Below are 57,671 nucleotides of genomic sequence, written 5' to 3'. Positions count from 1 at the left end.
CGGCAACCCGCCGCCGGTGGCCGCTCCGCCCCTGCCCGGCCAGGCCCAGCCCCAGCCGTACGGCCCCGGCCAGCCCTACCCGCAAGGACAGCCGCAGCCGTACCCGCAAGGGCAGCCGTACCCGCAGGGGCAGCCACAGCCGTACCCGCAGGGGCAGCCGCCGTACCCGCAGGGTCCCGGGCAGGCGTACGCCCCGGCGCAGCAGCCGTACCCGGCACAGCCCGGGTACGGCGGGCCGGGACAGCCCCAGCCGCGACAGGAGCCGGGTCAGCTGCCCCCGCAGGCTCCCCCGGCCCCGCCCCAGCGGTAGGGACGCACGGAAAAGGGCGGCCGGTGCTCCGCGCACCGGCCGCCCTCCGCGTCTCTTCCCTGCCGACGCGTCACCGCTGTCGTACGGCGGTCGTCGGTCAGTCCTGTGCCGCCACGATCTGCCGGCACCGCTCCACATCGGCCGCCATCTGCTCCAGCAGGGCCTCCAGCGACTCGAACTTCGCCTGGCCGCGCACGTACGCCAGGAAGTCGACGGCGACGTGGAGGCCGTACAGGTCGAGGCCGACGCGGTCGATGGCGTACGCCTCCACCGTGCGCTCGGTGCCGTCGAACTGCGGGTTGGTGCCGACGGAGATCGCGGCCGGCATGGCCTCGCCCTGGGCGTGCAGGTAGCCGGCGTACACGCCGTCGGCCGGGATCGCGGTGTGCGGCAGCGTCTCGACGTTGGCCGTCGGGAAGCCCATTTCCCGGCCGCGCTGGGCGCCGCGGACCACGATGCCCTCGACGCGGTGCGGGCGGCCCAGGATCTCGCGGGCGCCCGCGACGTCGCCCTCGGCGACCAGACGGCGCGTCAGGGTCGAGGAGAACGGCTCGCCGCCGCCCGCCTCACCGGTGACGTACAGGTCGACGACCTCGACCTCGAAGTCGTAGACCTTGCCCTGCCCGATGAGGAACTCGACGTTTCCGGCCGCCTTGTGGCCGAAGCGGAAGTTGGGGCCTTCCACGACCGCCTTGGCGTGCAACTTGTCCACCAGGACCTTCACCACGAAGTCGGCGGGCGACAGCTTGGAGAACTCGGTGGTGAACGGCAGGACGAGGACCGCCTCGACGCCCAGCTCGGCCATCAGTTCGGCGCGGCGGTGGTGCGGGGCGAGCAGCGGCGGGTGGCTGCCGGGGCGGACGACCTCGCTGGGGTGCGGGTCGAAGGTGACCACGACGGCGGGGACGCCCAGTTCGCGGGCGCGCTCGACGGCGTGCTTGATGATCAGCTGGTGGCCGCGGTGGACTCCGTCGTAGGAACCGATGGTGACGACGCTGCGCCCCCAGTCCTGGGGGATGTCCTCCAAGCCACGCCAGCGCTGCACTGTGACCGCTCCTCGAACCCGTGTCCGTGTCTGTCCTGACCTCGTCGTGCAGGTCTAAGGGTGCCATGCCGGGTGCTCGCCGCCCGCATCGGCATGGGGGCTGTGACGGGGCGCACGTTCCGCGCCGCGGTTCAGGCCGGTACGTGCACGCCCGCCAGGTCCTCGATCACCCGGCGGGTGCCCGGGCCCACCACGGCGGCCCACTCCCCGGGGGCGTCGGTCAGCCAGCGGGCCACGCGCGCGGCGAAGCCGGGCACGTACCGGACGAGGTCCGCCAGGCTTTGGTCGAGGCGGGCGGCTCCCTCCGGTGTGCGGGCCAGGAGCAAGCCGGTGCGGTGGACGAGCCCGCGCACCTCGTCGTCCCGGCGCCCTTCCTCCGGCCCGCCGCCGTCACGGCCGTCGCCGTCCTGGCCCGCGCCGTCCCCGGCCGGGCCGTCCTGGGTCACGGCCGCGCGCAGGACGGCGTCCAGCACGGCCGGTTCCTCTTCCCGCGTGAGCAGGAGTTCCAGCAGTTCGCGGCGGAGCGGGCGGGAGGCGGAGGTGCCGGCGGCGGCCAGGACGGTGCCGAGCGCCGCGCGGACCGCCTCGGGACCGTCCTCCAGCAGGCCGGCGACCAGGGGCAGCAGGACCGGGCGGGCGGCGGGACCCTGTTCGAGGCGGCGGTCGACGTGGCCGGCGACGTGTCCGGCGGTGCCCGGGCCGAGCCGCACCGCCTCGGCCAGCAGGGCGGCGACGCGGCGGGCGAGGGACGGGGTGGTGACCTCGGTGAGGCAGCGCAGGGCCGCCACGGTCTCCGTGCCGTCGGCGTCCGGGGCGCGCAGGCGGGCCCGGAAGGCCTCCAGCACCGGCTCCGGGTGGGTGGTCAGGGCCGGCGCCAGGCCGTCGGGCGGGAACTCCGGGTCGCCGTCGGTGAAGTGGCGCAGGGCGGCGGGCAGGTGCCGGTCGCGGGTGCGCGGGTCGAGGACCAGCAGGGCGAGGGCGGTGCCGTGCAGGGCGCGGTCGGCGGGACGGGCGAGGAGCGCGAGGGCGGCCCAGCGCAGCAGTTCCCGGTCGGCCTCCGAGCGGACGTGCGGGGCCGCGCGCAGTGCGCTCGCCGCTGCCGCCGCCCGGCGGGCGGGACGCTCGTCGTGCGCCCAGCGGTCCACGGCCCGGCAGACGGCCGACGGCTCGTCCTCGGCGAGTACGGCGAGCAGCTCGTCGGCCCGGCGGTGCGCGCAGTCCACCAGCACCTCGGTGAGATCGTCCAGGGCGCGGTGCCGGTGGGTGTGCAGGAGCGCCTGCGCGGCGGTGGCCACGGTGGCGTGCGGGGTCGCGGGCAGCGGGCGCTCGTCCGCGAACCAGCGGGTCAGGAGGGGCTGTACGGCGGTGGGGGCGGCGGCGAGCAGCCCGGCGACCGCGTCCAGGTACCGGTCCCCGGCCGCGGGCGGCGCCGGATCCGCCAGCACCAGCCGGCGCAGCAGCTCCAGGCGCTCGGTGCCGGGGACGGGCACGGCCGTCCAGAAGACGGGGCCGAACTCGGCCGGCACCGGACGCCCGGCACGGCGCCGGGCGACGACGCGGTCGGCGAGCAGGCGCAGCATCTCCGTGTACGGGGCCGCGTCCGGGACCTCCAGCAGGGTCCGGGCGAGCAACCGGGCGGCCCACCAGGAGCCGGGGCTCCGCTCCAGGGCGTCGGCCAACTCGCGCAGCCGCGCGGTGAGTTCCCGCGGGCCGCGCTGCCGGGCGAGGTGGAGCAGGGCCTGGACGACGGGGCCGACGCGGTGGTGCGGCACCGGGACGGCGCCGGGCTCGTCCCGGTCACCGGGGCGGTGCACCAGCGCCCGCAGCGCCTCGTCCAGGTCCAGGTGCAGGCCCTGGATCCAGTCGGCCAGTTCCTCGTGGGCGAAGCGGTAACCGCGGCCGGCGGGCACGAGGAGCCCTTCGGTGAGGACGGCGGACGCCCAGCCGATACCGCCGCCCAGCCGGGCCGGGGCGGGCCCCCATGGGAACACCGCCTCGAACGCCTCCCGGTCCAGCTCGCCCTGGCCCGGCCCGAGACTGCGCCGGGCGGCCTCGTGGACCTGCCCGGCCACGCGCGCGGCTAGCCGCCGCACGGCCGTGCCGCGCAGACCGGCCGCGGCGGCGAGCCGCACGGCGATGCGCAGGCACATCAGGTCCAGGTGGGCGGCGAAGACGTCGTGCCGGTCGACGGGTGCGGCGGGCGGGGCGTCGGGGACGGCGGACCGGACCTCGGACATCAGCCGCAGAGCGAGCGGATGCCCGGCGTCCCGCACGGCCAGGACCCCCTCCGCGATCCCGTACCGGGTGCGGGCCCGGCGCGCCTCCCCACCACGCAGATCACCGAGCCGCAGGCACGGCGGCAGCGGGAGGGGCGCCTCGCCCGGCGCGGGCGCCTCCGGCGGGACCGGCGCCTCCGGCGGGGCTGGGCTGGGAAAGGCGTGGCCCGAGGTGACGAGCCGCTCGGTCCCAGCGGGGACGGGGGGAACGGCGGGCCACGCGTGCACGGTGGGCCCGGCCGGCGACGGGACCCCGCGTCCCACCGGACCCGGAGGCGGTCCTGCGGCGGGACGCGGTGCTCCCGGCGCGCCCTCCACGCCGAGCGACGCTTCCGGTGCCCCCGGGCGAGGAGGGGTGGAAGGCGGGGCCGCGTGCGCGGCCGGAATCTCGGGCGGCGGAGCAACCCGGCTGACCGGGTCCGGAGGCGATCCCACGGTCGAACCAGGCGCTTCCGGCGCGCTGGGGCACGGGAAGGCGGGAGGCAGAGCCGTGTAACCGGCCGGGACCGGGGCGGCGGGTGGTGGCACGGCCTCGCCGCACGGGACAGGCGCGGGCGCGGCCGCGGTCGTCGGGGCGCGGTGAGCTGCGGGCGCCACCACCCGGGCGACCGGGACCGGAGCGGCGGACGGTGGCACGGCCTCGCCGGACGAGACAGGCGCGGGCGCGGGCAGGGTCGTCGGGGCGCGGTGAGCTGCGGGCGCCACCGCCCGGCTGGCCGGGACCGGAGCGGCGGACGGTGGCACGGCCTCGGCGCACGGGACAGGCGCGGGCGCGGCCGCGGTCGTCGGGGCGCGGTCAGCTGCGGACGCCACCACCCGGCTGGCCGGGACCGGAGCGGCGGACGGTGGGACGAGCCGGCCGGACGGGACGGGCAGGGGTACCGCGGGGGTGGGTGATACCGGCCCGCCGCCCGGGGTGTGCAGCAGGTCGGTCGGGAAGCAGGCCCCGGCGCGTTCCCAGTACTCCTCGCGGCAGGCGACGACCAGGCGGGCCCCGGTCGCGCGCAGCCAGTCGGCGGTGCCCCGGGTCCACTCGGGCAGCCGGTGGGCGAGGACGGGGGGCATCTCCTCGGGGCCGTCGAGGAGCAGCAGCAGCGGGCGGCCGGCCCGGGCGGCGAGGCGGGCCAGGCGGGCGGGGGTGAGGTCGCCGAGGTCCTCCGGGCGGGCGCCCCGGGACGCGGCGACGATCCGGGCCGCCCGGTCCAGGGCCCGGGCGGCGGCGTCCGCGATACAACCGTCGTCCTCGGTCAGGTCGGCACCACGCAGCCACACCGTGGGCGCGGGCCCGTCCCCCTCCGCCCCCGGCGCCGGCGGGCCGGGCGGGGTGCTCCGGGCGCGGCGGGCGGCGAGGGCCGCGAGTTCCGTCGTTCGGCCGCTGCCCGGGGGGCCGACGAGGCCCAGCACGGGCCGGTCGCCGCCGGAGAACGCGGCCAGCTCCCGTACGACGGCGGCCCGTTCCACGGGTTCGACGGTGTCCGTGTGGCCGGTGAGGGCGCCGGGAGGGCCGTCCTGGCCGACGGAGGTCGCGGTCAGCTGGAGGATGCCGGCGAGGTTGAGGTCGGCGCCGTAGGCGGGCACGGTGGCCGCGTTGCGGGCGAGCAGGGCGGCGAGGGCGGCGTCGGCGGCGGGCCGCAGCGGGACCGCGAAGCCCTCGTCGCGCCGGTCGGTGCGCAGGGCGGTGCCGAGGACGCCGACGACCGCGCCGGTGCGGGCGTCGAGGACCGGTCCGCCGGCCGCGCCGCCGCCGGACCGCAGCGCGTCCCGTCCGGCCGTGCCGATGGCCAGCTCCAGGGCGTCGTCGAGGAGGTGGACGCCGTGCGTCGCCGGGTACGTCACCGGGGTCGCCGCCAGCACCCGGGCCTCGCGCCAGCAGCCGGCGACGAGGCGTACGTACGTACCGGCGTCGATCCGGTCCCGCGTGGTCAGTGGCAGCGGGTCGACGCCCAGGCCCTCGGTGCGGACGAGGGCGAGGTCGAGGGCGGGCAGGGGGGTGACGGCGTCGGCGGTGACGACGTGTGTGCGGCCGGCCGCGCGCAGCGTCAGCCGGGGCAGGCCGTCCACGCTCTCGTGGCTGGTGAGGAGGGTGCCCTCGTGGTCGACGAGGAAGCCGAGGCCGCGGGGCCGGCCGGCCGGGTCGTGGATGCGGACGAGGGCGGCGCCGGCCCGCCCGTCCTCGGCGCCGGCGCGGGTCCCGTCGGGTGCGGTGCCGTGGGCGTCCACCGCGGGGCGGGCCCGGCCGGGTTCGACCGCTCCGCGTCCGGGCCCGTCCGCCCGCTCCCGGCGCCCGCCCGCGGTGTGCGGGCCCCGTTCCGTCATGGCCTTGACCTCCCCGCCGTCCGCGCGTACCTGTGCCCCGACGGTAGGCGGGTGGTGATCGGCGAGGCGGATCACTCGGTGAACGCGCCCCCTTCCGCTCCCCCGCTTCACTCCGAGCGCCTGCCCGGACGGGTGAATAGGCGGGTGCGGCTGGATAAGCCTAGGGGTGGGGGAACCGAGGGGGGACCGTGGAGCGGCGGCAGGGACGGGGTCCGTGGCCGGCCGCCGCTCCACGGGAGGAGACGACGGCCCGGCGGCCCGGCCGGCCGCGCCGCCCGAGGGGGCCGCGCGCCCGGCCGGGCTTTCGGATCAGCCGAAGACGGCCAGGCTCTTCGCCTTGCCCTTGTGCTCCTCGACGAGGGCGAGGAACCGGCCGTCCCGGTCGAACACGGCCACGGGGCCGGCGCCCGCGTACTCGTCGGGCATCTCCAGCCGGACGCCGTTCAGCAGCAGCTGGGACCGCCTGGCGTCGACGTCCCAGCGGCGGAACGCGGCCGACGCGGCCTCGGCGACGGGCATCACGGTCAGCTCCTGCTGGAGCTGGTCCAGCGTCTTCGCCGTGTCGAGCTTGTACGGGCCGACGCGTGTGCGGCGCAGCGCCGTGAGGTGCCCGCCGACGCCGAGGCCGGCGCCCAGGTCGCGGGCGAGGGCGCGGATGTAGGTGCCGGAGGAGCAGACCACCGACACGATCAGGTCGAGCACGGGCGTGCCGTCCTCGGCGACGGCGTCGCGGACGTCGTACACCGTGAAGGAGGAGACGGTCACGGGCCGGGCGGGGATCTCGAACTCCTCGCCCTCGCGGGCCCGCTTGTAGGAGCGCACGCCGTCGATCTTGATGGCGCTGACCTTGGACGGCACCTGCATGATGTCGCCGGTCAGCCGGGCGATGCCCGCGTCGATGGCGTCCCGGGTCACCTTGGAGGCGTCGGTGGCGGAGGTGGTGTCGCCCTCGGCGTCGTCGGTGAGGGTGTCCTGGCCCAGGCGGATGGTGCCCAGGTACTCCTTCTCGGTGAGCGCGAGGTGCCCGAGGAGCTTGGTGGCGCGCTCGATACCGAGGACCAGGACCCCGGTCGCCATCGGGTCGAGGGTGCCGGCGTGGCCGACGCGGCGGGTCCTGGCGATCCCGCGCATCTTGGCGACCACGTCGTGCGAAGTGAAGCCCGACGGCTTGTCGACGATGACAAGGCCGTCGGGCGTGGTGTGCTTCTGGGTCATTCCGCGGCGTCGCCGTCCGTGTCGTCCTCGTCGTCGGCCGGCTTGCGGTACGGGTCCGCGCCGGCGGCGTACGAGGCGCCGGTGGCCGCGTCGCGCACCTGCTGGTCGGACTGCCGGGCCCGGTCGAGGAGGTCCTCGATGGTCTTGGCGGTGTCCGGCAGGGCGTCGGCCACGAAGGTGAGGCTCGGCGTGAACTTCACCTGGGCGGCGCGGCCCACCTCGGAGCGCAGGACGCCCTTGGCGCTCTCCAGGCCCGCGGCGGCCGCGGCCCGCTCCTCGTCGTCACCGTAGACCGTGTAGAAGACGGTCGCCTCCCGCAGGTCACCCGTGACCCGGGTGTCCGTGATGGTGACGTGCGAGCCGAGCCGCGGGTCCTTGATCCCGCGCTGGAGCTTCTGGGCCACCACCTCCCGGATGAGGTCCGCCAGCCTTTTCGCCCGCGCGTTGTCGGCCACTGGTCCGTCTCCCGTTCTTTCTTCTGCTTCGTGTTTCTGTGGTCAGTCGTCGTCGCCGTGGAGGCGCCGTCTCACGGACAGCAACTCCACCTCGGGGCGGCCGGCGACCAGCCGTTCGCACCGGTCCAGTACGTCCGTGACGTGCGCCGTGTCGCCGGAGACCACGGCCAGGCCGATGACGACCCGGCGATGGAGGTCCATGTGGTCCACCTCGGCCGCGCTCACGGCGTACTTCCGCTGGAGTTCGGCGACGATCGGGCGGACGACGGAGCGTTTCTCCTTCAGCGAGTGGACGTCGCCGAGGAGGAGGTCGAAGGACAGAGTCCCCACGTACATGTGTGTAACCGGTTCACCCGCCGGTACGGGATCGGTGGCCCCGGAGCCGTATGGCCGGGGACACCAAGAACCGTACAACGAAGCGGCCCGTGGGCTCGACGGATATTACGCTCCGTGGGCCGTGGACACGGGCCGCAAACGGCGCGCCGGCCGACGGGACCGAAAAGTCCCGTCGGCCGGCGCGCACCGTGGGCGTTACGCCCGCGGCTTCTCGCGCATCTCGTACGTCGCGATGACGTCGTCGACCTTGATGTCGTTGAAGTTGCCGAGGTTGATACCGCCCTCGAACCCTTCGCGGATCTCGGTGACGTCGTCCTTGAAGCGACGCAGACCCTCGATGTTGAGGTTCTCCGCGACCACCTTGCCGTCGCGGATGAGGCGCGCCTTGGTGTTGCGCTTGACCTCGCCGGAACGGATGAGGACACCCGCGATGTTGCCCAGCTTGGACGACTTGAAGACCTCGCGGATCTCCGCCGTACCCAGCTCGACCTCTTCGAACTCCGGCTTGAGCATGCCCTTGAGGGCCGCCTCGATCTCCTCGATCGCCTGGTAGATGACCGAGTAGTACCGGACGTCCACACCCTCGCGCTCGGCCATCTGCGCCGCGCGGCCGGCCGCGCGGACGTTGAAGCCGATCACGATGGCGTCGGAGCCCATCGCCAGGTCGATGTCGGACTCCGTGACCGCACCGACGCCGCGGTGCAGGACGCGGATGTCGACCTCTTCGCCGACGTCCAGCTGGAGCAGGGAGGACTCGAGGGCCTCGACGGATCCGGACGCGTCACCCTTGATGATCAGGTTCAGCTGCTGGATCTCGCCGGCCTTGAGCACCTTGTCCAGGTCCTCGAGCGAGACGCGGCGCGTGCGCTTGGCGAAGGCCGCGTTGCGCTCACGGGCGGCGCGCTTCTCCGCGATCTGGCGGGCCGTACGGTCCTCCTCGACCACGAGGAAGTTGTCACCGGCACCCGGGACGTTGGTCAGGCCCAGGACCTGGACCGGCGTCGACGGACCGGCCTCGGCGACGTTGTTGCCGTTGTCGTCGAGCATGGCGCGCACCCGGCCGTAGGCGTCGCCCACGACCATCGTGTCGCCGACCCGCAGCGTGCCTCGCTGGACGAGGACCGTCGCCACGGCACCACGGCCGCGGTCGAGACGGGACTCGATGGAGATGCCCTGCGCGTCCTGGTGCGGGTTGGCCCGCAGGTCGAGCGAGGCGTCGGCCGTGAGGACCACGGCCTCCAGCAGCGAGTCGATGTGCAGACCCTGCTTGGCGGAGATGTCGACGAACATGGTGTCGCCGCCGTACTCCTCGGCCACGAGGCCGTACTCGGTCAGCTGACCGCGCACCTTGGTCGGGTCTGCACCCTCGACGTCGATCTTGTTCACCGCGACCACGATCGGCACGTCGGCCGCCTTGGCGTGGTTGAGCGCCTCGACCGTCTGCGGCATGACGCCGTCGTTGGCCGCGACGACCAGGATGGCGATGTCGGTCGACTTCGCACCACGGGCACGCATGGCGGTGAACGCCTCGTGACCCGGGGTGTCGATGAAGGTGATCTTGCGCTCTTCTTCGTTGACCTCGGTCGACACCTGGTAGGCACCGATGTGCTGGGTGATGCCGCCGGCCTCGCCCGCGATGACGTTCGTCTTGCGGATGGCGTCGAGCAGGCGGGTCTTGCCGTGGTCGACGTGACCCATGACGGTGACGACCGGCGGCCGGACGACCAGGTCGTCCTCGTCGCCCTCGTCCTCGCCGAACTCGATGTCGAAGGACTCGAGCAGCTCGCGGTCCTCCTCCTCGGGGCTGACGATCTGAACCGTGTAGTTCATCTCGCCGGCGAGGAGTTCCAGGGTCTCGTCGGAGACGGACTGCGTGGCGGTGACCATCTCGCCGAGGTTCATCATGACCGCGACGAGCGACGCCGGGTTGGCGTTGATCTTCTCCGCGAAGTCCGTGAGCGACGCGCCGCGGGAGAGGCGGATGGCCTCGCCGTTGCCGCGCGGCAGCATCACGCCGCCGACGCTCGGGGCCTGCATGGCCTCGTACTCCTGGCGCCTCTGCCGCTTCGACTTGCGGCCACGACGCGCGGGACCACCGGGACGGCCGAAGGCGCCCTGCGTGCCACCGCGGCCACCGGGACCGCCGGGACGGCCACCGAAGCCGGGACGGCCACCGCCGCCACCGCCGGGACCACCCGGACGACCGGCGAAGCCACCGCCACCGCCGCCACCACCGGGACGGCCGGCGAAGCCGCCGCCGCCACCACCGGGACGACCGGCGAAGCCGCCGCCGCCACCCGGGCGACCGCCGCCGCCACCGGGACGACCGCCGGCACCGGGACCGCGGCCGCCGGGGCCACCGCCGCCCGGACGGGGGCCGGCAGCGGGACGCTGCGGCATCATGCCGGGGTTGGGACGCGGACCGGCCGGGCCGGGACGCGGGCCGCCCTGCGGCCGGGGCATGCCGGCCGGGGACGGACGGTTGCCGCCGGGAGACTGCGGACGCGGACCGCCGCCCTGGGCGCCGGGCGCCTGGGGACGGGGGCCGGCGCCGGGGGCACCGGGGCCACCGGGACGCGGACCGCCCTGCGGGCGCGGGGCCTGCGGGCGGGCCATGCCGGTGGAGCCACCGGAGGTGAAGGGGTTGTTGCCGGGACGCGGGCCGGCCGGACGGCCGCCCGGACGCGGCGCGGAACCGCCGGGACGCTGGCCGCCGCCCTGAGCGGCCGCGGGGCGCTGACCCTGCTGACCCTGACCGGGACCGCCGGGGCGGCCGCCGGGCCTGGGGGCACCGGGACGGGCGCCGGGGCGCTGGCCCTGGGTCTGGCCCTGGTTCTGGGTCTGACCCTGGTTCTGGTTCTGGGCTGCCGGGGCCTGCGGGGCCGGGGCGGCCGGCGGAGCGGTGAACTCCGGGGCGGCCGGGGCCGGGCGGGGCGCGGGCTTGGGACCCGGCACGGGACGCGGGCCGGGGGCCGGCGCGGATGCCGAGGGAGCCGCGGGGGCGGCCGGCTGCTGGGCAGCGGGCGCCGTCGACGGCTTGGGGGCCGGCGGCCTGGGGGCAGCCGGACGGGCCGCCTGCGCCGGAGAGGGCGCGGCGGGCCTGGGGGCGGCCTTGCGCGGGGCGGGCTTGCCGGCGGACTTGCCGGAGCCACCGCCCTGGAAGGCGTCGGTCAGCTTGCGTACAACCGGCGCTTCGATGGTCGAAGACGCCGAACGGACGAATTCACCGAGTTCCTGGAGCTTGGCCATGACGGCCTTGCTCTCGACACCGAACTCCTTGGCGAGTTCGTAGACCCGGACCTTAGCCACTTCGCTCCTTTGAGGTCCGGGTTGAAGCCGGACCGTCGCTAGTTCATGGGCGTACTCATCGCGTACTCATCGAGTGCTCATCGCAATCTCGACCTGCTTTCGACTCGCGAGGTACCAGGCCGCACGGTGTTCCGTACGGCATGTCTTACGGCGTTGCCTGCTCGGCAACTGTCGTCTGCTCGACGTATCGGCGCAACGCCTTTGTGTCGAGCGCTCCCGGGGCGCGCAGTGCCCGCGGGAACACCCGGCGGCGTACCGCCTGGTCGAGACAGACCAGGACGGGATGCACGTAGGCACCCCGGCCGGGCAGCGTACCGCGAGGATCGGGGACGCACGCGTCCTCGTTCTTCACGATCCGCAGGAGATCGTCTTTGGCCGCCCGCTCCCGGCACCCCACACAGGTGCGTTCAGGGCATGCTCGGTCGTGCGTCCGGCCAGACACGCTTCAGTCTACCTCCCCGTAGCGACCTCACCCCTTCGGGGCAGCGATCGAACGGCTCTTGTCGTGATTCAAGCGACCGCGGCCTGGATCTATTCCCCGGCGCCGCGATCTCCCGCGGGGACTACTCCCCGGCCTGCTCGGTGTCGGGCCGGATGTCGATCCGCCAGCCGGTCAGGCGGGCGGCGAGGCGGGCGTTCTGGCCCTCCTTGCCGATCGCCAGCGACAGCTGGTAGTCCGGCACGGTCACCCGCGCGGAGCGGGCGCCCATGTCCACGACCTCCACCTTGTTCACCCGCGCGGGTGACAGGGCGTTGGCGACCATCTCCGCCGGGTCGTCCGACCAGTCGACGATGTCGATCTTCTCGCCGTTCAGCTCGCCCATCACGTTGCGCACCCGGCCGCCCATCGGGCCGATGCAGGCGCCCTTGGCGTTCAGACCCGAACGGGTGGACCGTACGGCGATCTTCGTGCGGTGACCGGCCTCACGGGCGATGGCGGCGATCTCCACCGAACCGTCGGCGATCTCCGGCACCTCCAGGGCGAAGAGCTTCTTCACCAGGTTGGGGTGCGTGCGCGACAGGGTCACGGACGGGCCGCGGACGCCCTTGGCGACGCGGACCACGTAGCTGCGCAGCCGCATGCCGTGCGGGTAGGTCTCGCCGGGCACCTGCTCCTGCACCGGCAGGATGGCCTCCAGCTTGCCGATGTCCACCAGCACGTTCTTCGGGTCGCGGCCCTGCTGGACGACACCGGTGACGATGTCGCCCTCCCGGCCGGCGTACTCGCCGAGCGTCGCGTCGTCCTCCGCGTCGCGCAGCCGCTGGAGGATCACCTGCTTGGCGGTGGTCGCGGCGATCCGGCCGAAACCGGACGGGGTGTCGTCGAACTCGCGGGCCTCCTGGCCCTCCTCGAGGTCGTCCGGGTCCTCCTTCGCCCACACGGTCACGTGTCCGGTCTCCCGGCTGAGCTCCACGCGCGCGTGCCGGCGGCTTCCCTCGGTGCGGTGGTAAGCGATGAGGAGGGCCGACTCGATCGCCTCGACCAGCAGGTCGAAGGAGATCTCCTTCTCCCGCACCAAGCCCCGCAGGGCGCTCATGTCGATGTCCACGGCTACGCCTCCTCCTCTTCCTTCATGTCCTTCACGGTGTTCTTGCCGTCCGTGCTGTCCGTGCCGGCCGTGCTGTCCGCACGGTCCTTGCGGTTGAACTCGACCTGCACCCTGGCCCTGGCCACCTCCGGGAAGGCGAGCCGGCGGGCGGTGGCCTTGCGGCCCTTCACGCCGGGCACCTCGACGTCGACGCCCTCGTCGTCCACCCGCAGGATGCGCGCGACCAGTTCGTCGCCCTCGGCCAGCTGGAACCGCACCAGCCGGTCGGTGGCGCGCACGAAGTGCCGGTGCTCGGTGAGAAGGCGCTCCGCGCCGGGGGTCCCGACCTCCAGGTCGTACGCGTCCTCGCCCATCGCGTTCGTCTCGTCGAGCTTCGCCGAGAGCGCACGGCTCACATCGGCGATCGCGTCCAGGTCCGCTCCGTGGTCGGAGTCCACGACGACGCGCAGCACCCGCTTGCGTCCTACGGAGTCCACGGCGATCTCTTCGAGATCCAGCCCCTGGGAGGTGACGAGCGGTTCGAGCAGCTCTCGCAGCCTCTCGCTCTGGGTGGTGCTCATCCGGGTGACTCCTCGGCCGCGTGTGCTGTTGTGGGATGGGTCGCGTGTCTGGTCAAAGGGTATCGGGTCGCAGGAGGTGTTGCCGTCCACCCGAGGCCCCGCGGTGCCGGTGACCGGCACGGGACGGGTGCGCGGGTACGGTGATCACGGGCGGGCCGCCCGCCAGCTGTTCTTCCCTCCGCACGAGTTCTCCGAGGACGTCCGCCGTGCCGTACCCTCCACCGCCGCGCACCCCTTCGGGGCCGCGCAGAAGATCCCTCCTCGCCTCGGCCGGCGCCGCCGCCCTGCTGGCGGGCTGCTCGGCCGGACCCGGCGACGACGGCCCGTCGGCCGTCGCCCGGGCCCGCGCGCGTGCGGCCCGGGACAGCCGGGGGCTGCTGGAACGTTACGACGCCGTGCTCGCCGCCCGTCCCGGGCTGGCGGAGCGGCTGCGCCCGCTGCGCGCGCAGGTCGCGGCCCACGCGGCGGCCTTCACGGACGGCCCGACGAACGGCACGGCCACCGGTGCCGCGACCGGGACGGCCACGGCGGCCACGGCGGCCACGGCGTCGCCGTCCCCCTCCCCCGCCGTGCCCGGCACCGACAAGGAGGCCCTCACCGCCCTCGCCACCGCCGAGCGGGCCCTCGCCGACCGGCGGGGCGCACAGCTGCTGGACGTGCCGGGCGAGCTGGCACGGCTGCTGGCGTCGGCCGCGGCGGCCGGCGCCGCGCACGCGTACCTGCTGACGGAGGGGGCAAGGTGAGCGACGGGACCGAGCGGGACGGGCAGGCCGAGCTGACGGCGCTCCAGGCGGCGCTGGCCGCGGAGCACGCGGCGGTCTACGGGTACGGCGTGGTCGGCGGACGGATCGACGAGCACCGCCGGTCCGAGGCGCGGGCGGCGTACGACGCCCACCGGGCGCGCCGGGACACGCTGGTGCGCGCGGTGCGGGACCTGGGCGGGGCGCCGGTCGCCGCGAGCGCCGGGTACGCGCTGCCGTTCCCGGTCGGGGACGGGGGGTCGGCGGCGCGGCTCGCGGCCCGGCTGGAGGAGGGGGTGGCCGCGGTCTACTCGGACCTGGTGCGGGCGACGAGCGGCGCGCGGCGGTCCGATGCCGCCGGTGCGCTGCGGGAGGCCGCGGTGCGGGCGGTGCGCTGGAGCGGGGAGAGCGTAGCCTTCCCTGGGCTCGCCGAGCGGTCCGCCGGGCAGGCGGGTGCGGCCGGTACGACCCCGCCGGCGTCGGCACCGGCGTCCCGGTAGGCGCGGGGCGAGGGCGGGACGCAGCGGACAGGACCGGACAGGTCCGGACAGAATCGGAAGGGAACGACTCGCGCATGGCTTTCGAACCGCCGCAGCGCCTGGTGCGGGCGCTCGGTGAGACGGCACCGACCGGTGACGACTGGCTGGCGCGGCTGCCCGGGGTGGCCGAGGAGGCCGTGGTGCGGCGCGAGTTGACCGTCGAGCGCGTCCAGGTGCCGGGCGGGCGCAGCAGCCTGGTGGTGCTGGTGCGGCGGGCGGACGGTACGCCGGCCGTGCTGAAGCTCGCCCCGCCGCGGGCCCGCCCCGGCAGTGAGCGGGCGGCGCTGGCGCACTGGGCCGGGCGGGGTGCCGTACAGCTGCTGGAGGCGGAGCCGGACGAGGGGGTGCTGCTGCTGGAGCGGCTGCACCCGGACGTGTCGGTGCGCTCGCTGCCGGAGGCGAAGGCGCTGCTGGAGGCGGCGGGGACGCTGCGCAGGCTGTGGGTGGAGCCGCCGGCCGGTCATGTCTTCGAGAGCGTCGCCGAGCGCACCGGCCGGCAGGCGGACGCGATGCGGGCCGGCGCCGGGGCGGACCCGGAGGCGGCGCCGCTGGTGGACGCGGCGCTGGCGGTCCGCGAGGAGTTGCTGGTCGCGCCGCCCGCGCGGCTGTTGCTGCACGGCACGTTCCGGCAGAGCAAGGTGCTCGCCGGGGAGCGGGCGCCGTGGCTCGCGGTGGGCCCGGACCCGGTGGTCGGTGAGAGCGCCTTCGACCTGGCCCGGCTGGTGCGGGACCGGGTCGAGGACCTGATCGCGACGCCGTCCGGCCCGGCCGTGACCCGGCGCCGGATCAAGCGGCTCGCGGAGTCGCTGGAGGTGGACCAGGAGCGGCTGCGCGGCTGGACGCTGTTCCGGGCGGTCGAGTCGGGGATCCGGGCCCGGCGGGTCGGCCGGGAGAAGGACGCGGAACTGCTGCTGGAGTTCGCGGGCTGGCTGTGAGGCCCGGGGCTGCCCCGGCCATGTCCTACGACGGGTCCGGGTCCAGCCGGCGCCGGTAGCGGACGCCGGGCCGGCCGGCGACGGTGGTGTGCTCCGTCACGGTGAACCCGTTGCGCTCCAGCACGGTCCGGGAGGCCGTGTGGTCGGTGGTGGTGCGCGCGGTCAGGGCGGACAGCCCGTACGCCTCGCGGGCCAGCCGGCAGACCTCGGCGACCATCGCCGTGGCCAGTCCCCGGCCGGCGGCGCGCTCGGCGATCCGGTAGCCGAGTTCGGCGCTCCCCGCGTCGACGTCCACCAGGTTGACGCGGCCCACGAGTTCACCGTGGTCGTCGAGGACCACGTGGAAGTGGCAGACACCGGCGGCCTGTTCGGCGAGGAGCGCGCGGTGGCGGGCGGCGAACTCGGCGAAGTACGCGTCGCCGCGGTCGGGCACCGTCCGGGCGAAGTACGCCCGGCCGGCGCGCTCGAAGGCCAGTACGGCGGCCTCGTGACCGGCCCGGAGGCGTTGGAGTGTCGGCATGCGGGTCAGCCTAGGCAGTGGTGGCCGCCGGGCCGAACCGGTTTTTCGTCCGGCGGCACCGGCGCAGGCGCGCGGGCGGCGTCGGCCCGCCCGCGCACCCTCCCGTGTTCCCGCGCTACTCGGCGGTGAGGCGGGCGATCGCGTCCTCGACCGTCAGTTCCTCGCGCTCGCCGGTCCGGCGGTCCTTCAGCTCCAGCACGCCCTCGCCGGAGCGGCGTCCGGCCACCAGGATCTGCGGCACGCCGATCAGCTCGGCGTCGGTGAACTTCACGCCCGGGGAGACCCCGGCCCGGTCGTCCACCAGGACGCGGACGCCCGCGGCGGCCAGCTTCCCGGCGACGTCGAGGGCCAGCTCGGTCTGGAGCGCCTTGCCGGCGGCGACGACGTGCACGTCGGCCGGGGCGACCTCCTTGGACCACACCAGGCCCTTGTCGTCGGCGGTCTGCTCGGCGAGCGCGGCGACGGCGCGGGAGACGCCGATGCCGTAGGAGCCCATGGTGACGCGGACGGGCTTGCCGTTCTGGCCGAGGACGTCCAGCTTGAGGGCGTCGGTGTACTTGCGGCCGAGCTGGAAGATGTGGCCGATCTCGATGGCGCGGTCCAGCTTCAGGCCGGTGCCGCACTTCGGGCAGGGGTCGCCGTCCTGGACCACGACGACGTCCACGTACGCGTCGACCTCGAAGTCACGGCCCGCGACGACGTTCCTGGCGTGCGTGTGCTCCTTGTTGGCGCCGGTGATCCAGGCGGTGCCGGGGGCGACGCGCGGGTCGGCGATGTACGTCACCTTCTCGCCGAGGCCCTGCGGGCCGACGTAGCCGCGCACCAGGTCGGGGCGGCCGGCGAAGTCCGCCTCGGTGACCATCTCGACGGCGGCCGGGGCGAAGTGCGCCTCGACCTTGCCGAGGTCGACCTCGCGGTCCCCGGGCACGCCCACGGCGACGATCTCGCCGTCCACCTTGACCAGCAGGTTCTTCAGCGTGGCGGAGGCCGGGACGCCGAGGGAGGCGGCGAGGGTCTCGATGGTCGGGGTGTCGGGGGTGGGGATCTCCTCGAGCGCGGGCACGGCGGAGCCGTCGACCGGCTTCAGCTCGTAGGTGATCGCCTCGGTGTTGGCGGCGAAGTCGCAGTTCGGGCAGTCCGCGAAGGTGTCCTCGCCGGCCTCGGCCGGGGCGAGGAACTCCTCGGACCTCGAGCCGCCCATCGCGCCGGCGGTGGCGGCGCAGATGCGGTAGTCGAGGCCGAGGCGCTCGAAGACGCGCTGGTAGGCCTCGCGGTGCAGGGCGTAGGACTTGGCGAGGCCCTCGTCCTCCGTGTCGAAGGAGTAGGAGTCCTTCATGAGGAACTCGCGGCCGCGCAGGATGCCGGCGCGGGGGCGGGCCTCGTCGCGGAACTTGGTCTGGATCTGGTAGAGGATCACCGGCAGGTCCTTGTAGGACGTGCACTGGTCCTTGACCAGGAGGGTGAAGATCTCCTCGTGGGTGGGGCCGAGGAGGTAGTCGCCGCCCTTGCGGTCCTTGAGCCGGAACAGCTCCTGGCCGTACTCCTCCCAGCGGCCGGTCGCCTCGTAGGGCTCGCGGGGCAGCAGGGCGGGCAGTGAGACCTCCTGGGCGCCGATGGCGTCCATCTCCTCGCGCACGATCCGCTCCACGTTGGCGAGGACCTTCTTGCCGAGGGGCAGCCAGCTCCAGATGCCGGCGGCCGTGCGGCGGACGTAGCCGGCGCGGACGAGGAGCTTGTGGCTGAGGACCTCGGCGTCCGCCGGGTCGTCGCGCAGCGTCTTCACCATCAACTGGGACATGCGCTGGACCGGTGCGTTGGCCATGGTTCTCGTACTCCTGCCGGATGGGGGTCCCCCACTCGGGCGGGGCCGGGAGCGGGGAAGGGTGCTGGCACAGGAGGTTAGCCGGGCCGCCGGTGCCGGTGGAAATCGGTTATCGCCTGCGCAGCGGGAGGGGGGCGCCCATGACGGCGTACGGCCTCGGTGCGCTCGGGAAGTGGACCCGGCGGGCCAGGTCGGTGTAACCGAGGGAGTGGTAGAGGCCGCGGGCGGGGCTGTCGACGTCGATCGCGGAGAGGATCGAGCGGGGCTCGGTGGCGGTGTCGGTGATCGTGGTGATCAGGCGCCGGCCGATGCCGCGGTTCTGGTGGTCGGGGTGGACGTGCAGCTCGGTGATGACGAAGGAGTCGTCCAGCCAGGCCTGGTTGCCGTTGGCGCGCAGGTAGGGCTCCACGACGGTGGACCACCAGTGGAGACGGCTGTTGGGCATGCCGTACACGAATCCGACGAGCAGTCCGCCGGCTCGCGCGCCGTAGGCCCGGGCGCCCTGGTACTGCATGTGGCGCAGGACGATCTGGCGGCGTACGGCGACCTCGTCGGGTCCCAGTCCGAAGGCGAGGGCCTGGACCGCCAGGGCCTCGTCGACGTGGGCGGTGAGGTCCAGGGTGCCGATCACGGGGTCCATGCGGGGAGCGTACAGGGGGTCAGAACAGCACACTCATGAAGGCGCCCACCTCGTGGAAGCCGACGCGGTGGTACGTCCTGCGGGCCGCGGTGTTGTAGTCGTTCACGTAGAGACTGGCGACGGGGGCGATCTCGCTGAGGGCGTAGCGCAGGACCGCCGCCATGCCGGGGGCGGCCAGGCCCCGGCCCCGGTACTCGGGGGCGACCCAGACGCCCTGGATCTGGCAGGCCTGGGGGGTGGCCGCGCCGATCTCGGCCTTGAACACGACCCGGCCGGAGTCGTCGACGCGGGCGAAGGAGCGGCCGGCGCCGACCAGCTCGGCGACCCGGGCCTGGTAGAGCAGGCCGCCGTCGCCGGCCATCGGGGAGACGCCGACCTCCTCGGTGAACATCGCCACGCACGCCGGCATGATCGTCTCCATCTCGTCCTTGCGGACGCGGCGGACGTGCGGGTCGGGGGCGATGGAATCCGGCAAGCGGTCGGTGACCATCAGCGGCTGGCGGGCGCGGACCTCGCGGGCCGGGCCCCAGTGCGGTTCCAGCAGCCGCCACAGCTGGGTGGTGGCGTCGGCGGGGCCGACGATGGAGGAGCAGCGGCGGCCGGCCCGCCGGGCGCGGTCGGCGAAGGCACGGACGGCGCGGGGGGTGGCGCAGAGGGGGACGAGGTTGGCGCCGGCGTAGCACAGGGAGGTGAGCATGCCGTCCTCGTACCAGCCCCACATCTCGCCGCCGAGGCGCCAGGGGTCGAGGCCGGCGACCTGGACCCGGGAGGCGACGAAGGCGTTGGCGACGGGCTCGCGGTCGAGGACGGCGAGCGCGGCGTCCAGGTCGCTCGGTTCGAGCACCCGTGAGGTGGTCTGGGTCAACACGTGCGAGGCCTCACCCTGGCTGGGTTCTGCTGATCTCCGCACTATAGCCGCGCCCGTTGTGCGGTGCGCCTCCCGGCCGGTGGTCCGCGGGATCAGCCGGCCACCGACACCGAGGGTTCGCCGGAGGCGGTGCCGTCGGCCTCCATCTGGGCGGCCAGCTTCATGGCCTCCTCGATGAGCGTCTCCACGATCTTGGACTCGGGGACGGTCTTGATGACCTCGCCCTTGACGAAGATCTGGCCCTTGCCGTTGCCGGAGGCGACGCCGAGGTCGGCCTCGCGTGCCTCGCCGGGGCCGTTGACGACGCAGCCCATGACGGCGACGCGCAGCGGGACCTCCATGCCGGTCAGGCCGGCGGTGACCTCTTCGGCGAGCTTGTACACGTCGACCTGGGCGCGGCCGCAGGAGGGGCAGGAGACGATCTCCAGGCCGCGCTGGCGCAGGTTGAGCGACTCCAGGATCTGGATGCCGACCTTGATCTCCTCGACGGGCGGCGCGGAGAGGGAGACGCGGATGGTGTCGCCGATGCCCTGGGAGAGGAGGGCGCCGAAGGCCACGGCCGACTTGATGGTGCCCTGGAAGGCGGGGCCGGCCTCGGTGACGCCGAGGTGGAGGGGGTAGTCGCACTGCTCGGCGAGCTGGCGGTAGGCCTCGATCATGACGACCGGGTCGTTGTGCTTGACGGAGATCTTGATGTCCCGGAAGTCGTGCTCCTCGAAGAGGGACGCCTCCCACAGGGCCGACTCCACCAGGGCCTCGGGGGTCGCCTTGCCGTACTTCTGGAGCAGGCGGCGGTCGAGGGAACCGGCGTTGACACCGATGCGGATCGGGGTGCCGTGGTCCTTGGCGGCCTTGGCGATCTCCCTGACCTTGTCGTCGAACTGCTTGATGTTGCCGGGGTTGACGCGGACCGCGGCGCAGCCGGCCTCGATGGCGGCGAACACGTACTTGGGCTGGAAGTGGATGTCCGCGATGACCGGGATCTGCGACTTGCGGGCGATGGTCGCGAGGGCGTCGGCGTCGTCCTGGGTGGGGCAGGCGACGCGGACGATCTGGCAGCCGGACGCGGTCAGTTCGGCGATCTGCTGGAGGGTGGCGCCGATGTCGGACGTACGGGTCGTGGTCATCGACTGGACCGACACGGGGGCGTCTCCGCCGACCGCCACGGTTCCGACCTGGATCTGCCGGCTCCTGCGGCGTTCGGCGAGCTTGGTCGGAACGGACGGCATGCCGAGAGAAATCGCAGTCATCTGCTGTGCAACCCCAAGTCGTGTATCAAGGTCCGGTCCCGTGAACCGCGGGTCCCGGGCTCCGAGATTACGGCACCGGCCCGGGCGGCGGCACATCCCACCCGGTGATGGCACCCGTTCGGGGCGGCCCGGGAACCGGTCGGGTACCGGGCCGCCACGGACGCCGTGCGACTAGGTGATCTTCACCGGGTTGACCACGTCGGCGATGAGCACCAGGACGGTGAAGCAGACGAAGATCCCGGCCACCACGTACGCCACCGGCATCAGCTTGGCGACGTCGAACGGGCCGGGGTCGGGCCGGCGCAGCACCCGGGCCAGGTTGCGCCGCAGCGACTCCCACAGGGCGCCCGCGATGTGCCCGCCGTCGAGCGGGAGCAACGGGAGCATGTTGAACAGGAACAGGGAGAGGTTGAAGCCGGCGAGCACGAACACGAACATGGCCAGCTGCTGCGAGGCCGGGACGTCCAGGGTGGCGATCTCGCCGGTGACCCGGGCCGCTCCGACGATGCCCATCGGGGAGTCGGGTTCGCGCGGGCCGTCGCCGAAGGCCGCGTCCCACAGGGCCGGGATCTTGCCGGGCAGGGCGACGAGGGAGTCGACGGCGTCGCCGACCCGGTCGCCCATCCAGGTCACGGACTCGCCGAAGTCCTGCTTGACGACGCCGGTGGCGGAGCCGAAGCCGAGGAAGCCGGCCTTGACGTAGCCGCCGACGTAGTTGCCGGCGGCGTCCTTCTTCGCGACCCGGTTCTCGGTGATCTTCGCGTGCAGCGTCAGCCGGTGGCCCCCGCGGTCGACGACGATCGCGACGTTCTTGCCGGCGCTGTCCCGAATGAGGTCGGAGAGGGTGTTCCAGTCCTTGGTGGGCACGCCGTCGAAGGAGACGATCCGGTCGTGCGCCTTCATGCCGGCCCGGGCCGCCGGGGACTCGGGGTCGGACTTCCTGCACGTGTCGCGGTGCTGGCTCTGTTCGATCACGCAGGCCGAGACGGAGGCGACGGTGGTGGTCTGCTGCTGGATGCCGAAGCCCATCAGCACCGTCAGGAACAGGGCGATGGCGAGCACCAGGTTCATGAAGGGGCCGGCGAACATGACGATGACGCGCTTCCACGGTTTGCGCGTGTAGAACATGCGCGTCTCGTCACCGGGCTGGAGCTCCTCGAAGGCCGCCGAGCGGGCGTCCTCGATCATGCCCCGCCACGGGGAGGTGGAGCGGGAGGAGACCCGGCCCTGGCCGTCGGGCGGGAACATGCCGATCATGCGGATGTAGCCGCCGAGCGGGACGGCCTTGATGCCGTACTCGGTGTCGCCCTTGCGCCGCGACCAGATGGTGGGGCCGAACCCGACCATGTACTGCGGGACGCGGATGCCGAAGAGCTTGGCGGTGGACAGGTGCCCCAGCTCGTGCCAGGCGATCGAGACGAGCAGGCCGACGGCGAAGACCACTATGCCGAGGATGAACATCAAGGTCGTCATGCACGCGCCTCCGCGGTCGCCGTCGTGGCTGTGAGTTCGCGGGCCCGGGCCCGCGCCCAGGTCTCCGCTTCGAGGACGTCCGACACGGTGAGCGAGGTTCCCGCGAGCGGGGTGCCGTGCTCCTCGACCACCCGGGTCACGGTCTCCATGATCCCGTTGAAGGGCAGCGCCCCGTCCAGGAAGGCCGCGACACACTCCTCGTTGGCGGCATTGAACACCGCCGGGGCCGTGCCCGCGAGCCGCCCGACGTGCCGGGCGAGGTCCACCGAGGGGAAGGCCTCGGTGTCCAGCGGGAAGAACTCCCAGGTGGAGGCCTCGCTCCAGCGGAACGCGGGGGCCGCGTCGGGAACGCGTTCGGGCCAGCCCAGGCCGATGGCGATCGGCCCGCGCATGTCGGGGGGCGTCGCCTGGGCGATCGTGGATCCGTCGGTGAACTCGACCATCGAGTGAACATACGACTGCGGGTGCACGACCACCTCAATGCGGTCGAAGGGAATGTCGTACAGCAGGTGCGCCTCGATGACCTCCAGCCCCTTGTTGACCAGGGTCGCGGAGTTGACCGTGATCACCGGGCCCATCGCCCAGGTCGGGTGGGCGAGAGCGTCCGCGACGGTGACGTGCGCCAGATCCGCCCTGCTCCGGCCGCGGAACGGGCCGCCGGAGGCGGTGACGACGAGCTTGCGGACGTCGGCGCGGGTGCCGGCGGCGAGGGCCTGGAAGAGGGCGGCGTGCTCGGAGTCGACCGGGATGATCTGCCCCGGCTCGGCGAGCGCCCGGACCAGCGGGCCGCCGACGATCAGCGACTCCTTGTTGGCGAGCGCGAGGGTGCGGCCCGCCTCCAGGGCGGCGAGGGTGGGGGCGAGGCCGATCGACCCGGTGATGCCGTTCAGCACGGTGTGGCACTCGGAGGCGGCGACCTGGGTGGCGGCGCCGGGCCCGGCGAGGATCTCGGGCAGCGGTTCCCCGGTGCCGTACTCGGCGGCCAGCGCCTCGCGCAGCGCGGGTGCGACGTCCTCGCGGGCCACCGCCACCGTCCGCACCCGCAGCCGGCGGGCCTGCTCGGCGAGGAGGGCGACCCGGCCGCCGTTCGCGGAGAGGCCGGTGACCCGGAAGCGGTCGGGGTTGCGCAGCACGAGGTCGATGGCCTGGGTGCCGATGGATCCGGTGGAACCGAGGATCACCACGTCCTTGGGGCCGTCCCCGGTGACGGGGTCGTACACGCGGTGCGGGTCGGCGAGGGGCGCCGGCTGGGCGGGACTGTCGGTCATCCCCCCATTGTGGCCGCAAGCGGTGGCGCGCCGGGCAGCGCATCCCTCGCACGGGTGTCCCGGTGGTCCCCGCGCGGGAGGAAGGGGTTTCCCGGAAGTGAAGTCACCGTGAAGATCATGTGATAACACTTCTGTCCACACGCTTTCGCGGACGACATCCTGGGGGGATCTCCATGCGTACTGCGCGCCTTCGCGCCAGCCTGCCCGCCTTCGCCTTCGCCGGGGCCGCCGTGCTCACCGGCACCCTGCTCAGCACCCCGGCCGAGGCCGCCGGGGGCGTGCGGATCCATCACGTCTGGTTCGACAGCCCGGGCTCGGACAACCGCTCGAACAAGAGCCTGAACGCGGAGTGGGTGCAGCTGAAGAACACCAGCGGCTCCGCGGTCTCCCTCCGGGGCTGGGTCCTGAAGGACGCCTCGAACCACAAGTACGTCTTCCCCGACGTCAGGATCGGCGCCGGGAAGTACCTGAAGGTCCACACCGGCAGCGGCTCGGACACCGCGTCGGACAAGTACCAGGACCGCCGTGCCTACGTCTGGAACAACGACAAGGACACGGCCACCCTGACCAGGGCGAGCGGCAGCAGGGTCAGCTCCTGCTCCTGGACGACGCGGGACCCGAGCGACAAGTACTGCTAGGGCCGGTCCGACGATTCGCGCGGCAGACGCGAATCGTCGGACCGGGCCCGGGGCCGCGCTAGCCGCCGAAGGGACGGCGGGCGTTCTCGTGGGCGGACGGGCCGGGGGTCGCGTCGGCGATCCAGCGGCCCTGGCCCGAGGGGTCGAGGATGCCCTCCTCCAGCCACTCGTAGGCGCCGGCGAGGACCCGGTCGACGACCTTGCGATCCAGGTCGTCGGTGTTGGTCCACAGCCGGGTGAACAGCTCGTCCACCCGGATGCGGGCCTGGCGGCAGAAGACGTCGGCGAGCTGGTAGGCCTCGCGGCCGTGCTCGCCGCGGGTGCGCAGGCGCTCGGCGCGGACACAGGCCGCGCTCATCGCGAACAGTTCCGCGCCGATGTCCACGATCCGGCCGAGGAAGCCCTGCTTGGTCTCCATCCGGCCCTGCCAGCGGGACATGGCGTAGAAGGTGGAGCGGGCCAGCTTGCGGGCCGTGCGCTCGATGTACCGCAGGTGCCCGGAGAGGTCGACGCCGTGCCGGAAGTCGCCGTACGAAGTGGGAAGTTGGCCCGGGCCCACGACCAGTTTCGGCAGCCACCCGGCGTAGAAGACGCCCGCGCTCGCGCCCGCCCTCGCCTTCGCGGACAGGGACTTGTCGGGGTCGATGAGGTCGCCGGCCACCGAGAGGTGGGTGTCGACCGCCTCGCGGGCGATCAGCAGGTGCATGATCTCCGTCGAGCCCTCGAAGATGCGGTTGATGCGCAGGTCGCGCAGGATCTGCTCGGCCGGGACGCCGCGCTCGCCGCGCGCCCGCAGCGACTCGGCCGTCTCGTAGCCCCGGCCGCCGCGGATCTGGACCAGTTCGTCGGCCATCGTCCAGGCCATCTCGGAGCCGTAGAGCTTGGCGAGGGCGGCCTCGATGCGGATGTCGTTGCGGTCCTCGTCGGCCATCTGCGACGACAGGTCGAGGACGGCCTCGAGGGCGAAGGTGGTGGCCGCGATGAAGCTGATCTTGGCGCCGACGGCCTCGTGCCGGGCGACCGGCTTGCCCCACTGCTCGCGCTCCGCCGCCCATTCGCGGGCGATCTTCAGGCACCACTTCCCGGCGCCGGCGCACATGGCGGGCAGCGAGAGCCGGCCGGTGTTGAGGGTGGTGAGGGCGATCTTGAGGCCGGCGCCCTCCGGGCCGATGCGGTGAGCGGCGGGGACACGGACCCGGTGGAAGCGGGTGACGCCGTTCTCGATGCCGCGCAGGCCCATGAAGGCGTTGCGGTGCTCCACGGTGATGCCCTCGGACGTGGCCTCCACCACGAACGCGGTGATGCCACCCTTGTGTCCCTCGGACCTCGGCACGCGCGCCATGACCACGAGCAGGTCGGCGACCACCCCGTTGGTGGTCCACAGTTTCACCCCGTCGAGGACGTAGTCGTCGCCGTCCGGCACCGCCGTGGTGGCGAGCCGGGCCGGGTCCGAGCCGACGTCGGGCTCGGTGAGCAGGAAGGCGGAGATGTCGGTGCGGGCGCAGCGGGGCAGGAAGGCGTCCTTCTGCTCCTGCGTGCCGAACATCTTCACCGGCTGCGGTACGCCGATCGACTGGTGGGCGGAGAGCAGCGCGCCGACGGCGGGGCTGACGGAGCCGACCAGGGCAAGGGCCTTGTTGTAGTACAGCTGGCTGAGGCCGAGACCGCCGTAGCGGGGGTCGATCTTCATGCCGAGGGCGCCGATCTCCTTGAGGCCGGCCACGACCTCGTCGGGGATGCGGGCCTCGCGCTCGATGCGGGCGGGGTCGATGTCCGACTCGCAGAAGGCGCGCAGCTTGCCCAGGAACTCCTCGCCACGCCGGACGGACTCGTCGGCGGGCAGCGGGTGGGGGTGGATCAGGTCCAGCCGGAAGCGTCCGAGGAAGAGTTCCTTCGCGAAACTGGGCTTGCGCCAGTCCTGTTCCCGGGCGGCCTCCGCCACCTGTCGGGCCTCGCGCTCGGTGACGTTGGTGCGTGGGGTGGAGGGGGCGGACATGGAGGCTCACCTCGCCGCGAAAAGGGATGAGGGGGATGGTTCACGACCGATCGGTGCTACTGGATCGTTGGTACCCGAAAGGGACTGGGCCCACCATCCCTCGCGCGTCCGAACGGCCGAAAGGCCGCCGGGGTCCGGCGGGGCGGGCGGCGAGACGCGGTCCGGAGAGGCGGTAGCCTGTCGAAGCGCTTCGACTGCCTATGGACACCGCGCCCCCGCTGGAGCTAGTGTCCTTTTCTACCCTCACACGTCGTATCGGAATCGCGCACTGTCGAAGCGCTTCACCACGTCAGGAGAGCTGGATGGTCACCCTCGCCGAGGTCGCCCAGCACGCCGGAGTCTCGGCGAGCACGGTGAGCTACGTCCTCAGCGGCAAGCGGTCCATCTCCACCACCACCCGGCACCGGGTCGAGCAGAGCATCCGGGAACTGGGGTATCACCCGAACGCGGGCGCCCGCGCCCTGGCGAGCAGCCGTTCCAACATCATCGCCCTGATGGTCCCGCTGCGCACCGACATGTACGTGCCGGTGATGATGGAGATCGCCATCGCGGTGGCCACCACGGCGCGCGCGCACGGGTACGACGTCCTGCTGCTGACCGGCGAGGAGGGGCCCGACGCGGTGCGCCGGGTGACCGGCAGCGGGCTCGCCGACGCGATGATCCTCATGGACGTCGAGCTCGACGACGAGCGGCTGCCGCTGCTGCGGGCGACCGGCCAGCCCTCGGTGCTGATCGGGCTGCCCGCCGACACCGCCGGCCTGACCTGCGTGGACCTGGACTGGAGTGCGACGGGCGCGCTCTGCGTGGAGCATCTGGCCGGGCTCGGCCACCGTGACATCGCCGTCATCGGCGAGGCCCCGGCGGTGTACGAGCGGCACACCGGCTTCGCCGAGCGCACGCTCGACGGGCTGCGCTCCCGGGCCCGGGAGGCGGGCGTGCGGGTGCTGCACCGGCCCTGCGAGGGCGGGTACGACGCGATGGCGCTCACGCTGGCCCGGATCTTCGACGAGCGCCCGGCGACGACCGGGTTCGTGGTGCAGAACGAGTCGGCGGTGGAACCCCTGCTCGCGCTGCTGCGCCAGCAGGGGCGGGCCGTGCCCGAGGACGTGTCCGTGGTCGCGGTCTGCCCGGAACAGGTCGCCGTGCAGGCCTCGGTGCGGCTGACCTCGGTCGCCGTCCCCGCCCAGGAGCTGGGCCGGCACGCGGTCGCCCACCTGGTCGCCAAGCTGGAGGGGCGGGGCGGCGACGAGGTGGAACTGCTCGCGCCGGAGTTGACGGTGCGGGCGAGTTCGGGTCCGGCACCCGCGACGCCCTGACCCGCCGCCTCCCGGCCCCGGTGGTTCAGCCGCTGCTGACGCTGAGGCTGTTGGTGGTGAAGTCCAGTCCGCCGGCGGAGGACGTGATCTCGTAGCCGAACTGGACGTCGCCGATGGTGACGTCGCCGAACCAGCCCTTCGTGTTCCTGATCCACTTCAGGACCGGCAGGATGTCGACCGTGCCGGCGCGGGAGTTGGAGGTGCGGACGAAGGAGAACACCGCGTTGGCGCCGTTGTCGCCCTTGTAGACCGTCCAGGTGGAGCCGCCGAGGGTGACCGTGCCCTGGGAGGTGCCGAGCGGGCCGACCGGGCCGGTCCTGTTGACCCAGAGCATGATCTCGTAGTGGTGGGCGGTGTCCCAGATGTCGTACGAGGTGTTGTACGCGCCGGAGGACGGGACGGTGACGTCGTAGCGGCTGGTGAGGGAGGTCAGGGAGCCGATCGGCTTGTCGATGACCTTCTTGGCGTTGGGGTAGGACTTGATGCCGCCGGTGTTCGGGTGGTCCGCCCGCACGCCCCACCTGGTGCCCGAGTCGGCCCAGATGCACTGGCTGCCGGCGCCGGAGCCCCAGATGTCGTTGTAGAGGGTGTATCCGTTCAGCGTGGTGCTGCCCCACTGGTCGCAGGAGTTCCAGACGGCGGCGGAGGCGGGTGCCGAGGCGAGGCCGACGGTGGCGCCGAGGGCGAGGGCGGGGGCGATCAGGGCCTTGGCGATCCTGGCCCGGGTGCGTGTTGCCATGGTGTCCCTTCCATGGGTGGGGGAGGTGGTGTCGGTCGCCGCGTCCCCAGGGTGAGGACGCGTTCTTCTCCGGCGACCAGGTGGAGCGGCTCGGCGCCGGAGGAAGTCCGCAGTTCGACGCGGAGGGTGCGGTGGGGCCGCAGGACGGCGCGGGCACCGTCCGGGCCCCACGCCAGGTCGAGCTCCGCGCCGAACCGGGTGCGCACACCGCGCAGTTCGCCGCCGGGGCAGGTGTCCGGCACGGCGGGCAGCAGGACCAGCCGGTGGGGGGTGGACTGGACGAGCATCTCGATCAGCACGCCGGGCAGGGCGTGCGCGGCGTCCGCGTTGTAGACGTCGCGGCGCGGATAGTGGGCGCTCATCAGGGAGGCGTGGAAGAAGTCGCCGTCCAGGACCCGGTGCAGGGCGCCGGCGGCCCGGCCGGCGTCCCCGAGCCGGGCGGCGACCAGCGCGTGGTGCAGGTGGCCGTGGGCGGAGTCGTTCTCGGTGCCGCGCAGGGCGAGCGCCCGGTGGGCGGCGGCGGCCAGTTCCGGGGTGTCGTACGGGGTGATCTCCTCCAGCGGCCAGACGCCGTACAGGTGGCTGAGGTGGCGGTGGTCGTACCGGTCGTCCAGTCCCGGCCAGGCCCATTCGGCGAGGGCGCCGTCGGCGTTGATCCGGTGCGGGGGCAGCCGGTCCGCGAGCGCCCGCCACCGCACGGCGTGTGCGGGGTGGTAGCGGGCGGCGGTGGTCAGGGTGTGCCGGGCGGCGGAGAGGTCCATGGCCGCGTTGATCGCGCCCGGGCCGCCGTTCGCCGGGCGGTTCTCGGGCGAGTAGGAGGGCACGACGACGACGTGGCCGGCGGCGTCGGTGCGGGTGAGGAAGTCCTCGTAGAAGAGCGCTGCCTCGGCGAGGGCGGCGGCGGTGCGCGGGTCCCGGACGCCGCGGATCTCGTCGTGGTCGACCAGCGGTTTCAGCAGCCAGTCGGCGCCCGCGGTCCACAGGTGCAGCGGGTGCTCACGGCTGAAGTGGTACGTCAGCCCCGACTCGCCGTCGGTGTGCGAGGGCGCCACCGCGCCCCGGGTGCCGAACACGGCGCGCGCGTTGGCCCGCCAGTCCGGCAGCTGCCGCTCGACGAGCGCGGCCAGCGACTCGGTGACCTCGGGCAGGGCGGCGGCCGGCGCGGCGGCGGTCTGGAGGTTGAGGTTGGCGTTCGTGGTGAACGCCCCCGACCAGGCGGTGTCCCAGTCCCCGGTCCACAGTCCGGTGAGCCGGGGCGGGAGCAGACCGCTGCTGGACAGCAGGTGGTAGCGGCCGGCCGCGAAGAGCCGCTCCAGCAGGGCCGGGCTGTGCGGGCGCCGCAGCAGCTCGGAGCCCGGCAGGGCGCGCTCGGCCGGGTCGGCGCCGAGGTCGAGGGTGACCCGGAGGTAGGCGGTGCGGTGCCGGGCCAGATGGCGGGTGAGCAGGCTGTCGTAGGGCCGCTCGGTGCCGTCGAGCAGGTCCCGGAGCCGGCGGGCCTCGGCGACGACGTCCGCCTCGCCGGTGTGCCGGCGCACCCGGGTGAGCAGCAGCACCGAGCGGGCGCCGGTGACGCGGACGCCCGGCGGGATCAGTTCGGTCCGGCCCCCGAAGGTGGCGACGAGGGTGACACCGGTGTAGGCGCGGTCGCTCGCCGGGTAGCGGGCGCGCAGGCTGAGCAGGGCGCCCTCGGGGGTGAGCAGTGTGCCCTGGCCGACCCTCAGCCCGTGCGGCACGCCCGGCAGCCGGTGGTCCAGGCGGATGTCGAGGTCGCCGCCGGTGACCTCCTGCACGACGACGTCGTCGGCGCGGGAGACGAAGAGGCGGCTGCCGGTGCCGGCGCGGACCGCGGTGACCTCGCCGGTGGTGAAGTCGACGGCGCGGTGGTGGCCGTCGGAGGCGCTGGGCGCCGGGCGGCGCAGTCGTATCCGGAAGGCCGGGTGGAAGGGCTGCACCCACTGGAGCGGTCGGCCGTCGGTGAAGCCGTCGGCGGCGGTCAGGTCCCCGGCCGTCAGCCGGTCCTGGACGGCGGTCAGCCGTGCGGCGAGCCGGGGTGGCCGGGCGTGCTCGGCGCCGTTGGGGCGGACCAGGGTGTGGTGGGTGACGACGACCCGCTCGTCGTTCGGGTCTCCGGACACGAGGGCGCCGTGGTGGCCGTTCCCGCTGAGGAAGGCGTCCTCCCAGCGGGCGGCCGGGGCCGGCTCCCAGGTGCCGTGGACCGGGGTGCCGCTCATGACCGCAGCACCGCCACGCCGTGGCGGCCGAGGGTGACCGCGTCCGTGACGTCCGTGCCGGCGAGCAGCTCGTGGTGGGTGCCGGGGACCGGGACGGTGACCTGCTCCCGGCCGTGGTTGAGCAGGAACAGCAGCCCCCCGCGGCGCACCGCCTCCACCCCCGCCGGGAGTCCGTCGAGCACCGGCCGCACCCCCGCCCCGGCGGCGATGTCCGCCAGCAGGGTGCGCAGCGCCGCCGGCTCGGGGAGGGTGGAGACGTACCAGGCGCGGCCCCGGCGCAGCACGGCGGGCAGCCCGTCGAGTTCGCCGCCCCGGTAGGGCACGGTGTCGGCGGCCCCGGGCTCCGGTTCGATCTCCTCCGACCACAGCGTGCCGCGAAAGCCCTCGCACGCCACGGTCTCCCCCGCCTCCAGCGGCCACCACTCGTGCAGGGTGCGGATGCCGAACAGCTCGCGCAGCCGGGCGTCCATGCCGCCGGCGCGGACCCGGTCGTCCTCGTCGGTGATACCGGTGAGGAAGCCGCAGACGAGGGTGCCGCCGCCGCGGACGTACGCCAGGAGGTTGGTGACGGCGGTGTCGGTGAGCAGGTACAGCTGCGGGACGACGACGAGCCGGTACCCGGAAAGGTCGTGCTCGGGGTGGGCGAAGTCGGTGGTCAGATGGGCTTCCCACAGGGCCCGGTGCCAGGCGGTGAGCACCTCGGGGAGGTCCACGAGCGTCGACGGCCGGCCCTCGTTCGCGCCGGCCCACCAGGAGTGCCAGTCGTGCAGGACGGCGACGTCCGCGTCGATCCGGCCGCCGCACACCTCGCCCGAGACGCGTTCCAGTTCGGTGCCGAGCTGCCGGACCTCCTGGTAGGTGTGCCCCCGCTCGCCGGCGTGGCCGACCATCGCGGAGTGGAACTTCTCGGCGCCCTGCCGGGACTGGCGCCACTGGAAGTAGCAGACGGCGTCGGCGCCGCGGGCGACGGCCTGGAAGGACCACAGGCGGTTGAGGCCGCGCGGCTTGGGGTGGTTCACGCCCCGCCAGTTGACGGCGCCCGCCGCCTGTTCCATGAGCATCCACGGCCCGCGCGCCTGGGAACGGGTGAGGTCCTGGACGAGCGCCCCGCCCTGCGCCGCCAGCGGATCGCGTGGGTCGGGGTAGAGGTCGACGGAGACGACGTCCTCCTCCCGGGACCAGCGCCAGCCGTCCTGTCCGATCCACAGCGGCATGAAGTTGGTGGTCACGGGGAGGTGCGGGGTGTGCCGGCGGACGATGTCCCGCTCGGCGGTGTAACACTCCAGGAGCATGTCGGAGGTGAACCGGCGGAAGTCCAGCACCTGGCCGGGGTTCTTCAGGTAGTGGGCGCGGCGCGGGGGCAGGACGCCGTCCCAGGTGTCGTAGCCCTGGCTCCAGAAGGCGGTTCCCCAGGCGGTGTTGAGCGCGTCCAGGGTCGTGTAGCGCTGCCGGAGCCAGCGGCGGAAGGCGGCGGCGGCCTCGTCGCCGTGGTCCACGGTGCAGTACTCGTTGTTGATGTGCCACATGGTGAGCGCCGGGTGGGCGCCGTAGCGGGCGGCGAGGTCCTCGGTGATGGCGGCGGCGTACCGGCGGTAGGTGGCGCTGGAGTGCGAGAAGTGCTGCCGGCCGCCCCAGCCCTCGACGTGGCCGTCGGCGTCCCGGGGCAGGGTGTCGGGGTGCAGCCGGCCCAGCCAGGGCGGCGGGGAGGACGTGGGGGTGGCGAGGACGATGCCGACGCCGTGGTCGTGCAGCAGGTCCATGAGCCGGTCGAGCCAGCCGAACTCCCGTGCGCCCGGGGTCGGTTCGAGCCGGGACCAGGAGAAGACGCCGATCGTGACGGAGTTGACCCGGGCCTGCCTCATCAGCCGGACGTCGTCCTGCCAGGTCTCCTCCGGCCACTGCTCGGGGTTGTAGTCGCCGCCGAAGAGGACGCGGCCCCGGGTGGCGTCGGCGAGGGACGGTCTCATGCGGGCTCCCCGTACTGGACGCCCCGCCCGTTGGTGGCGAGGTAGACGCGGCCGTGGACGCGCGGGTCGCCGGTGATCGCCTGTCCGGTCCAGCCCCACCGGTGGGCGTCGTCGTCGATCCGGGTCCAGGTCCCGGCACGGTCGTCGGAGCGCAGCACGGCGGGGCCGAAGTCCGTGGCGCCGACCAGGTACAGCGCCGGGTGGCGGGCGCCGGGCGCGGCCTTGCCGAAGCCGAGGGTGTAGGCGGCCCGGACACCGGCGACCGCGGTGAAGCCCGCCCCGCCGTCCGTGGAGCGGAACAGCCCGTGCTCCTTTGCGCTCAGCCACAGGTCGCCGGTGCGCCCGGGGGCGGCGGCCAGCTGGAACTGGCTGTCGCCGGCGGGCAGTCCGGTGGCGCGGGCGGTGAAGGTCCGGCCGCCGTCGGTGGTGGCGAACAGCGTGCCGGTGGTGGTGTCGTAGGCGTAGAGCACGGCCGGATCGACCGGGTCCGCGACCGGGGTGGCCCCCTGGGGGTAGGAGGGCACCTCCTGCCAGCCGGCGCCGCCGTCGGCCGACCGGTGGGCGGGCCCGTCGGGGAAGGCCCACAGCAGTACCCGGCCGTCGGCGGTGGTGGCGATCGGGCCGGGGCCGCCGGCGGCGTGTGCGGGCTGTGCCGGGAAGGGGGCCCAGGTGCGGCCGCCGTCCTCGGAGAAGGCGCCGTTGCCGTGGTCGCCCCATCCGGTCCGCACGACGTACGACGGTCTCGCCGCGGCCAGGGCGAGTCCGGTCGCCGTCCCGAAGACGGGGTCGGTGGCCATGCCGCGCGCCGGCGAGGCGGTGAGCCGCTCGTGGTACAGCACGCCGATGTCCCCGTTCCCGCTGATCAGGTGGGCCGTCCCGGTGGGCGGCGAGATCAGCTGGCGCACGGAGGTCTCCTCCAGGCCGCGCACCCTCGGTGCCCAGTGGACGAGGTCGCGGGTGCCGTAGACCGTGGCGCCGGTGCCGTACAGGACGTGCTCCGGGTCGTACGGGTCGACGGCGACGGCCTGGATCCACCAGCCGAACTTCGGCGCGTCCCGGCCCCAGCGGAGGTAGGGCGTCTCGGAGACGTCGAGGACGGCGGTGTCCTTCAGGGAGACCCAGCTGCGGCCCCCGTCGGTGGTCCGGTACAGGGTGTCGACGGCGGCCCAGCGGTCGTTGGTGGAGACGACCACGGTGCCGGGGCGGCGGGCGGCGACGGCGACCCCGCCGTAGCCGAAGGTGTCGGTGCCGCCCGGCACGGCCGGGGTGACGTCGGTCCAGGCGCCGGTGACGGTGTCCAGCTTGTGCACGCTGCCGGTGGTCTGGCCGTTGGGGCCCGGCGCGTCGGCGTACGTGAGGTACAGCTCGCGGGTGCGGTGGTCGTGGGCGGCCCGGACCGGGACCCTGGCCGAGGCGCCGGCCGGCTGCCCGGGGACCGGTTCCCAGGTGGTGCCGTCTGCGGTGCGGTACAGGTTGGGCCGGCCGGGGGTGCCGTCGGCGTCGCCCCAGCCGGCGTACAGGGTGCGGCCGGCGGCGACGAGGAGGGTGACCCCCTGGCCCGTGGGGCTCGGCTCGGCCGGGAAGCCGGCCGCCCGCGACCAGGTGGCACCCCGGTCCGCCGACCTGAGCAGCCCGTCGTGGCGGGTGCCGAGCCAGAGCGTGTCGCCGTCGCGGGGGTCGACGAGGAGCCGTTCGCCGGTGCCGCGGCCGTCCTCGTTGGCGCCGAGCCGCGCGGGCAGGGCGGTTCGGTGCCAGGTGGCGCCGCGGTCCTCGGAGCGCAGGAACGCCCCCTCGCCGGCCCAGGGCTGGGCGTACGTGCCGAGAGCGAGGTACAGCCGGCCCGGATGGGCGGGGTCGACGGCCAGGGCCTCCACCCCGAGGAGGTTCCAGTCGTCCCAGCCGAGGTGGTCGGTGAGCGGGGTCCAGCGGTCGGTGTCCCGGTCCCAGCGGTAGGCGCCGCCGATGTCCGTGCGGGCGTAGGCGAGACCGGGGACGGTGGGGTGGAAGAGGACGCCGGTGACGAATCCGGTACCGCCGATCACCGCCGTGCGCCAGCGGTACGCCGGGGGCCGGGCCCCGGCCGCGTGTGCCTGCGCGGGCGGACCGGCGAGCGTGGCGGCGGTCGCGGCGGTCGCGGCGAGTACGGTTCTGCGGCTCGGGTCGGGCATGGGTACGTACCTCACTGGACGAGGGTCGGGTGGGTGGCGCGGGGCGGCTCGGGGCGGGAGCCGGGTCGGGCGGGGGCCGGCTCGGGGCGGGGAGCGGCTCCAGCGGGGCGGTCAGCCCTTCACGGCCCCGGTGAGCATCCCCTTGCGGAAGTGCTTCTGGACGAACGGCGACAGCACGGCGACCGGCAGCAGGGCCAGCACCATGACCGCCATCTGCACGGCCAGCCCGGACAGTTCACCCGTCCTGATGGCCTGCCCCAGGCCCACGGGGGCCTCCTGCTTCTGCACGAGCTGGATCATGACGTTCTGGAGCGGCATCATGTCCTGGTCGTCGAGGTACAGCGAGGCGTTGAACCAGGCGCTCCAGTACCCGACCGCGTAGAACAGCGTGATCACCGCGAGGACCGCCCGGGACAGCGGCATCACGATCCGGAACAGGATGCGGAGGTCCCCCGCCCCGTCGATGCGCGCGCTGTCGGTCAGCTCCGGCGAGATGCCCATGAAGAAGCCCCGCAGGACGAGGATGTTGAAGACGCTGACGGCGCCGGGGAGGATCAGCGCGAGGTAGGTGTCGGTCAGCCCGAGGGACTGCACCAGCAGGTACGTCGGGATGAGTCCGGCGCTGAAGAACATGGTGGCCATCAGCGCCATCAGGATCCACCGGTGCCCCAGCGACCCGCCGCGCGAGAGGCCGTAGGCGCACAGGACGGACACGGTCATCGAGAACAGCGTGCCGGCCAGCGTGACCAGGACGCTGATGAGCGCGGCCCGGGTGACCTGGCCGCCGCCGAGCAGTTCGCGGTAGGCGACGAAGGTGACGCCCTTGGGGATCATGACCAGGCCGCCGGCCTCGTCGATGGTCCGCCGCGAGGACAGGCTGGTGACGAGCACGATCCAGAGCGGGAAGAGGACGCCCAGGCAGGCGAGCGTGAGCACGAGGCCCTTGGCCGCGAGGCCCGCTCCGCCCGGCTTCTCCTCCCACGCCGGGCGGGGCGGGGCGGCCCACCGCCGGGGCCTGCCCACCAGCGGCTCCGCCGGGTCCCCCGGTCGGCCGAGGACGGCTGTCATTTCTGGTACACCCCCTGTTCGCCCATGAGATGGGCGACCTTGTTGGCGGCGAGGACCAGGCCGATGCTGACCACGCCCTTGACGAGACCGGCGGCGGCCGCGTAGCCGAAGTCCTGGTTGCGGACGCCGTTCCACCACACGAAGGTGTCCAGCACCTCGGAGGCTCCCGGTCCGACGGCGTCGCGCTGGAGCAGGATCTGCTCGAAGCCGACGGTCAGCGCGTCGCCGACGCGGAGCACCAGCAGCAGCGCGATCACCGGGCGCAGCGCGGGCAGCGTGACGTGCCACATGCGGCGCCGGCGGCCGGCGCCGTCCATCGCGGCGGCCTCGTACAGATCGGGGCTGACGGCCGCCAGCGCGGCGAGGAAGACGATGATCCCCCAGCCGGCGTCCTTCCACACGCTCTGCGCGGTGACCAGGAACCTGAAGGTGCCGGGGTCGGTCATGATGTCGAGGCCGTCGAACCCGTGCCGCCGCAACAGCTGGGACAACAACCCGGCGCCGCCCAGGAGTTGCTGGAAGACGGCGATGACCAGCACCCAGGAGAAGAAGTGCGGCAGGTAGAGGACGGCCTGCGCGACGGCCCGCACCCGGGGCCGGACGACGCTGTTGATGAGCAGCGCGAGGAGGATCGGGACCGGGAAGTACAGGACCAGCTGGAGGACGAAGAGCACCAGCGTGTTCGACATCGCGTTCCAGAAGGCGTGGTCCTGGAAGATCTGCCGGAAGTTGGCGAGGCCGACCCAGGGGCTGTGCAGGACGGAGACGACGCCGTTGTCGCTGACGTAGGGGTCGTAGTCCTCGAAGGCGACGATGTTGCCGAGGATCGGCAGGTAGTTGAAGAGCAGGAGCAGGCCGACGGCCGGGAGCGTCATCAGGAGCAGGACGCGGTCGCGCCCGAACCTCAGGCGCAGGCCCGGCCCCGCCGCGCGTCGTCGCTCACGGGAACCGGTGGCGTCACCGGACGCCGGGGTGGTCGCCGTCGTGTCGGCCTCGGCCCCGCTCCGGGGCACCGTGCTGTGGGACACGGACTTCTCCTCGCCTCGTGTCTCGGGTCAGCCGGCCGCCGGGCCGTTCTCGTCCAGGATCTTCCGGTACCAGTCGCGCAACCTGTCGCCGCCCCTGCCGCGCCAGTCGGAGACGGCCTGCTGCATGTCGCCGATCTTCTTGCGGCCGCGCACGATGTCGTCCTCCAGCTGCTCGAAGTCGTTGCCGAGACCGGTGTAGCGGCTGGGTTCGGTGATCTGCATGCCGTAGAAGGAGGACTTCGTGGTGAAGGCGCCCATCCGCTGCTGCCACTCGACCTGGCCCCTGGCGACCTCGGGGAAGTCGGGGTGGGCGATGGTCGGGGCGGGGCTCGCGATCATGACGTAGGCGTTGAGCACGTCGATGTTGCCCTGGTCGGTCTTGGTGGGCACGCCCTTCTTGACGGTGTAGTGGACGCCCTCGACGCCGTAGTTGGTGAGCATGTACTCCTTGGTGCCGTACGGCGCGGCGGTGGCGTCGGCGACGGCGAGCACGTCCCGGACCACCGCCTCGGAGGCGTTCTTGTTGACGAAGGCGAAGATGCCGGCGGGCTGTTCGGCCCAGAGCCGCGGGGCACCGCCGTCGTGGCCGAAGAGGTCCATGCCCCAGACCTTGAACCCGGGGTTGTGGGCGGCCTGTTCGGCGGTACGGCTCCACCACTGCGAGATGTTGTTGGCGTAGATGAGGAACTCGCCGGCCGCGAACTTGGGCCCGGGGTCGGTGGCCTGGCTCTTGCCGAGCCGGGCGTCGGGGTGCACGACCCCGGCGGCGAAGAGCTTGCGGGTCCACTCCAGCGCTTCGAGGTACTCGTCGGTCTCGATGCGGTTGACGAGCTTGCCGCCGGCCAGGTTCCAGCCGAGCGGCTTCTCGCTGCCGGAGAGCACCCCGAACATCTGGAAGGCGGTCCACTTCATGTCCAGGCAGGCCCACCGCTTGGCCCTGGCGTTGGTGATGTCCTTGGCGAGGGACATGAACTCGTCCGCCGAGCGCGGTACCCGGTAGCCCTCCTTGTCGAAGACGTCCTTGCGGTACAGGGGCACGATGCCGGTGACGTACGGGGCGGGCTGGGGCAGGCCGCGCAGCCTGCCGCCGAAGACGGAGCGCTGCCAGGCGTCCGACGGGATCGCGGCGAGGTTCGGGTACTCCTTGACGGCGTCGCCGGAGAGGTGCGGGCCGAGGTCGGCGAACTTGGAGATGACCGCGCTGGGGATCTTGCCGTTCATGTTCCAGCCGGGGATGACCACCACGTCGGGCACGTCGCTGGAGGCGAGGACCGCGCCGAGCTTCTGCTCGTAGGTGTTGCCGTCCTGGTTGTGCCACCGGACGTCGACGCCGGTGAGGTCGTTCATCGCCCGGTAGTAGGCGTTGTCCTGCTCGGGCGGTGAGCCCCAGAACGGCGACATGACGGTGACCTTGTTGCCCTTGCCGAGCTTCCTGGGCACGGACGTCCTCAGGTCCGCGAGGTCGAGTCCGCGGGTGAAACCGGCGGCCGAGCCGTTCTTGGCGGGGATGTCGGGTGCCACCACGTCGCGGGCCACGAAGGCCGGGAGCAGTTTCCTGGCGTTCCTGCCGGCCGAGGTGCCTCCGCGCGCCGCGCTGTCCGCGCTCCCGCAGGCGGTGAGCAGCGGCATCCCGCCGGTGACCGCCGCGGCGGCGACCGCCGTGGAGGCGAGGAAGGTTCTCCTGCTGGGGGCGGAGGGGGCGGCGTTCGGCGTCATTGCGTCAACCCTTCGTGGCGCACCAGGACACCCGGCGGTGGGCCGTCGGCTGCGGTGTCTCGAGTGGATCTGGCTGAGCGGAAGCGTGCTCCGCTGCGGGCACGGCAGTCGAAGCGCTTCGATGTTGCTGCGAGGTTAAGTGAACGTCTGGGGGCGCACAAGGGTCGTCACCAACATTCGTGCGATCTCCGTTGCTGCACAACGGAGTCGAACAGGCCCGTCAAGTCGCGGTGAAGTCGGCGGTGTTGTGATCCCGCACCTTGACAGCCGACCGTCAGCACCTGAGCATCGAAGCGCTTCGAAAGCGTCGTGCCGCTCCGCTCGCAAGGGGAACCACTCGTGACCGTCGATCCGCCGTCCACCCCGCCCTTCCGCGATCCGCTCCTGCCGTTCGCGACGCGTGTCGAGGATCTGCTGGCCCGGCTGACCCGCGCGGAGAAGATCGCCTTCCTGCACCAGTTCACGCCCGCCGTGGAGCGCCTCGGCGTCGCCGCCTGGCGGACCGGGCAGGAGGCGCTGCACGGCGTGGCCTGGATGGGACCGGCGACGGTGTTCCCGCAGGCCGTCGGTCTCGGCGCGACCTGGAACCCGGACCTCGTACGGCGGGTCGGCGAGGCGGTGTCCCGGGAGATCCGGGCGATGCGCGCCCGGGACGATCGGGTCGGCCTCAACGTCTGGGCCCCCACGGTCAACCTGCTGCGCCACCCGCTGTGGGGCCGCAACGAGGAGGGCTACGCGGAGGACCCGAAGCTGACCTCGGCCATCGCCACGGCGTACACCCGCGGCCTGCGCGGCGACCATCCCCGGTACTGGCGTACCGCGCCGGTGCTGAAGCACTGGCTGGCCCACAACAACGAGCGGGACCGCGCCACCTCGTCGTCCTCGGTACGCCCGCGGGTCCTGCACGAGTACGACCTGCGCGCCTTCGAGGACACGGTCCGGGCGGGCACGGTGGCCGGGGTGATGCCGGCCTACAACCTGGTCAACGGCCGCCCCAACCACGTCTCGCCGTACCTGCGCGAGCCCCTGCGCGGCTGGACCGACGAGGAGCTCCTGGTCTGCTCGGACGCGGGCGCGCCCTCCAACCTGGTCGACGCCGAGCACTACTTCGACACCCACGAGGAGGCCACCGCGGCCGCCCTGCTGGCCGGCGTGGACAGCTTCACCGACCACGGCACGGACGGCACACCGACCACCGCGCGGATCGAAGGGGCGCTCGCCCGGGGGCTGTTGACGGAGGCGGACATCGACACCGCCGTACGCCGCCAGCTCTCCGTCCGGTTCCGGCTCGGCGAGTTCGACCCGCTCCTCGACCCGCACGCGAGCACCGGCGCCTTCGACACCCCGGCGCACCGGTCGCTCGCGCGGGAGGCGGCCGAGCAGGCGGTCGTGCTGCTGAAGAACGACGGCGACCTGCTGCCGCTCGCCCCGGACACCCGGCTCGCGGTCGTCGGCCTGCTCGCCGACGAGTGCAGGCTCGACTGGTACAGCGGCGGCCTGCTGCACCGCTCCACCCCGCTGGAGGGCCTGTACGAGCGGTTCGGCGCGGAGCGGGTGCGGTTCGCGGAGGGCGTGGACCGGGTCCGGCTGCGGACGGCGGACGGCACCTACCTCGCCGTCCCCGCGGTGGACGCCCCCGACGAGGCGCGCGGTGCCGAGGGCGCGCTGGACCCCGCGCTGCTGTCCGGGCGCACCGACCTGCCGCCGCTCACCACCGACGCCACCGGCACCGAGTTCGCGCTGGCCGACTGGGGCGAGGGGGTGCTGACCCTGCGCGCCCCCGACGGCCGGTACCTCTCGGTCGCCGACGACGGCTTCGTCCGGGCCTCCGCCGACCAGCCCGGCGGCTGGGTCGTCCAGGAGACGTTCCGCCTGGAACCGCACCACGGCGGTCACCTCCTAGGGCATCTGGGCACGGGCCGTCGCCTCCGAGTCGCCGCCGACGGCGTGCGGGTTGCCGACACGGGCGACCTCTTCGAGGTGGTCACCGTGGAACGGGGCGAGGACGCGGTGGCCCGGGTGGCGGGCGAGGCCGACGTCGTCGTGGTCGTGGCGGGCAACGATCCGCACATCAACGGCCGCGAGACCGAGGACCGGACGACACTGCTGCTGCCGGAGCACCAGCGGCGGCTGCTGCGCGCGGCCCGGGCGGCCAACCCGCGCACGGTGCTGGTGCTCGTGTCGTCGTACCCGTACGCGGTGGACACCTCCTCGCTCCCGGCGGCCGTGTGGACGGCGCACGGCGGCCAGGCGGCCGGCACCGCCCTGGCCCGGGTGCTGGCCGGCGACGTCTCCCCCGCCGGCCGCCTCCCCCAGACCTGGTACGCCGACGACGCCGACCTGCCCGACCTCCTCGACTACGACGTGATCGGCGGCCGGCAGACCTACCTGTACTTCGAGGGCAGCCCGCTCTTCCCGTTCGGCCACGGGCTGTCGTACGCGTCCTTCGCGTACACCGGCCTGACGGCCCGCGTGGCGGCCGGCGCGGTCCACGTGGGCTGCGCCGTCACCAACACCGGGGACCGGCCGGCGGACGAGGTGGTCCAGCTCTACGGCCGGGCCGTGGACCCCTCGGTGCCCCGCCCCCGCCGTGAACTGCTGGACCACCGCCGGCTCACCCTCGTGCCCGGCGAGACGGCCGAGATCGCGTTCGAAGTGCCGCTGTCAGCCCTGGAGTTCTGGGACGTGGCGCACGGCGCGCGACGACTGACGGACGGTGAGTACGAGCTGCTGGTCGGGGCGTCCAGCGAGGACGTACGGCTGCGCACGACCGTCCGCCCGGGAGGCCGGCCGCCCACCCCCCGGCCGGTGCGGCGGCGGGGCCTGTCCGCCGCCGACTTCGACGAGCAGTCCGGCGCCGTGATCGTGGACCGGACCCGGACGGCGGGCGACGCGGTGACCCCGGCCCGGGAGGGCACCGCCGAACTCCTCTACCGGGACTGCGACTTCGGTACCGCAGTGACCGCGGTGACCGCGCAACTGGCGGGCGAGGGCAGCCTGGAGCTGTCCCTGGACGACGGCCCGGTGCTGGCCACCCTCACCCTGGACACCCCGACCGCCGGCCCGTACGCCTACACCACCCGCACCGCCGGGCTCGTCGCGGCGGGCGTCCACGACGTCCGCCTCACACTGCGCGGCCCCCTACGCCTCGCGCACGTCACTCTCACCGGCTGAGCCGGCCGAACCGACCGAGGGGCCGCGGCGGCGGAGGGGCCGCGGCGGCGGAGGGGCCGCGGCGGCGGACACGGCAACGGCCGCAGCCCCCGCACAGTGGGCTGCGGCCGTTGCCGTTCCGACCTGTCCGTGGCAGGTCAGAGCGCGAGACCGGTGAGGACCAGCACGCGCTCGTAGGTGTAGTCCTCCATCGCGAACCGGACGCCCTCGCGGCCCACACCGGACTGCTTGGCGCCGCCGTACGGCATCTGGTCGGCGCGGTAGGACGGCACGTCGCCGATCACCACACCGCCGACCTCGAGGGCGCGGTGGGCGCGGAAGGCGACCTGGAGGTCGTGGGTGAACACGCCCGCCTGGAGGCCGTACTTGGAGTCGTTGACCGCGTCGAACGCCTCGGCCTCGCCGTCCACCTTCCGCACGGTGAGGACCGGTCCGAAGACCTCCTCGCAGGCGATGGTGGTGTCGGCCGGTACGTCGGCGAGGACGGTCGGCGCGTAGGAGGCGCCGTCGCGCGTGCCGCCGGTCAGGAGCCGCGCGCCCGCCGAGACGGCCTCGTCCACCCAGGACTCCACCCGCCGGGCGGCGTCCTCGCTGACCAGCGGGCCGACATCCGTCTTGTCGTCGGCGGGGTCGCCGGTGACCTGGGCCTCGACGGCGGCGACGATGCGCGGCAGCAGCCGGTCGTACACCGACGCGTCGGCGATCACCCGCTGCACCGAGATGCAGGACTGGCCGCCCTGGTAGTTGGAGAAGGTCGCGATGCGGGTCGCGGCCCAGTCCAGGTCGGCGTCGGAGGCGTAGTCGCCGAGGACGACCGCCGCTCCGTTGCCGCCCAGCTCCAGCGTGCAGTGCTTGCGCGGCACCGAGTCCATGATCGCGTAGCCGACCTTCTCGGACCCGGTGAAGGAGATCACCGGCAGCCGCTCGTCCTGCACGAGGGCGGGCATGCGGTCGTTGGCGACCGGGAGGATCGACCAGGAGCCGGCGGGCAGCTCGGTCTCGGCCAGCAGGTCACCGAGGATCAGCCCGGACAGCGGCGTGGCCGGGGCCGGCTTCAGGATGATCGGCGCACCGGCGGCGATCGCCGGGGCGACCTTGTGGGCGCACAGGTTCAGCGGGAAGTTGAACGGCGCGATGCCGAGCACGACACCCTTCGGGAAGCGGCGGGTGAGCGCCAGCCGGCCCTGGCCGCCGGCGTCGGTGTCGAGCCGCTGGGCCTCGCCGCCGTTGAACCGGCGAGCCTCCTCGGCTGCGAACCGGAACACGGAGACGGCGCGGCCGACCTCGCCCCGGGCCCACTTGATCGGCTTGCCGTTCTCGGCGGAGATCAGCTGGGCGATCTCCTCGGTGCGCTCGGCCAGCCGCCTGCTGACGTGGTCCAGGGCGGCGGCGCGCACGTGCGCCGGGGTGGCGGCGAACTCGTCCCGCACGGCGTACGCGGCGGCCACGGCCTCCTCGACCTGGGCGTCGGTCGGCACGCCGACCTTCGCGACGAGCCGGCCGTCCCACGGGGAGGTCACGTCGAAGGTGTCCTCGCCGGTGACCTGGCGGCCGGCGAGCCAGAAGGCATGGGTGGAAGTCATCTACGAGTCCCGGCCCTTCCGCGTTGGGGGGTGTACTTGGCTTGCGTGCTCCACGGTAGGACGGCACCGCCGGCCGGTCGCTTGTCCGTGTCGTACCACTCGGGTCGGGGGGTGCGCCGGTTTGGCGGGGTGGGCCCGGCGCCCCCGCCTCCTGGGCGTCACTCGGCCGACGTCGTCTTCAGGGCCAGCCACAGCTCCATGCGCACGTCCGGGTCGTCCAGGCTGCGCCCGAGGATCTCCTCGACCCGGCGCATCCGGTACCGCAGGGTGTGCCGGTGGACACCGAGGTCGGCCGCGGCCGCGTCCCACTGCCCGTGCCGGGACAGCCACGCCCGCAGCGAGGCCACCAGGTCGCCGCGCCCCGTCGCGTCGTGCTCGCGCAGCGCCCGCAGCAGCCCGTCGGCGAACGCCTTCACCGCGTCGTCGGCCAGCAGCGGCAGCACCGACCCGGCGGCCAGCCGCTCGTGCTCCACGAGGACCCGGCCCCGCCGCCGGGCCACCGACAGCGCCTGCTCGGCCTGCTTGTACGCCGTCGCCGCCGCGGTCGGGCCGGCCGGCGCCGACAGGCCGACGACCAGTTCGTGCTCGTCCGCCCGCCCCTGCTCGGGCCCGGTCCGCGCGGTCTCGCGCGCCGTCGCGTACGCGGCGCACGCGGCCACCGCCGTGCCCTCGTCGGCGGCCAGCACCACCAGCCGCTCCCCCTCGGGCACCACCAGCACGGCCTCCCCGGAACGCGCCGCGGCGGACTCCACGGCCTCCGCCAGCTCGCCCAGCGGTTCGCCCGCCGCGCCGGCCGGGGACTCGGCCACGATCATCCGGAACGGCGCGTCGAGCAGCCCGCCGTACAGGTCCCCGGCGACGGCCCGGGCGTGGTCGGGCTCGCCGGCGAGCAGCATGCGCAGCACCGCCGTGCCGATCCGCTGCTCGGCCGCGTGCAGGGAACGCGAGCGTTCGGTGGTGAGGGTGAGCAGGGCGATGGCGGAGTGGACGGCGTACCGCTCGGCGGTGCCCAGCGGTGCGGCCGTACCGACGGCGAGCGCGGCGCGCGGGCGGCGGCCGGTGCCGAGGCTGTGCAGTTCCACCCGGTCCTCGTGCTCGGGTCCGCCGACGACGGAGGAGGCGGGGGCGGGCCGCTCCCGCAGCCGTTCCACCTCGGCGGTGATCCGGGCGGCCCGCCGGCCGGCCCAGTCCGGGGCGGCGGCGACGACGGCACCCGAGGCGTCGTACAGCGCGGCCCAGCCGTCGACCTGCGCGGCGAGCACACCCAGCACGCCCTCCGGGCCGGCGTTCAGCGCCTGCCGGGTCAGCTCGCGCTGGGCGGCGAAACCCGCCGTGACCGCGCGGTACTGGTCGGCGGCGATCGCCGCCGACACCGCCTTGCTGATGGCGAGGAACGGGGTGCGGCGGGGCACCTCCAGCAGCGGCAGCCCCTCCCGCGCGCAGGCCTCGACGAGCGGCTCGGGCACCTGCTCGTAGTTGACGCCCACGGCGAACCCCAGCCCGACCACGCCCGCGCCGGACAGCCGCCGCACGTACCGCCGCATGGCCTCCGGGTTCTCGGCGTCCAGCTTCAGTGCGGTGATCAGCAGCAGCTCGCCGCCCTCCATGTACGGCACGGGGTCGGCCAGCTCGCTGACGTGCGCCCAGCGGACGGGCACGTCGAGACGGTCCTCACCCGCGCGCACGGTCAGCTTGAGCGCGGAGTGGTGGACGAGCGAGGCGAGAGTCGGGGGCATGGCGCCTTCACGGTGAGGGGGTGATCTTTTGGCCACGGTGTATGAACGGCCTACGCCGATTCTGCCTCACCGTACGATCACCCGGCGGACCTCACCCCCGCAGGTCCACCAGCAGCGGCGGGGCGTGCTCGCCGCGCACGGTGGTCAGCGACAGCACCGCGTGCCCCGCCGGCACCCCATGCGCCAACTCGGAAGCCGACCACCGCTCCCGCTCCACCTGCCGAACGGTGACGGCCCGCGCCGTCGGCGCCTGCCCGGTGATGACCCGGCGCAGCATGTGCACCGCCTTGCCGGCCGGGGTCTCGGCGATGATCTGCCGGTCGGTGACGTCCCGCGTCTCGGTCCACTCCTTGCCCCACACCTCGGCGAAGTCCTGCCCGTCCCAGGGGGTGAGCCCCGACAGCGCCATGCGGCAACCCGTGGCACCCAGCAGCGGGCCGCGCAACGGCCGTGGCGCGTCGTCCAGGGTTCGCAGGGTGAGCACGGTCCCCGCGTTGACGCTGCGCAGCCGCTGGATACCCCGCACGGCCTCCGGGGTGACGACACCGGAGGCGTCGTCGAGCAGCAGGCAGGCGAAGAGCGAGCGGTCCTCGCGCACCGTCACGGCGGCGGTGAACTGGGCGAGGACGAGCCGGGCCAGGATCCGCGAGGCGTCGGCGTGACCGCGCTGAGGCAGGTCGATGCGCACCCGGACCGGGTGGTCGAGGGCCCGCAGCGAGAAGGGCCGGCTCTCGCCGGAGGTGTCGAAGAACTGGGCGAAGGCGGGCCGGTCGAGCAGCGCGATCCGGTCGGCGAGGACCGCGCCGACATCGCCGGGGTGGGACAGCTGCCGCTCCCGCGCGTCGAGTTCGCGCAGCAGTGAGGAGTGCCCGGTGTCGGTCAGCGCCTTGCGCAGCGCGGCCAGTGGCCCGGGGGCACCGTCGAGGAGCTGCCGGAGTTCCGGCACGGAGGGGAAGCGGTCGTGGACGGCCCGGAAGGGGCCGAGCAACTGGGCAAGGACGGTGGTGGAGCGGCGGGTGTCACTGCCCGGGTGCGGGTCGGCGAGGTCGCCGACGAGGGCCTCGGCCAGTATGGCGGCGGCCTCGTCGGGGTCGGTGGTGCCGCCGTAGAGGTCGAGATCGTGCTCCGAGTCGGGATGGCCGACACGGACGACGACGTCGTAGGCCTCGGCCGGACCGAGCCCGGCGCCCGCCGCGCCGACCACCACGACCGCCGCCCGGCCGGCGAGGGCGTGCAGGCACAGCGACTCGGCGAGCGGCCGCACGAGGGCACCAGTCTTGCCGGACCCGGCCGGGCCGACCGCGAGCAGCGAGGTGCCGAGCAGGTCGGGACCGAGGGCCAGACCCGCGCCGCGGTAGTGGTAGGGGTTGCGGGGGTCGTCGGCGGCGGTGCCGAGACGGACCTGGGCGGTGAGCAGATCGTGCCGGGCCTGCCGGGCGGGCAGATCCCGGTCGCCGGACGGGTGCGGGCAGGCGGCGGCGCCGTCCTTGAGCACCGCCCCGGTGAACGCGGCCAGGGCGAACCGGCCCGACCGCACCGCCTGCCACGCCCTGCTGATCCTCGCGTGGTCCACGTCCCGCATCAGCCCGGCCCTCGCCTCACCGGCCAGCCGCTCGGCGGCCTCGTACGCCCCGGCCTGCCGCAGCTCCGGCCAGGCGGCGGGGTCGTGTTCGGGGGTGGCCGGAAGTGCGGTTTGCGGTGCGGCGGGGTTCCAGGCGGGCGGGCCGTAGCGGCGCCAGACCTCCCCCCAACGGCCGATGCGGCCGACCACCAGCAGGATGGCGAGGGCGATGAGGGTGTAGTACGAGTACCAGAGGATCGCGTTGCCGACGCGGTCGTCGCTCTGGCGCCAGGAGTCGGGGGTGAACAGCTCCAGCGGCAGCACCCACCAGCCGCCGAGGTAGTTGTTCCACAGCAGTGACCACACCAGCCAGCCCACCAGGAAGGCGATCACCGCGCCGCTGAGCAGCTGCCGGGTCGGGATCTGCTGGGGCTCCTGCTCGGGCCGGGGCCGGTACCCGAAGCGCCAGACGCCGGGTGCCGCCTCCGGGCGGGGGGTCCGCAGCCAGGCCAGGAACGCCGAGCCGTCCGGCCGGGGCGGCACGCCGGGCGGCACCGTGGGCATGGCCGGCAAGCCGTAGGTCTCCGGCGGGTTCGTCGGGTGTGGTAGCGGTGTGGTGTGGGTCGTGTCGTGTGTGCCGTCGCTGTTCATCCGCCCTGCCCCCTGACCAGCCGGTCCGTCCGCCGTCAGCGAGTCAATCTAACGCCCCGGTGCGGGGAGTTCACCGCTTACGTGGCCGTAAGGAGCCGTACCCGCCCGGGTGGGCTATGTCCACGGCGGACAACGGGCTCCGCCGACAACGCCCACATGGAGCATGCCCACCCCGCGGGAGCGGTCTTAGCCTGCGAGAAAAGAAGGTATGCGTCCGAAAACGCACCGCCCGGAACCGCCCGGGACCGCCCGGTACGCAAGATCATCAGGGAGCCCCCCATGACCGCACTTCCGCAGGAGCGCCGCGTCGTCACCGCCATCCCCGGCCCGAAGTCGCAGGAGCTTCAGGCCCGCCGTACCGCCGTGGTCGCGCAGGGCGTGGGCTCCGTGCTGCCCGTGTTCACCACCCGCGCGGGCGGCGGCATCATCGAGGACGTCGACGGCAACCGGCTGATCGACTTCGGTTCCGGTATCGCGGTGACGAGCGTCGGCGCCTCCGCCGAGGCCGTGGTGCGCCGGGCCTCCGCCCAGCTCGCGGACTTCACCCACACCTGTTTCATGGTCACCCCGTACGAGGGTTACGTGGAGGTCGCCGAAGCGCTGGCCGAGCTGACCCCGGGCGACCACGCCAAGAAGTCCGCGCTGTTCAACTCGGGCGCCGAGGCCGTCGAGAACGCCGTCAAGATCGCCCGTGCGTACACCAAGCGGCAGGCCGTGGTCGTGTTCGACCACGGTTACCACGGCCGGACCAACCTCACCATGGCGCTGACGGCGAAGAACATGCCGTACAAGCACGGTTTCGGGCCGTTCGCGCCCGAGGTCTACCGCGTGCCGGTGGCGTACGGCTACCGCTGGCCGACCGGTGCGGAGAACGCCGGCCCGGAGGCCGCCGCGCAGGCCATCGACCAGATCACCAAGCAGGTCGGCCCGGACAATGTCGCCGCGATCATCATCGAGCCGGTGCTCGGTGAGGGCGGCTTCATCGAGCCGGCCAAGGGCTTCCTGCCGGCGATCGTGAAGTTCGCCAACGACAACGGCATCGTGTTCGTCGCGGACGAGATCCAGTCCGGTTTCTGCCGTACCGGCCAGTGGTTCGCGTGCGAGGACGAGGGCATCGTCCCGGACCTGATCACCACCGCCAAGGGCATCGCCGGCGGTCTGCCGCTGGCGGCCGTCACCGGCCGCGCGGAGATCATGGACGCCGCGCACGCCGGCGGCCTCGGCGGCACCTACGGCGGCAACCCGGTGGCCTGCGCGGGCGCGCTCGGTGCCATCGAGACCATGAAGGAGCTGGACCTCAACGGCAGGGCCAAGCGCATCGAGGAGGTCATGAAGGGCCGCCTCACCGCCATGGCCGAGAAGTTCGACGTCATCGGTGACGTCCGCGGCCGGGGCGCGATGATCGCCGTCGAGCTGGTCAAGGACCGCGCCACCAAGGAGCCGAACCCGGAGGCCACCGCCGCGGTGGCCAAGGCGTGCCACGCCGAGGGCCTGCTGGTCCTGACCTGCGGCACCTACGGCAACGTGCTGCGCTTCCTGCCCCCGCTCGTCATCGGCGAGGACCTGCTGGGCGAGGGCCTCGACATCATCGAGCAGGCCTTCGCGGGCGTCTGAGCCGCACAGTCGAGCGATTCGTTCGCACCTGTGTCGGGTGCCTGCGGCAGGCCGTGTGAAGAAGGTGTGCGGGGTGGATGGCGGGACCCGATTCCGTCTGCCCAAGCGCCCCGGCCTGCCGTAGGTTCGTCCCCGATGAGAGATACACCCCGCCCACAGGGGACTGTGGGCGGTGCCGGGCCGAGGTTTCCCCGACTTCGACCTGGTCGTGCCCTCGCGCACAGATCCGGTGGCTGACGGCTCCCGGATCTCCTCACCGATCGGACGGTCGCCGCCCCAAACCCCCCGGGGCGCGCGACGTTCCGGTCCTGCCGGCCGTCCCGGAACGACCCCCCCTCGTTCCGGGACGGCCGGCCTCTTTCCCCGCGGGCCGTCTGCGAAGCTGGTCGCCGTGTCGACTCCCGTCCGCCGCGTCCTGCTCCCCGGTGTCCCGGCCCTCGCGGCCGTCCTGTTCGCGCTGATCACCTGGCAGGTGGTGACGCACGGTCCGCTGCTGGTGCTGGACGCCCGGCTGAGCCGGGCGCTGGTCCACCCGGACCGCTGCTCCGAACTCCTCTCCGACCTCGGCAACGTGCAGGTCGCCGTGGTCGCGCTCGCCGCGGCCCTCGGGTACGCGGCCCGGCGGGGCCGGGCCGCCGGCACGGACCGGTGGTGGCTGCCGCCGCTGGCCGCGGCCGTGGCGATGGCGCTGGTCCCGGCGTTCGTCGTGCCGCTGAAGGAGCTCACCGGCCGGCCGGGGACACCCGTGGTGCCCCCGGCGACCGGCTACTTCCCGTCCGGCCACACGGTGACGGCGGTGGTCGCGTACGGCTCCGCGACCCTGGTCCTGCTGCCCCGGCTGCGCTCCCCCGCCGCCCGCCGCCTGCTGGTGGGCGCCTGTGCGGCGCTCGTCCTCGGGGTGTCGTACGGCCTGGTCCGCCGGGGCTGGCACTGGCCGCTGGACGTGGTGGCCGGCTGGTGCCTGGGCACGGTGCTGCTGACCGCCCTCACCGTGGTGGTCAGCCGAAGTAGGCGTCGAAGTTCTTCTGGAACTCCCAGTTCGCGTAGCGGTCCCAGTTCACCGACCAGGTCATCAGACCGCGCAGGCCGGGCCAGGTCCCGTGGGGCGCGTACGAGCCGCAGTTCGTCTTCTTCGTGAGGCAGTCCAGGGCCTTGGTGACCTCGGACGGGGAGACGTAGCCGTTGCCGGCGTTGGTCGAGGCCGGCATGCCGATGGCGACCTGGTCGGGGCGCAGCGGCGGGAAGACGTTGTTGGGGTCGCCGGCGACCGGGAAGCCGGTGAGGAGCATGTCGGTCATGGCGATGTGGAAGTCGGCGCCGCCCATGGAGTGGTACTGGTTGTCCAGGCCCATGATGGGACCCGAGTTGTAGTCCTGGACGTGGAGCAGGGTGAGGTCGTCGCGCAGGGCGTGGATCACGGGGAGGTAGGCGCCGCAGCGCGGGTCCTGGCCGCCCCACTTGCCGGTGCCGTAGTACTGGTAGCCGTTCTGCACGAAGAAGGTCTCGGGGGCCATGGTCAGGACGAACTTGGCGCCGTACTTGGCCTTCAGGGTCTTGAGCGCCGAGATCAGGTTGACGATCACGGGGGTGGTGGGGTTCCTGAAGTCGGTGTCGTTGGTGTTGAGGGACAGCGAGTGGCCCTCGAAGTCGACGTCCAGGCCGTCGAGGCCGTAGGTGTCGATGATCTTCGAGACCGAGGCGACGAAGGTGTCGCGGGCCGCGGTGGTGGTGAGCTGGACCTGGCCGTTCTGGCCGCCGATGGAGATCAGCACCTTCTTGCCGGCCGCCTGCTTGGCCTTGACCGCGGCCTTGAAGTCGGCGTCGCTCTCCACGTTCGGGCACTCGGTGACCGGGCAGCGGTTGAAGCGGATGTCGCCGGAGGTGACGGAGGTGGGCTCACCGAAGGACAGGTCGATGACGTCCCAGCTGTCGGGGACGTCCGCGAGCCGGGTGTAGCCGGCGCCGTTGGCGAAGCTGGCGTGGAGGTAGCCGACGAGGGCGTGGGTGGGCAGACCGGCCCCGCCACCGCCGCCACCGGTGCCCGCGCCGGTCGTGGCGGTCACGGCCGCGGACTTCGCGGACTCGCCGGCGGCGTTGACGGCCGCGACCTGGAAGCTGTAGGCGGTCGAGGCGGTGAGGCCGGAGACGGTCGCCGACGTGCCGGTCGGCGTCTGGACCTTGGCGCCGTCGCGGTAGACGGCGTAGCCGGTGGCGCCGGTCACCGCCGACCAGCTCAGGCCGACGGAGGACGAGGTGACGTCGGTGGTGCGCAGTCCGGTGGGGGCGGCGGGCGGCTGTCCGGTGCCGCTGCCGCCGGGGCCGACGAGGGTGATGTCGTCGGCTCCGTAGGCGCCGGTGCCGTACCAGCCGTGGGTGTTGATCGTGACCTTGGTGGTCGTGGGGCCGGTGCGGAAGGTGGTGGTCAGCTTCTGCCAGTCGGGGGCGGACTGGGTCCAGGTGGAGACGTCGGTGGTGCCGGTGCCGGTGGCGCCGAGGTAGACGTAGGAGCCGCGGACGTAACCGGACAGGGTGTACTGCGCGTCGGGCTGGACGGTCACCGTCTGGGCGCACTGGGCGTTGTCGCCACCCGCGGGGGTCGCCTGGAGGGCGGCCTTCCCGCTGTGCACGGGAGAGTCGACGACCGTGCCGGCCGTGCAGGTCCAGCCGGTCAGGCCGGACTCGAAGCCGCCGTTGACGGCTATGTCGGTGTCCGCCCCGTCGGCCGCGCGGGCGGCCGACGAGAGCGCGGTGAGACCGGGCACGGCCAGCAGTGCGGCCGTGAGCACGGTGAGGACGGGGCCGGGACGTCTGGGGCGGTCCACAAGAGCCTCCGGGGTCTGGGGAGTTGACGGGGCGGAGCGCACACAATTTGGTCCAGACCAATCCGGTTGTCAAGGTGTCCGGGCGTCAGCCGTCCACGCGCCGCCCCCCGGCCGGCCCCGCCACCGCCGCGTGCATCGCCAGTTCCAGCAGCGCAGGATCGGTCAGCGTCCCCGAGCCGTCCGGCGGCACCAGCCAGCGCGCGCCCCGGGCCGCCCGCCCGGGATGCGGCACGACGATCCAGGTGCCGGACCCGGCGGTACGGACACCGGTGCCGAGCCAGCGGGCCGCGGTGCCCGGCGGCACGAGGAAGCCGACCCGGCTGTCGCCGAAGTCGGCGAGGACCGGGCCGGGCCGGTCGAGCATGCGGGTGAGCACGTCCAGGGTCGGGTAGCCGAGGTCGCCCGGCAGGATGAGGACGTCCCACGCCCTGCCGGCGGGCAGCAGGGCGACCCCGAGGGGGTTGCGTTCCCACTCCCAGCGGCAGGCCGCGGGGTCCGGTGCGACGGATGCCAGCCATTCGACCGCCGTCTTCGGCCCGGTCATGGAAAACCTCCCTCTCTCGTCCGACGCGGTCGCGTCACACGGGAGAGGGAGGTCGGGCCCGAGCATTACGCGGGTCCCCGGCACTTCGTCACACGGCCGGGGCCGCGGCCGGGACCTCCCGGAGCGGCGGCCTCAGCTGTCGAAGCCCAGACCGAGCCGGTCCATCGTCCGCAGCCACAGGTTGCGGCGGCCGCCGTGGGCGTCCGCGCGGGCCAGGGACCACTTGGTGAGGGCTATCCCGGTCCAGGCGAAGGGCTCCGGCGGGAACGGCAGCGGCTTCCGGCGGACCATCTCCAGCTCGGTCCGCTCGGTGCGCTCCCCGTCCAGCAGGTCCAGCATGACGTCCGCGCCGAAGCGGGTCGCGCCGACACCGAGGCCCGTGTAGCCGGCCGCGTAGGCCACGCGGCCCCGGTGTGCGGTGCCGAAGAACGCCGAGAAGCGGGAGCAGGTGTCGATCGCGCCGCCCCAGGCGTGGGTGAAGCGGACGCCCTCCAGCTGCGGGAAGCAGGTGAAGAAGTGACCCGCGAGCTTGGCGTACGTCTCGGGCCGGTCGTCGTACTCGGCGCGGACCCGGCCGCCGTAGGGGTAGATAGCGTCGTAGCCGCCCCACAGGACGCGGTTGTCGGCGGAGAGCCGGAAGTAGTGGAACTGGTTGGCGCTGTCGCCCAGTCCCTGCCGGTTCTTCCAGCCGATGTCCGCGAGCTGGGCGGAGGTGAGCGGTTCGGTCATCAGCGCGTAGTCGTAGACGGGGACGGTGTACGACCGCACGCGCCGCAGCAGGTTGGGGAAGATGTTCGTGCCGAGCGCCACCCTGCGGGCGCGGACCGCGCCGTAGGGCGTGGACACGGCCATGCCGCCGCCGTACTCCTTCAGGCTGAGCGCGGGGGTGTGCTCGTAGACCCGGACGCCGAGCCTGACGCACGCCTGCTTCAGGCCCCAGGCCAGCTTGGCCGGATGCAGCATGGCGACGCCCCTGCGGTCCCACAGGCCGGCCTCGAAGGTCGGCGAGTTCACCTGCTCGCGCACCGCGTCGGCGTCCAGGAACTCGATGCCGTCGGCGAGTCCCTTCTCCTCCAGTTCCCGGTGCCAGTCGCGCAGCTCCCAGGCCTGGTAGGTCTCGGTGGCGACGTCGATCTCGCCGGTGCGCTCGAAGTCGCAGTCGATGCCGTGCCGGGCGACGGCGGCCTCGATCGCGTCGAGGTTGGCCAGGCCCAGCTCCTGGAGCCGCTGGATCTCGCCGGGCCAGCGGGCGAGGCCATTGGGCAGCCCGTGGGTGAGGGAGGCGGCGCAGAAGCCCCCGTTGCGGCCGGAGGCGGCCCAGCCCACCTCGCGGCCCTCCAGCAGCACCACGTCGCGCCCCGGGTCGCGCTCCTTGGCGTTGAGCGCCGTCCACAGTCCGCTGTAGCCGCCGCCGACGACCAGCAGGTCGCAGGTCTCGGTGCCGGTCAGGGCGGGTTCGGCGGGCGGCTTGCCGGGGTCCTCCAGCCAGTACGGCACCGGCTGTGCCTCGGCCAGCGAGGCGGTCCAGTTGTCATTGCCACGGCTCATGGCGCTCGGGGCCATGATTTCAACTCCCTACAGGGGCTTATGCCTTGTTCTTGTTGCGGCGATTGCTGATGAGCATCGACGTCAGTACGAAGACCACGGCGACCAGGAACATGGCGGTTCCGATCACGTTGATCTGCACGGGTGTGCCGCGCTGTGCCGACCCCCAGACGAACATGGGGAAGGTGACGGTCGAACCGGCGTTGAAGTTGGTGATGATGAAATCGTCGAAGGAGAGCGCGAAGGAGAGCAGCGCGCCCGCGGCGATCCCGGGTGCCGCGATGGGCAGGGTGACCCGCAGGAAGGTCTGCGCGGGACCGGCGTACAGGTCCCGAGCGGCCTCCTCCAGACGCGGGTCCATCGACATCACGCGCGCCTTGACGGCGGTGACGACGAAGCTCAGGCAGAACATGATGTGCGCGATGAGGATCGTCCAGAAGCCGAGCTGGGCGCCCATGTTGAGGAACAGGGTGAGCAGCGAGGCGGCCATGACGACCTCGGGCATCGCCATCGGCAGGAAGATCAGCGAGTTGACGGCGCCCCGGGCACGGAAGCGGTAGCGGACCAGCGCGAAGGAGATCATCGTGCCGAGGACGGTGGCGCCGATCGTCGCCCAGACGGCGATCTGGAGGCTGAGCGACAGCGAGCCGCACATGCCGGCGACCCCGCACGGGTCCTGCCAGGCGTCCGTGGAGAACTGCTGCCACTCGTAGTTGAACCGTCCCTTGGGCCGGTTGAAGGAGAAGACCGTGACGATGACGTTCGGCAGCAGCAGGTAGGCGAGCGTCAGCAGTCCCGCGATGACGACGAGACGGCGCTTGAGCCAGTTGACGAGGGGCATTTAGACCAGGTCCTCCGTCCCCGACCGGCGGATGTAGAGGGTGACCATGGCCAGGATCGCGGCCATGAGGATGAAGGAGAGGGCCGCCGCGGTCGGATAGTCCAGGATCCGCAGGAACTGCGTCTGGATGACGTTGCCGATCATGCGGGTGTCGGTGGAGCCGAGGAGTTCGGCGTTGACGTAGTCACCGGCGGCCGGGATGAAGGTCAGCAGGGTCCCGGAGACCACGCCCGGCATCGACAGCGGGAAGGTCACCTTGCGGAAGGTGGTCCAGGGCCTGGCGTACAGGTCGCCGGCCGCCTCGTGCAGCCGCCCGTCGATCCGCTCCAGCGAGCTGTACAGCGGGAGGATCATGAACGGCAGGAAGTTGTACGTCAGTCCGCACACGACCGCCAGCGGGGTGGCGAGCACCCGGTCGCCGGCCGTCCAGCCGAGCCAGTCGGTCAGGGCCAGCACGTGCAGCGAGTTCAGGGTGTGCACGACCGGGCCGTTGTCGGCGAGGATCGTCTTCCAGGCGAGGGTGCGGATCAGGAAGCTGGTGAAGAACGGCGCGATCACCAGCACCATGATCAGGTTCCGCCAGCGGCCCGCGCGGAAGGCGATCAGATAGGCCAGCGGGTAGCCGAGGAGCAGGCAGAGCACGGTCGCGGCGGCGGCGTACAGGACGGAGCGCACGAACTGCGGCCAGTACTCGGACAGGGCGTCCCAGTAGGTCGCCAGGTGCCAGGTGACCTTGTAGCCCTGCTCCAGGGAGCCGGTCTGCACCGACGTGGAGGCCTGGTAGAGCATCGGCAGCGCGAAGAAGACGACCAGCCACAGCAGGCCGGGCAGCAGCAGCCAGTACGGCGTGAACCGGCCGCGTCCACGCGGGGGCTTCTTGTCCGGGGTGGCCGGATCGAGCGGCGGGGGTGCCTCGGTGAGCGTCGTCATCAGGCGGCGACCTCTTCCTCGGTGCCCGCGTCGATGTCCTGCGCCGCGTCCAGGCCGAAGGTGTGCGCCGGGCTCCAGTGCAGTACCACCTCGGCGCCGGGCACGAGCCGGCCGTCGCGCTCGACGTTCTGGACGTACACCGACAGCTCGTCGCAGAGGGGGCTGTCGATGACGTACTGCGTGGAGACGCCGATGAAGCTGGCGTCGGCGATCGTGCCGGTGATGCGGTTGCGGCCGGCGGGGACGGAGCCGGCGTCGTCGGCGTGGGTGAGGGAGATCTTCTCCGGGCGGATGCCGACCAGCACCGTGCCGCCGGCCGTCGTCGGGGCCGAGCACCGCGCCTGGGGCAGCACCAGCTTGCCGCCGCCCGCCGTGAGCACGAGGTCGTCGCCGCTGCGGGCGTCGACCTCGGCGCGGATGAGGTTGGAGGTGCCGAGGAAGTTCGCGACGAAGGTGGTCCGCGGGTTCTCGTAGAGGTCGGCCGGCGAGCCGAGCTGCTCGACCCGGCCGCCGTTCATCACGGCGACCGTGTCGGCCATGGTCATGGCCTCCTCCTGGTCGTGCGTGACGTGGACGAAGGTGATGCCGACCTCGGTCTGGATGCGCTTCAGCTCCAGCTGCATCTGGCGGCGCAGCTTGAGGTCGAGGGCGCCGAGGGGCTCGTCGAGGAGGAGCACCTTCGGGTGGTTGATGAGGGCCCGGGCGACGGCCACGCGCTGCTGCTGGCCGCCGGAGAGCTGGTGCGGCTTCTTCCGCGCCTGCTCGCCCAGCTGGACCAGGTCCAGCATCTCCTCGACCTGCTTCTTCACGCTCTTGATGCCGCGCCGGCGCAGGCCGAAGGCGACGTTCTCGAAGATGTCCAGGTGCGGGAAGAGGGCGTAGGACTGGAAGACCGTGTTCACCGGCCGCTTGTACGGCGGCAGGTTCGTGACGTCCTGCTCGCCGAGGCGGACCGTGCCCGAGGTGGGCTCCTCCAGGCCGGCGATCATGCGCAGGGTGGTGGTCTTGCCGCAGCCGGAGGCACCGAGCAGGGCGAAGAAGGAGCCCTGGGGCACGGTCAGGTCGAGCGGGTGTACGGCGGTGAAGGAGCCGTAGGTCTTGGAGATGCCGGCGAGGCGCACGTCGCCGCTGTTGTCCGGTGTCGTCTTCATGGTCGTCGTCACGCCCCTGTGAGCTTCGCGAACTTCTCTTCGTAGGCCGTCTCTTCCTTCTGGCTCAGGGAGCGGAAGGCGTGGGACTTGGCCTGCATGGCCTTGTCGGGGACGATCAGCGGGTTGTCCGCCGCGTCCCGGTCGATCCTCGCAAGGTACGGCTTCACCCCGTCGACCGGCGTCACGTAGTTGATGTACGCGGCGAGCGCCGCGGCCTGCCGGGGCTCGTAGTAGAAGTCGATGAGCCGCTCGGCGTTCGTCTTGTGGCGCGCCCGGTTCGGTACGCACATGTTGTCGGTCGACGTCATGTAGCCGCTGTCCGGGACGACGAAGTCGACGTCGGGGCTGTCCGCCTTGAGCTGGACGACGTCGCCCGCCCAGGCCAGACAGGCGGCGAAGTCGCCCTTGGCGAGGTCGGAGGTGTAGTCGTTGCCGGTGAAACGGCGGATCTGGCCCTTGTCGACGGCCTTCTGGAGACGGGCCGTGGCCGCGTCGAAGTCGTCGTCGGTGAACTTGCCCGGGTCCTTGCCCATGTCGAGCAGGGTCATGCCGACGGAGTCGCGCATCTCCGACAGGAAGCCGACGCGCCCCTTGAGCCGGGGGTTGTCCAGCAGGTCGGAGACCGAGGTGACCTCGATGCCGTCGAGCGCCTTCTTGTTGTAGGCGATCACGGTGGAGATGCCCTGCCACGGGTAGGAGTACGCCCGCCCCGGGTCCCAGTCCGGGTCGCGGAACTGGGCCGACAGGTTGCGGTAGGCGTGCGGCAGGTTCGACGGGTCCAGTTTCTGCACCCAGCCGAGGCGGATGAGCCGGGCGGCCAGCCAGTCGGTCAGGACGATGATGTCCCGTCCGGTGTCCTGGCCCGCGGCGAGCTGCGGCTTGATCTTGCCGAAGAACTCGTTGTTGTCGTTGATGTCCTCGGTGTACCGGACCGTGATCCCGGTCCGCCGCCGGAAGGCGTCGAGCGTCGGGTGGCCCTTGCCCTTGTCGTCGACGTCGATGTACTCGGTCCAGTTCGAGAAGTTCACCACCTTCTCGGCGGCCGAGTGGTCCTCCGCGGAGGTGCCGCCCCGGGTCATGCCCGCCGCGGGGATGCCGCAGGCGCTCAGCGCCCCGAGGCCGCCGGCCGCGAGCGCGCCGCCCGCGGACGCCCGCAGCAGTGACCTGCGGGTCAGCGCTGCCCTGCCGTTGCGGAGGCTGCGCCGCACGGCCGCGACCTGCGGCG

The 57,671-nt window shown here is 73.3% G+C and carries 42 protein-coding genes and 1 pseudogene (2 of these 43 only partly in view); 9 read left to right on the top strand and 34 right to left on the bottom strand.

Annotated elements, in window-relative coordinates; genetic code table 11:
• Positions 1-310, top strand: partial view of an SCO5717 family growth-regulating ATPase gene (locus ACIQVT_RS27255; protein ID WP_403759377.1) — the final stretch only. Its footprint begins 3,122 nt before the window's first position; 310 of the gene's 3,432 nt are visible here — the last part of the coding sequence; its start codon lies off the left edge, out of view; it ends in the stop codon at positions 308-310.
• A gap of 97 nt (positions 311-407) precedes the next feature.
• On the opposite strand, the gene ACIQVT_RS27250 is transcribed toward ACIQVT_RS27255, so the two are convergent.
• From ACIQVT_RS27250 to rimP, 9 genes are all read right to left on the bottom strand, one after another.
• Entirely contained in the window at positions 408-1,355 is a 948-nt protein-coding gene (locus tag ACIQVT_RS27250) for a bifunctional riboflavin kinase/FAD synthetase (RefSeq protein ID WP_403759374.1), read from the bottom strand.
• A 131-nt stretch (positions 1,356-1,486) separates the two neighbouring features.
• Entirely contained in the window at positions 1,487-5,947 is a 4,461-nt protein-coding gene (locus ACIQVT_RS27245) for a trypsin-like peptidase domain-containing protein (RefSeq protein WP_403759372.1), read from the bottom strand.
• A gap of 309 nt (positions 5,948-6,256) precedes the next feature.
• Positions 6,257-7,162 (bottom strand): tRNA pseudouridine(55) synthase TruB, encoded by a 906-nt coding sequence (gene truB, locus ACIQVT_RS27240; protein WP_403759370.1) that lies wholly within the window; start codon positions 7,160-7,162, stop codon positions 6,257-6,259.
• Entirely contained in the window at positions 7,159-7,617 is a 459-nt protein-coding gene (gene rbfA / locus ACIQVT_RS27235) for a 30S ribosome-binding factor RbfA (RefSeq protein WP_403759367.1), read from the bottom strand. Before rbfA ends, truB begins: the two co-directional genes overlap by 4 nt.
• A 42-nt stretch (positions 7,618-7,659) precedes the next feature.
• A complete protein-coding gene (locus ACIQVT_RS27230; RefSeq protein WP_403759364.1) occupies positions 7,660-7,953 on the bottom strand; it encodes a DUF503 domain-containing protein in 294 nt (97 codons plus the stop codon).
• A gap of 195 nt (positions 7,954-8,148) precedes the next feature.
• Positions 8,149-11,262 carry a translation initiation factor IF-2 gene (infB, locus tag ACIQVT_RS27225; protein ID WP_403759361.1) on the bottom strand — a complete coding sequence of 1,038 codons (3,114 nt, stop codon included), beginning with the start codon at positions 11,260-11,262 and terminating at the stop codon, positions 8,149-8,151.
• Between the two features lie 145 nt (positions 11,263-11,407).
• Entirely contained in the window at positions 11,408-11,704 is a 297-nt protein-coding gene (locus ACIQVT_RS27220) for a YlxR family protein (RefSeq protein WP_403759358.1), read from the bottom strand.
• A 121-nt stretch (positions 11,705-11,825) separates the two neighbouring features.
• Positions 11,826-12,812: a transcription termination factor NusA gene (nusA, locus tag ACIQVT_RS27215; RefSeq protein ID WP_403759355.1), complete on the bottom strand. Its 987-nt coding sequence runs from the start codon at positions 12,810-12,812 to the stop codon at positions 11,826-11,828.
• Positions 12,813-12,814: 2 nt separating this feature from the next.
• Positions 12,815-13,372: a ribosome maturation factor RimP gene (gene rimP, locus ACIQVT_RS27210; protein ID WP_403759352.1), complete on the bottom strand. Its 558-nt coding sequence runs from the start codon at positions 13,370-13,372 to the stop codon at positions 12,815-12,817.
• A 206-nt stretch (positions 13,373-13,578) separates the two neighbouring features.
• Between rimP and ACIQVT_RS27205 the strand changes: the two genes are divergently transcribed.
• The 3 genes from ACIQVT_RS27205 (at position 13,579) to ACIQVT_RS27195 (ending at position 15,586) form a co-directional block, all read left to right on the top strand.
• Complete coding sequence (locus ACIQVT_RS27205) at positions 13,579-14,115, top strand: hypothetical protein (protein ID WP_403759349.1); 537 nt, start codon at positions 13,579-13,581, stop codon at positions 14,113-14,115.
• Positions 14,112-14,612 carry a ferritin-like domain-containing protein gene (locus ACIQVT_RS27200; protein ID WP_403759346.1) on the top strand — a complete coding sequence of 167 codons (501 nt, stop codon included), beginning with the start codon at positions 14,112-14,114 and terminating at the stop codon, positions 14,610-14,612. Before ACIQVT_RS27205 ends, ACIQVT_RS27200 begins: the two co-directional genes overlap by 4 nt.
• Before the next feature lie 74 nt (positions 14,613-14,686).
• Entirely contained in the window at positions 14,687-15,586 is a 900-nt protein-coding gene (locus ACIQVT_RS27195) for an aminoglycoside phosphotransferase family protein (protein ID WP_403759343.1), read from the top strand.
• 25 nt (positions 15,587-15,611) lie between these two features.
• On the opposite strand, the gene ACIQVT_RS27190 is transcribed toward ACIQVT_RS27195, so the two are convergent.
• The 7 genes from ACIQVT_RS27190 to dxr all read right to left on the bottom strand — a co-directional run bounded on the left by ACIQVT_RS27190 (position 15,612) and on the right by dxr (position 23,427).
• Positions 15,612-16,106, bottom strand: a complete 495-nt coding sequence (locus tag ACIQVT_RS27190; RefSeq protein WP_403759340.1) for a GNAT family N-acetyltransferase — start codon at positions 16,104-16,106, stop codon at positions 15,612-15,614.
• Between the two features lie 115 nt (positions 16,107-16,221).
• Positions 16,222-17,928 (bottom strand): proline--tRNA ligase, encoded by a 1,707-nt coding sequence (locus ACIQVT_RS27185; protein WP_403759337.1) that lies wholly within the window; start codon positions 17,926-17,928, stop codon positions 16,222-16,224.
• A gap of 109 nt (positions 17,929-18,037) precedes the next feature.
• Positions 18,038-18,568, bottom strand: a complete 531-nt coding sequence (locus ACIQVT_RS27180) for a GNAT family N-acetyltransferase (protein WP_403759334.1) — start codon at positions 18,566-18,568, stop codon at positions 18,038-18,040.
• Between the two features lie 19 nt (positions 18,569-18,587).
• A complete protein-coding gene (locus ACIQVT_RS27175; RefSeq protein WP_403759331.1) occupies positions 18,588-19,436 on the bottom strand; it encodes a GNAT family N-acetyltransferase in 849 nt (282 codons plus the stop codon).
• A gap of 92 nt (positions 19,437-19,528) precedes the next feature.
• Positions 19,529-20,686: a flavodoxin-dependent (E)-4-hydroxy-3-methylbut-2-enyl-diphosphate synthase gene (ispG, locus tag ACIQVT_RS27170; RefSeq protein WP_403759328.1), complete on the bottom strand. Its 1,158-nt coding sequence runs from the start codon at positions 20,684-20,686 to the stop codon at positions 19,529-19,531.
• Positions 20,687-20,857: 171 nt separating this feature from the next.
• Positions 20,858-22,159: a M50 family metallopeptidase gene (locus tag ACIQVT_RS27165; protein ID WP_403759325.1), complete on the bottom strand. Its 1,302-nt coding sequence runs from the start codon at positions 22,157-22,159 to the stop codon at positions 20,858-20,860.
• Positions 22,156-23,427 carry a 1-deoxy-D-xylulose-5-phosphate reductoisomerase gene (gene dxr / locus ACIQVT_RS27160; protein ID WP_403759322.1) on the bottom strand — a complete coding sequence of 424 codons (1,272 nt, stop codon included), beginning with the start codon at positions 23,425-23,427 and terminating at the stop codon, positions 22,156-22,158. Before dxr ends, ACIQVT_RS27165 begins: the two co-directional genes overlap by 4 nt.
• A gap of 173 nt (positions 23,428-23,600) precedes the next feature.
• Between dxr and ACIQVT_RS27155 the strand changes: the two genes are divergently transcribed.
• Entirely contained in the window at positions 23,601-24,065 is a 465-nt protein-coding gene (locus tag ACIQVT_RS27155) for a lamin tail domain-containing protein (RefSeq protein ID WP_403759318.1), read from the top strand.
• 58 nt (positions 24,066-24,123) lie between these two features.
• Here ACIQVT_RS27155 and ACIQVT_RS27150 read toward each other — a convergent pair whose 3' ends face one another.
• Complete coding sequence (locus tag ACIQVT_RS27150; RefSeq protein ID WP_403759314.1) at positions 24,124-26,061, bottom strand: acyl-CoA dehydrogenase family protein; 1,938 nt, start codon at positions 26,059-26,061, stop codon at positions 24,124-24,126.
• Positions 26,062-26,363: 302 nt separating this feature from the next.
• On the opposite strand from ACIQVT_RS27150, the gene ACIQVT_RS27145 reads away from it, so the two are divergent.
• Positions 26,364-27,377: a LacI family DNA-binding transcriptional regulator gene (locus tag ACIQVT_RS27145; RefSeq protein ID WP_403759310.1), complete on the top strand. Its 1,014-nt coding sequence runs from the start codon at positions 26,364-26,366 to the stop codon at positions 27,375-27,377.
• Between the two features lie 25 nt (positions 27,378-27,402).
• Here the strand turns inward: ACIQVT_RS27145 and ACIQVT_RS27140 are convergent, their stop codons facing one another.
• The 7 genes from ACIQVT_RS27140 to ACIQVT_RS27110 all read right to left on the bottom strand — a co-directional run bounded on the left by ACIQVT_RS27140 (position 27,403) and on the right by ACIQVT_RS27110 (position 38,294).
• Positions 27,403-28,116: a hypothetical protein gene (locus tag ACIQVT_RS27140; RefSeq protein WP_403759307.1), complete on the bottom strand. Its 714-nt coding sequence runs from the start codon at positions 28,114-28,116 to the stop codon at positions 27,403-27,405.
• Positions 28,077-30,347, bottom strand: coding sequence for a glycosyl hydrolase family 95 catalytic domain-containing protein (locus ACIQVT_RS27135; RefSeq protein WP_403759304.1), 2,271 nt, complete (start codon positions 30,345-30,347; stop codon positions 28,077-28,079). The genes ACIQVT_RS27140 and ACIQVT_RS27135 overlap by 40 nt, the downstream gene beginning before the upstream one ends.
• Complete coding sequence (locus ACIQVT_RS27130) at positions 30,344-32,314, bottom strand: beta-galactosidase (RefSeq protein WP_403759300.1); 1,971 nt, start codon at positions 32,312-32,314, stop codon at positions 30,344-30,346. The genes ACIQVT_RS27135 and ACIQVT_RS27130 overlap by 4 nt, the downstream gene beginning before the upstream one ends.
• Complete coding sequence (locus tag ACIQVT_RS27125; RefSeq protein WP_403759297.1) at positions 32,311-34,482, bottom strand: 1,4-beta-glucanase; 2,172 nt, start codon at positions 34,480-34,482, stop codon at positions 32,311-32,313. The genes ACIQVT_RS27130 and ACIQVT_RS27125 overlap by 4 nt, the downstream gene beginning before the upstream one ends.
• A gap of 111 nt (positions 34,483-34,593) precedes the next feature.
• Positions 34,594-35,550, bottom strand: coding sequence for a carbohydrate ABC transporter permease (locus ACIQVT_RS27120; RefSeq protein WP_403759294.1), 957 nt, complete (start codon positions 35,548-35,550; stop codon positions 34,594-34,596).
• A complete protein-coding gene (locus tag ACIQVT_RS27115) occupies positions 35,547-36,578 on the bottom strand; it encodes an ABC transporter permease (RefSeq protein ID WP_403759291.1) in 1,032 nt (343 codons plus the stop codon). Before ACIQVT_RS27115 ends, ACIQVT_RS27120 begins: the two co-directional genes overlap by 4 nt.
• Positions 36,579-36,605: 27 nt before the next feature.
• The gene (locus tag ACIQVT_RS27110; RefSeq protein WP_403759288.1) at positions 36,606-38,294 is read right to left on the bottom strand and encodes an extracellular solute-binding protein; all 1,689 of its coding nucleotides are present in this window, start codon (positions 38,292-38,294) and stop codon (positions 36,606-36,608) included.
• Positions 38,295-38,633: 339 nt separating this feature from the next.
• On the opposite strand from ACIQVT_RS27110, the gene ACIQVT_RS27105 reads away from it, so the two are divergent.
• Positions 38,634-41,468: a glycoside hydrolase family 3 C-terminal domain-containing protein gene (locus tag ACIQVT_RS27105; protein WP_403759285.1), complete on the top strand. Its 2,835-nt coding sequence runs from the start codon at positions 38,634-38,636 to the stop codon at positions 41,466-41,468.
• Positions 41,469-41,605: 137 nt separating this feature from the next.
• Here the strand turns inward: ACIQVT_RS27105 and ACIQVT_RS27100 are convergent, their stop codons facing one another.
• The 3 genes from ACIQVT_RS27100 to ACIQVT_RS27090 form a co-directional block, all read right to left on the bottom strand.
• Entirely contained in the window at positions 41,606-43,051 is a 1,446-nt protein-coding gene (locus ACIQVT_RS27100) for an aldehyde dehydrogenase family protein (RefSeq protein WP_403759282.1), read from the bottom strand.
• A 158-nt stretch (positions 43,052-43,209) separates the two neighbouring features.
• Positions 43,210-44,787: a PucR family transcriptional regulator gene (locus tag ACIQVT_RS27095; RefSeq protein WP_403759279.1), complete on the bottom strand. Its 1,578-nt coding sequence runs from the start codon at positions 44,785-44,787 to the stop codon at positions 43,210-43,212.
• Between the two features lie 91 nt (positions 44,788-44,878).
• Complete coding sequence (locus ACIQVT_RS27090) at positions 44,879-46,999, bottom strand: ATP-binding protein (protein WP_403759276.1); 2,121 nt, start codon at positions 46,997-46,999, stop codon at positions 44,879-44,881.
• A 279-nt stretch (positions 47,000-47,278) separates the two neighbouring features.
• On the opposite strand from ACIQVT_RS27090, the gene gabT reads away from it, so the two are divergent.
• Positions 47,279-48,613: a 4-aminobutyrate--2-oxoglutarate transaminase gene (gene gabT / locus ACIQVT_RS27085; RefSeq protein ID WP_403759273.1), complete on the top strand. Its 1,335-nt coding sequence runs from the start codon at positions 47,279-47,281 to the stop codon at positions 48,611-48,613.
• 391 nt (positions 48,614-49,004) lie between these two features.
• A pseudogene (locus ACIQVT_RS27080) lies at positions 49,005-49,670 on the top strand (phosphatase PAP2 family protein); the annotation flags it as partial.
• Here ACIQVT_RS27080 and ACIQVT_RS27075 read toward each other — a convergent pair.
• The 7 genes from ACIQVT_RS27075 to ACIQVT_RS27045 all read right to left on the bottom strand — a co-directional run.
• On the bottom strand, positions 49,612-51,435 hold the full coding sequence (locus tag ACIQVT_RS27075; RefSeq protein WP_403759270.1) for a chitinase: 1,824 nt from the start codon (positions 51,433-51,435) through the stop codon (positions 49,612-49,614). The pseudogene ACIQVT_RS27080 and the gene ACIQVT_RS27075 overlap by 59 nt on opposite strands.
• Before the next feature lie 85 nt (positions 51,436-51,520).
• Positions 51,521-51,979 (bottom strand): hypothetical protein, encoded by a 459-nt coding sequence (locus ACIQVT_RS27070; protein WP_403759267.1) that lies wholly within the window; start codon positions 51,977-51,979, stop codon positions 51,521-51,523.
• A 132-nt stretch (positions 51,980-52,111) separates the two neighbouring features.
• Positions 52,112-53,542 (bottom strand): NAD(P)/FAD-dependent oxidoreductase, encoded by a 1,431-nt coding sequence (locus ACIQVT_RS27065; protein ID WP_403759264.1) that lies wholly within the window; start codon positions 53,540-53,542, stop codon positions 52,112-52,114.
• Between the two features lie 22 nt (positions 53,543-53,564).
• A complete protein-coding gene (locus ACIQVT_RS27060) occupies positions 53,565-54,365 on the bottom strand; it encodes an ABC transporter permease (protein ID WP_403759261.1) in 801 nt (266 codons plus the stop codon).
• On the bottom strand, positions 54,366-55,295 hold the full coding sequence (locus ACIQVT_RS27055; RefSeq protein WP_403759258.1) for an ABC transporter permease: 930 nt from the start codon (positions 55,293-55,295) through the stop codon (positions 54,366-54,368).
• Complete coding sequence (locus ACIQVT_RS27050; protein ID WP_403759481.1) at positions 55,295-56,446, bottom strand: ABC transporter ATP-binding protein; 1,152 nt, start codon at positions 56,444-56,446, stop codon at positions 55,295-55,297. The genes ACIQVT_RS27055 and ACIQVT_RS27050 overlap by 1 nt, the downstream gene beginning before the upstream one ends.
• 8 nt (positions 56,447-56,454) lie before the next feature.
• Positions 56,455-57,671: the 3' portion of a spermidine/putrescine ABC transporter substrate-binding protein gene (locus ACIQVT_RS27045; RefSeq protein WP_403759255.1), read on the bottom strand. Its footprint extends 31 nt past the window's final position; only the last 1,217 of its 1,248 coding nucleotides appear in the window; its start codon lies beyond the right edge, outside the window; it ends in the stop codon at positions 56,455-56,457.

Source organism: Streptomyces sp. NPDC100445, from assembly GCF_044759735.1.
Taxonomy (GTDB): Bacteria; Actinomycetota; Actinomycetes; order Streptomycetales; family Streptomycetaceae; genus Streptomyces.
This window is presented reverse-complemented; position numbering and strand designations above follow the sequence as displayed.

What these genes read in the sequence shown, in the direction of transcription:
- ACIQVT_RS27245 (WP_403759372.1), bottom strand. Translation starts at nt 5,947, where the DNA reads ATGACGGAACGGGGCCCGCACACCGCGGGCGGGCGCCGGGAGCGGGCG.
- truB (WP_403759370.1), bottom strand. Translation starts at nt 7,162, where the DNA reads ATGACCCAGAAGCACACCACGCCCGACGGCCTTGTCATCGTCGACAAG.
- ACIQVT_RS27230 (WP_403759364.1), bottom strand. Translation starts at nt 7,953, where the DNA reads ATGTACGTGGGGACTCTGTCCTTCGACCTCCTCCTCGGCGACGTCCAC.
- rimP (WP_403759352.1), bottom strand. Translation starts at nt 13,372, where the DNA reads ATGAGCACCACCCAGAGCGAGAGGCTGCGAGAGCTGCTCGAACCGCTC.
- ACIQVT_RS27195 (WP_403759343.1), top strand. Translation starts at nt 14,687, where the DNA reads ATGGCTTTCGAACCGCCGCAGCGCCTGGTGCGGGCGCTCGGTGAGACG.
- ACIQVT_RS27190 (WP_403759340.1), bottom strand. Translation starts at nt 16,106, where the DNA reads ATGCCGACACTCCAACGCCTCCGGGCCGGTCACGAGGCCGCCGTACTG.
- ACIQVT_RS27185 (WP_403759337.1), bottom strand. Translation starts at nt 17,928, where the DNA reads ATGGCCAACGCACCGGTCCAGCGCATGTCCCAGTTGATGGTGAAGACG.
- ACIQVT_RS27180 (WP_403759334.1), bottom strand. Translation starts at nt 18,568, where the DNA reads ATGGACCCCGTGATCGGCACCCTGGACCTCACCGCCCACGTCGACGAG.
- ispG (WP_403759328.1), bottom strand. Translation starts at nt 20,686, where the DNA reads ATGACTGCGATTTCTCTCGGCATGCCGTCCGTTCCGACCAAGCTCGCC.
- ACIQVT_RS27165 (WP_403759325.1), bottom strand. Translation starts at nt 22,159, where the DNA reads ATGACGACCTTGATGTTCATCCTCGGCATAGTGGTCTTCGCCGTCGGC.
- dxr (WP_403759322.1), bottom strand. Translation starts at nt 23,427, where the DNA reads ATGACCGACAGTCCCGCCCAGCCGGCGCCCCTCGCCGACCCGCACCGC.
- ACIQVT_RS27155 (WP_403759318.1), top strand. Translation starts at nt 23,601, where the DNA reads ATGCGTACTGCGCGCCTTCGCGCCAGCCTGCCCGCCTTCGCCTTCGCC.
- ACIQVT_RS27150 (WP_403759314.1), bottom strand. Translation starts at nt 26,061, where the DNA reads ATGTCCGCCCCCTCCACCCCACGCACCAACGTCACCGAGCGCGAGGCC.
- ACIQVT_RS27145 (WP_403759310.1), top strand. Translation starts at nt 26,364, where the DNA reads ATGGTCACCCTCGCCGAGGTCGCCCAGCACGCCGGAGTCTCGGCGAGC.
- ACIQVT_RS27140 (WP_403759307.1), bottom strand. Translation starts at nt 28,116, where the DNA reads ATGGCAACACGCACCCGGGCCAGGATCGCCAAGGCCCTGATCGCCCCC.
- ACIQVT_RS27135 (WP_403759304.1), bottom strand. Translation starts at nt 30,347, where the DNA reads ATGAGCGGCACCCCGGTCCACGGCACCTGGGAGCCGGCCCCGGCCGCC.
- ACIQVT_RS27130 (WP_403759300.1), bottom strand. Translation starts at nt 32,314, where the DNA reads ATGAGACCGTCCCTCGCCGACGCCACCCGGGGCCGCGTCCTCTTCGGC.
- ACIQVT_RS27125 (WP_403759297.1), bottom strand. Translation starts at nt 34,482, where the DNA reads ATGCCCGACCCGAGCCGCAGAACCGTACTCGCCGCGACCGCCGCGACC.
- ACIQVT_RS27120 (WP_403759294.1), bottom strand. Translation starts at nt 35,550, where the DNA reads ATGACAGCCGTCCTCGGCCGACCGGGGGACCCGGCGGAGCCGCTGGTG.
- ACIQVT_RS27110 (WP_403759288.1), bottom strand. Translation starts at nt 38,294, where the DNA reads ATGACGCCGAACGCCGCCCCCTCCGCCCCCAGCAGGAGAACCTTCCTC.
- ACIQVT_RS27100 (WP_403759282.1), bottom strand. Translation starts at nt 43,051, where the DNA reads ATGACTTCCACCCATGCCTTCTGGCTCGCCGGCCGCCAGGTCACCGGC.
- ACIQVT_RS27095 (WP_403759279.1), bottom strand. Translation starts at nt 44,787, where the DNA reads ATGCCCCCGACTCTCGCCTCGCTCGTCCACCACTCCGCGCTCAAGCTG.
- ACIQVT_RS27090 (WP_403759276.1), bottom strand. Translation starts at nt 46,999, where the DNA reads ATGAACAGCGACGGCACACACGACACGACCCACACCACACCGCTACCA.
- gabT (WP_403759273.1), top strand. Translation starts at nt 47,279, where the DNA reads ATGACCGCACTTCCGCAGGAGCGCCGCGTCGTCACCGCCATCCCCGGC.
- ACIQVT_RS27070 (WP_403759267.1), bottom strand. Translation starts at nt 51,979, where the DNA reads ATGACCGGGCCGAAGACGGCGGTCGAATGGCTGGCATCCGTCGCACCG.
- ACIQVT_RS27065 (WP_403759264.1), bottom strand. Translation starts at nt 53,542, where the DNA reads ATGGCCCCGAGCGCCATGAGCCGTGGCAATGACAACTGGACCGCCTCG.
- ACIQVT_RS27060 (WP_403759261.1), bottom strand. Translation starts at nt 54,365, where the DNA reads ATGCCCCTCGTCAACTGGCTCAAGCGCCGTCTCGTCGTCATCGCGGGA.
- ACIQVT_RS27055 (WP_403759258.1), bottom strand. Translation starts at nt 55,295, where the DNA reads ATGACGACGCTCACCGAGGCACCCCCGCCGCTCGATCCGGCCACCCCG.
- ACIQVT_RS27050 (WP_403759481.1), bottom strand. Translation starts at nt 56,446, where the DNA reads ATGAAGACGACACCGGACAACAGCGGCGACGTGCGCCTCGCCGGCATC.